Genomic DNA, 56,686 nt, shown 5'->3' on the forward strand with positions numbered 1-56,686 from the left:
TCCTCCAATAGGTAATAAAGCTCTCGAGAATTTATGTAATCTGATTACATAAAAAGTTTAAAGTAATTTTTAAATACCTCAATATCAGTAAATAATTTATAGCTATGATTACTATACTTTCCTTTTTTATACTCTAATTTCTTTAAAATTTCTTTAGCTAGTCCCTTTTCATCTCCTACCCTTACCAAGCAACCATACTTTCCATTCTCTAATATCTCTCTCGGCCCACTCGGACAATCTGTAGATATTACATTTGCTCCACAAGCTAAGGCTTCTACTAAAACAGTAGGCAATCCTTCCCATTTAGAAGAAAGAACAAATACTGAACAACGTTTCATATATGCATACGGATTCTGCACAAACCCTATGATGTCTACATCCTGCTCTAATCCCATATCCTTTATTAAATTTAACAACTCTTCCCGCTTTTCTCCATCGCCCAAAATCACTAATTTCGCTTCCCTTTGTTGCCGCACATGATAAAAAGCTTTGATAAGCGTAGGATAATCTTTCGCCTCTGTCAATCGACCAACGGCTAAGATGACGGGATGTTGTTTGTCTTGAAACCAGGGATGATCCACTTCCTCATCTGCTTTTTCAAATAGATCATCGGTGACGACCGGATTATAAATGACTTTAATTTTTGATCGGGAAAGATTTAATGTTTTCGATAAATCATCCGCTACACCGTTAGACACCGCAATGACATGGTCAGCCATTGGATAGAAAAGCTTCATAAAAAAAGGCATGAGTTTCGTGCGAAAATTTGCAGGATGCAACAAGGAGCGGCTTAACGTACTATGTTCCGTAACGAAAATCCTCGTTTTGGCCAAAGAGGCTTTTGCAGCCAAAATCGCGATAATGTTGGCATGATTTAACGCGGATATTAAAGCAAACGGCTTGTTCTTGCGCAAATACCTCGCTAATGGAAATAGACTCAAAGCGACGCGCGATGCGTTTAAATTGACAATACGAATATCACTGGGGATTTGCGACAGGTAAGGCCCTTCTGCTTGAGCCAAAACCATGTCTACTTGAAAGTTGTTTTTGGCAAATGCTTTCGCTAAGTTCACCATCACCCTCTCGGCTCCCCCGCCGCGGAGGGAGGGAAGGAAAAGCGCAATATGTTTGTTCATGGTTGTTTTTTACTTCCTCTCCGTTTTTAATTTAGTCGCCCAGCCACTTACATGTTCACGTATCTCCCATACGTTTAAAAGATACACCATTGTAAAATAAACCAAAACTCCTAAACCAACCTTTGCCATTAGACGATATAAATTGTCATCCGCATTATCCAAAAAATAAAGAGGAATTGACATAACCATAGCACAGACAACGATTTTTACAAAATCACTTAATGGAAATGACACCGGAAAGACTGCTTTACCTATAATTCCGCTTAAAACGAAAGCCGCGATATAAGCAATGAAGGTAGCATATACCGCCCCATTAATTCCATAGACCGGGATGAAAACTAAATTTAAGATGATATTGATCACTCCACCCGCAAGGACAGGCCAGATTTGCAAAGTGGTTTTCTTCCCAAGCTGAAATGATAAATCAAGATAATAGGATTTCATTCCTTGCAATAGCACACTAATTGCTACAACCGGTATGATCATCGAAGCCTTTTCTCTAAATTCTTCGCCCAATATACTTGAAGAAATGCTGTTGTTCAATACCACCATGCCTATCGTTGCCGGAGCAGCAATTAAAAATAAAGCAACAGCACTGCTTCTTATTTGTTTTTGTGCAGCTTCATATCCTTTGGTTTCCAAAGCCCTCACACACAAAGGATACGAAGCTAAATTGACAATCATCATTAACATAATAATCGTTTGTTGGGTTAAATCATAGGCCGCAGAATAAATTCCAGCTTCACTTTTCCCCACCATCCAACCTAATAATAATCGATCCGACTGATTCATAACAAACGATAACGAAAGTGTAGCGGTTAAAGGAAGACCGTAACTCACGCACTCTTTCAATAAAGCAAAATGAAAATTTTCTTTTTGCAAGAGAAATCGGATGTTTTGCTTCTTTTCTTGGAGAGCATATAAAATCCATAAGGATAACAATGGGCCGATGATCAATCCAAAAACAACCCCGTTCAACCCTAGCCCCAATTGAATAAGCAGTAGACTCAGCCCTAAAGATATGGTTGATTTTAAAACAGAAAGCAACCCGTAGGCTTTAGTTTGCAAAGACGCTCGCAACAACTCTGAAATAATATCAAAAATGGATTGAGAAATAGCGAGCAATAAGACGCCTATCGTGATAGAAAAAGTTTCAAAACCTAAAAGTAAAGATAGAGAGGTAACGAAAATAAGCGCTACTAAAGTGAGGAGATAACCGATAAAAAGAGTACTCAATAATACATATTCGTTCTTTTCATTCCTATATTTTGACAAAAATCGGAGCAGGACTAGCCTAATCCATTGAAAAAATACAGAATTTACCAATCCACCCGTAGCAACAATTAGTGCATATTCCCCATAATCCTCCGTACTCAACATTCGAGTATACAAAGCAAGAGCAAGAAAGTTGACAATGCCTGTTAACCCTCTGGAGACAAAATAACTGAAAACATGTTTGATGAACATCTATTCTTCTTTCCTTTTCAACTCACTTTTTCCGGGACAGCCCGCCCATTCGCAATTCCCACTACCGTCACCCGCACTTCGTCCTCGCTCATCCCCTCAAACCGCTCCATAAAGTCGCGGAGGATGGCTTCGTCCACCGCCGTCGCCTTCCCAATATGAATCTTCGGAAACACCTGCTCCGGATAAACCTCATTTTCGTTCAACAGTTCCTCAAACATTTTCTCACCTGGGCGGATGCCGGTGAATTCGATGCCGATTTCTTCGACGGTGTAGCCGGATAGTTTGATTAAGTTTTTCGCGAGATCGACGATTTTGACTGGTTCGCCCATGTCAAGGACGAAAATTTCCCCGCCTTTGGCCAAGGCCCCCGCTTGGATGACGAGGCGGGAGGCCTCCGGGATCGTCATGAAGTAGCGCGTCATGTCCGGATGGGTGACGGTGACGGGGCCGCCTGCTTGGATTTGTTTTTTAAACAGCGGGATGACGCTGCCGCGGCTGCCGAGGACGTTGCCGAAGCGAACGGCTTGTTTTTATCTCGCCCCATCTCCCGTTAGACAAACTTTTATGGTCTTCAAAATAATTTTAAGATCGAGCCAGAAGCTCATGTTATGAATATAATAACGATCCAATTCCAATTTTTCTCTAGGGGTAATGTCATACCCCCCATTCACCTGCGCCCATCCGGTAATCCCCGGTTTTACTTGCAGTCGATCAATAAAACCCGGGATTTCCTCGTTGAATTGTGCGGTGAACATCGGCCGTTCTGGTCTTGGGCCAATCAGGCTCATATCTCCTTTTAGCACATTAAATAACTGTGGAAGTTCATCGATCCTTGTTTTTCGGATAAATGCTCCCACTCTAGTCACACGTGGATCATTTTTTGCGGCCCATTGTGCACCGTTTTTTTCCGCATTTACCTCCATTGAACGCAATTTGATGACCTTAAAATACTTTCCATACAATCCAACCCGTTCTTGGAGGAAAAAAGCTGGCCCGGGCGTCTCCAATTTGATAATGATTGCAAAAATGACGATGATCGGAATGGCCACCGGCAAGGCGAGCAATGAAAAGACAATATCTAAGAATCTCTTTATATAAGGGTAATATTTTATCTTTGTCTGCTGTTGCTCTATTATGTACGGTGTATCGATCGCAGCAGCATATTCCCTAAAAAAATCGTTGTCCCGATTCGCGCTGGCCCCCACCTCTGATTTTTCCCTCCCATATCTACATCTCTTCTACAGTCAGGTTACAGCGGCTTTAGCTGTTTTTCTCTTTGAAGGATATGTTCTAGAAACCCATGCAAATCATCCCTTAACTCCTCATTTTGCAACGCGAACTCGATCGTCGTTTTGATGAATCCGAGCTTCTCGCCGACGTCGTAGCGTTTACCTTCGAATTCGTAGGCGAAAACGCGCTGGATTTCGTTTAGTTTTTGAATCGCGTCGGTGAGTTGGATTTCGCCGCCGGCGCCGGCTTCTTGTTTTTCAAGGAAGAGGAAGATTTCCGGTGTGAGTATGTATCGTCCCATAATCGCTAAGTTCGATGGCGCGGTGCCTGGCGCTGGTTTTTCGACGAATTGGCGCACTTGGTAGCGGCGTCCGTGCTGTTCGAGTGGGTCGATGATGCCGTAGCGGTGTGTTTCGTTGTCGGGCACTTGTTTGACGCCGATGACCGAGCTCAATGTTTGTTCGTATTGATCGATGAGCTGCTTCAAGCACGGCGGGTCGGCTTGGACGATGTCGTCGCCAAGCAGCACGGCGAACGGTTCGTCGCCGATGAAGTTGCGCGCGCACCAGACGGCGTGGCCCAGCCCTTTCGGCTCTTTTTGCCGGATGTAGTGGATGTCGACTTTCGACGGTTCTTTCACTTTTTCGAGCAGGTCGTATTTGCCTTTTTCGATAAGGTTTTGCTCGAGTTCGAAGGCGATGTCGAAATGGTCTTCGATGGCGCGTTTTCCTTTCCCTGTGACGATGATGATGTCTTCGATCCCTGAGGCGATGGCTTCTTCGACGATGTATTGGATCGTCGGCTTGTCGACAATCGGCAGCATCTCCTTTGGCATCGCCTTCGTCGCCGGGAGGAAGCGCGTGCCTAAGCCCGCCGCGGGGATGATCGCTTTGCGCACTTTTTTCATCTTATGTAACCCCCTATGTATGTTTGGCCCATATGCCCCCGCGCATCGGTGCAACCGCAGCTGCGCCGATGAGCCGATGCATATGGGCATAAAAAACAGTCCCTTTTGGGGACTTAGTTTGGCAGTTTTGATTTCAGATTCAAGATTTCTTTTTCGTGATCGATCAGTTTGTCGAACATCACATCGGATCGGCGCTGCAAGTACGAGACGGTGACATCGACGGACTTTCTGATGCTGGTGACATCGTTTAAAATGAGGGCTTGATTGTGTTTGGAAATGCGCAGCTCTTCGAGGATTCGTTCTTGCGTCTGCTTCATGCCGGCCATCTCGTGTTCTAATTTTTGTTGGCCTTGTTGCAGCTGGGTGATGTCTTTTTGGATTTGAGAGACCGTCGTTTCCAATGTCCGTTGACCTTCTTGGAGCTGGACGATCTCACGCTGCAATGCATTCTGGCCTTCTTGCAACTGGATAATGTCTTTTTGAATTTGGGAAACCGTCGTTTCCAATGTCCGTTGGCCTTCTTGCAGTTGGGCGACATCACGCTGCAACGCCTTCTGCCCTTCTTGGAGCTGGGCAACGTCCTTTTGAATTTGGGAAACCGTGGTTTCTAATGTCCGTTGACCTTCTTGCAGTTGGGTGACATCACGTTGCAATGCTTTCTGACCTTCTTGCAGTTGGGTGACTTCCTTCTGAAGCTGGGATACATCTTGCTGCAGCTGCGATACGTCTTGACGAATGTGTCCGACTGTGCCTTCCAACCGCTCGAGCCTGTCGTGGACTGGTTTCAGTTCTTCTTGCAAGACGGAACGAAGCAATTCTTTCAGCTCTTGGCTCATGGCTTCACCTCCTTGACGCCATTATAGCATGGCGCGGCAGGGAAACGTTACAACGTGTATTCTCCTTGTCCGGAGTCATTCAGTGGAATGCGTTGATGAGGAACTTCATGCCCCAAAATGACAAGGCTTGGATCATCCCAGTCCGCATACGGCGGCTTCTTCACGGGTTTGCCCACCGGCTGCCGAAACAAAGCTGGATCTGGCGAGTTTTTCGATAAATGGTCATCCTGGTAGGCCGTGTATACACATATTTTTGAAAAAGGCGGAAGATCCAAAAGCCCTCGTAACATATAGGCATGAAGCATGCCTCCTTCAAACTGCTGTTTCGCCTTTTCCCAACTCTTCACTCTTACTGTTTTTTTACATTCAAAAATGTGCAGTTCCCAACATTGCTTCTCTCTTCTGACAAAGACGATGCCATCGGGTGTGTTTTTGGTTCGAAGATAAGGGAATCCGTTGTTAGGCTTGATCGAAAACACTACGGCTTCGTTGGAACAGTGGAGCGTTACTTGTGCTTCTCCCGATTTTTCCTGCTCGATCACATATAACGTTCCGCCTGTTTCCCCCGTTTTCTCATAAAAGCTTCGCTCAAGGTATTCGAGGTTATTCATCCTCTCCATCCTCTTCCCCGATCTGGAATGCATACGTCTCTTCATTCAACTGCCAAATGACTTCATTGAACGTTTCCGCCGGAAAGCCGTTTTCGGTCGGAATGAGCGGTGTGATGATCGTGTCTTGGCCTTGCAGGCGGAACTGGTACGCCCTCACCTTTTTCGGATCAATCGCGTCATCATCGACATAACCATACGTTTTCATCAACTGTTCTCTCTTTGGATGCTGATGAAGTTTGATCAAATTGTTCACCTGTTGGAACAAAATGTCGCTATGAGTGGTCAGCCATACCGGCATGCCCCGGTTGGCCAACTTGACAAGCGCTGTCGCTAATATGCGCTGGACGCGTGGATGCAGGTGCGCTTCTGCCTCTTCAAAAAAGAGCGAACGGTACGTTGCTTTTGATTTTAAAAACAAAATGAGCGGCGACAGTTCGGTCACAAGCGACGATGTGACATATAACGGCAAGCGTTCTTGTTTGCCTTGTGGGCAATAGTAGAACGATGGAATCGGTCCTTTTTCTTGGTCCATGGTTCCGTTGGCAATCTCGGTTTCAATAAATCGTCCGATGTCCGCATATTTCGACTGTCCGCTTTCCTCCAAACGCAACAACGCTTGCAAGAATCGATAGACAGGCAACGTGAAGTCAAGGGATGGTTCCTCATGTTCTTCGTTGATCATCCGTTCCATCATTTCTTGCACCAGCGCCTTGTAAGACAACATGAACCCTGTTCTCGAAGCGGGCAAATACAGCGCTTCGCCAATGGCCCGCCCTTGGATGCCGCCTTGTCTGGATGGCGGGTAAAACGGCGATGTAAGTCCATCCATCAGCAAATTCCACGTAATGTATTGAGCCATGCGATACCGCTCTGTCGCTTGTCCCTTGCTTCGATCCGTATACGGGATGCGAATATAGTGTTTCCCCGTCGAAAAACGAGTGCCTTGGAGCGAATCTTTCTTTTCAAAGATGATTCGCAGCGGTTCAGAACGGCGGTACCGCTCGATGCTTAACGAACCGATCGGGATTTTGCGCCGAAAAATCGTTCTAACCAACTCGCTTTTTTTGTTTCTGAGAACATCATTAAACCATTGGACAAACAGTTGCGCTTCACGGTCTTGGATGAGGCAGTCATCGCCGATAGACGATTCAAGAAAGCGATCGATTTCCTTGTACGTGGACGTGTTCGGAGGGTCTTTTGGAAACAGCTTGCGCCCCTCGGACAACACCCCCCAAAGAAGCGACATCAGATAGCTTTTCCCGCTGTTGTTGTCGCCGACAAACAACATCAACGGGGCAATATCGATTTCCCCCTGTTTGATCTTTCCAAATCGCTCAACCTTTAACGCCCAAGTTTGTTCCATGCGCGTATCGCCTCTCTTTACAAATTACAAATCTTCTATCTTTCTACTATTATAAACGATACGCTTGATTCATAATCACGGATTGAGCCAAAACGATTGAAAAATCGGGCATCTAACCCGCCCTCACGCCACACCCTCGACGACGGGCGTCTAAGGTGCCAGGACCGTCATCGTCCCCACCCACGGCATGGCCGAGTGCCTCCGTTGATAACGGTAAGGAGACATCACCGAACGAAACGGCATCAACGAAGAAAACGGCCTGTCTTTAAGACAAAGAAGCCGCCGCTATGAATCTCTTGCCGCGCGAGCCAAACTGTCTTAAAGAAAGGGCCGCCGCTATTGGATGCCGTTCGACATCATCCTGAATCGTTCTACAAGAAACAAGCCATGTTTCGACAACGAACGGGCAAAAGAAAAGAAGTATTTCTAAATTATTTTATATCATACTGCCAACTATTTCTAAAAGAGGCCAAGGAACTTTTTCTTTTTCACCCGCTGTGGTTCGTCGCGGAACACGGCTTGGCCGCGAACGAGCAGCTCGGCGTTCTCTTGGAAGTAGTACACCATGTCTGTCCCGTATTCTTTCCGGATCACCTCGTACGCCTCGCGAAGGCGAAACGGCCGCGTTTTCGTGTTATGGGCGTCCGAGGCGATGAAATGGGCCAAGTTCGCTTCGATCAGCTGAAACGAGAACGTTTTGATTTTCTTGCCGAAATGGCCCGTAATGCTTGATGCCGTCAGCTGGGCCAAGGCGCCGCGTTTGACGAGCTGGTAAAGCCGCTCGGGGGTTTCGATGATCTCGGCGTTTCGCTCCGGATGGGCGATGATCGGGATAAACCCTTTTACTTGGGCATCAAAGAGGAGTTGCTCCGCATACTTCGGCACATGATCGGGCGGAAATTCGATCAACATGTATGATGTATCGGCAAGCGTCATCACCTCGCCTCGGGCAAGGCCGTCAAGCAAGTCGCCGTGGATGCGCACTTCTTGGCCTGGAAGCACGTTCAAGGCGATGCCGCGCCGTTTCAATTCGTCATTTAGTTCCGCCGCCAAGGAAAGGACGGCTGGTCTTGGGTTGTCATACGTTCCATTTTGATGATGGGGAGTGGCGATGATCGTTGTAATCCCCTCCTTGGCTGCGGCTTGCGCCATGGCGATGGCGTTCTCCATCGCCGCCGCTCCGTCGTCAACGCCAGGCAAAATATGGCTATGAATGTCGATCATCGTCCACTCCTCCTTTTTTCGCTCTACTAAACACCTATTATGGTAACATAGGAAAAACAGGCTATCAATGGATGAGATTTGTCGAACATTGTCGAAATGGAAGCCAAATTCCACCGATTAGGGGGCAAGCTGGAACGCCCGCCAATGCGGCTGTCAGTTGTCTTCTTTTCGAAAACGGTCTATAATCGAAATGGTATGCACGAAAATTTCTGAATGGAAAAGGAAGAGTGCCCATGAGAGCAGAACGTCGAAAAAAGAAGAAAACATGGCTCCGCTGGGTGACGGGATTGCTCGTCGTGTTATTCGCTGGAGCAGGAATATTCGCCTATTCCATTTATCATCATGTGAAACAGACGGCGAACCAAATGCATGAGAACGTCAACTGGAAGTCGGAGAAGCGGAAAGAAGACGTTTCGTTTGAACGGAAGACGCCGATTTCCATTTTGTTGATCGGCGTTGATGAACGCAAAGGGGATCGCGGGCGCGCGGATACACTGATTGTGATGACGGTGAATCCGAACAAGCAGTCGATTGACATGGTGAGCGTGCCGCGCGACACGAGGACCGAGATCGTCGGAAAAGGGACGAAAGATAAAATCAACCACTCGTACGCCTTTGGCGGAGTGGAGATGACGATGGCGACGGTCGAGCATTTCTTGGATATTCCGATTGACTATTACATTAAAGTCAACATGGAAAGCTTCCGCGACATCGTCGATGCGGTCGGCGGCGTGACGGTGAACAACCCGTTCGCGTTTACGTATGAAGGAACGCACTTCCCGAAAGGCGAGATTACGTTGAACGGGGACGAGGCGCTGAAATACTCCCGCATGCGGAAAGAGGACCCGCGCGGCGATTTCGGGCGCCAGGACCGGCAAAAGCAGATCATTCAAGCGATTATTGAGAAAGGCGCCAGCTTCTCGTCGCTCACGAATTACAGCGATGTGCTCGCAGCGATCGGGAAAAACGTGAAAACGAACTTGACATTTGAGGAAATGAAAGAAATTCAAGCGAATTACAAAGACGCCCGCAAGCACATTAAGCAGCTGCATATTACGGGACAAGGGACGAAAATCAATGGCATTTATTACTTGATCGTGCCAGCGAGCGAACGGCTGGCGATTTCGAATGAGTTGAAAGAGCATCTAGAGCTGAAAGCGACAGCGGCGAAGTAAATGAGACGCGCACCTTAAGAGGTGCGCGTTTTCATTGGGCGATGAAGCGCTTGGCGAGCGCATCGGCCCAAAGCGCGGCTCCTTCCTCGGTCGGCAAGTCGGTTTGCGGGTCGACGTAGCGGTTCAGCTCTTCGCTTTGATCGTCAGGCCAGGCGTGCCAATGGTTGAGGTAAGGATAGCCGTTCTCTTTGGCAAACGCTTCGAGCTGTTGGACTTGGCGCGGGTAGTAGGTCGCGTTGTAAATCGGGTTCGGCGGCTGCAAGATCACGACCGCATTCGGGGCCGCCGATTTGAGCTCGTCGACGATCGATTTGATATGGGCAAGAGTGTCGTCGATCGTCACGACGCCGTTGTCGTTTAACAAAAACGGTTCAAGCAGGACAAGATCCGGCTTGTCCTTGACCCAGTCGGCGGCGATGCGCTGTCGGTCGGCGTCGGCGGTGGTCAAGCCGTCGTATTCGTGGACGGTGATGTGGAACACGCCTTTCCCGTAGGCGTCATCGAGCGCTTGTTTCAACCGCTCAGGCCAGCCGCCGTTTTCTGGCGTTGATTCGGAGCCAGCGATGACGAGGTGGATCGGACGGTGTTCCTCCACCGCCCGCTTGATGGCAGCTTGCGCGGCCGCTGGCAGCTGCCTAGCGCGGGCGAGGATCACTTTCGTTTGGCTCGTCTCCGTTTCCTGCTTGGCGGATGTTTCGACTTTCGCCCGCGCCGCTTGCACCGTGGCTTCGATTTTTCGCTCCCAGTACAAGTGACCGGTGATCAGAAAGGCAAGGCAAGCGGCGGTGACCAAAAGGATGAGGACGAAGTTTCTCAACGGTTCTCCCCCTTTTCTCTATCAGAACGGCTTCCCGCGGTCGGGAAGCCGTTTGTGGTTACTTGTATTGATAGTAGTAATAGTACCCGCCGTCACGGTGCTTCCGCTTGTTCAAGACAACGCCGAGCAGTTTGGCGTTGGCCGCTTCGAGCAGTTCTTTCGCCTTGACCGCCGCTTCGATTTCGGTGCCGCCGCTTGCGATGACCAGCACCGTGCCGTCGCATTGGTTGGCTAAAATTTGTGCGTCCGTCACGGCGAGGACGGGCGGGGTGTCGAAGATGACAAGGTCAAACGTCTCATACAGCTGTTCGAGGCATTGCGCCATCGCGTTCGAGCTGAGGAGCTCGGCCGGGTTTGGCGGAATCGGGCCGGACGTTAAGATGGATAAGTGGTCGATTTCGGTCGCTTGGCACGTCGACAACAGCGGCGCCGAACCCGTTAAGACGTTGGTCAGTCCTTTGTAGTTGTTTAAGCGGAACGTGTAATGGACGGTCGGTTTGCGCAAGTCGGCATCAATGAGCAATGTCTTTTTCCCTTGCTGGGCGAAGACGACCGCTAAGTTCGCCGCGGTGGTCGATTTCCCTTCGCCAGGTCCGGTTGACGTGACAATTAGGGAGCGGAGCGGCGCATCAATGAATGAAAATTGGATATTCGTTCGGATCGTTCGGTATTGCTCCGCGATGGGCGATTTTGGGTTGTCGACCGTGATCAGTCTCCGCTCCGCTTTGCGGATCGATGCTGCTGGTTTACGAGCCAATGGTTTCACCTCTTGTTTGTGGAATGGCGGATTCGCGTCTCGCTTTTTGGCCGCCTTCAGCCGTGATTAAACTGACCGCGCCGAGCACCGGCAAGCCAAGATGTTTTTCGACATCTTCTTCCGTTTTGATCGTGTTATCCAAATATTCAAGCAGAAAAGCAAGTCCCACACCCGTCATCAAGCCGACAACAAAGGCGATGGCCATGTTGAGAAGCGGCTTCGGCTTGACCGGAGCTTGATGCTCTTTCACTTCCGCTTTCGAGAGAATGGTGACGTTGTCGATGTTCATGATTTTGACGATTTCGTTTTTGAACACTTCCGCCGTTTTGTTGGCGATCTTGGCCGCCATGGCTGGATCCGGGTCTTGGACGGTGACAGAGAACACTTGTGAGTCTTTTTCGCTTGAGACTTGGATTTGTTCGTTCAGTTCGTCAAGCGTCCGGTCGAGGTGGAGCTCGTCTTTCACTTTTTCCAAAATCGTCGGGCTTTTAATGATGACGCTGTACGTGTTGATGAGCTGCACGTTCGTTTGGATTTCATTGAAGTTGTAGAGCTGCTGCTCGGATTTCGCCTGGTTGACGAGAATTTGCGTCGACGCCTCGTAAATCGGCGTCAATATAAAGTAGCTGACCACACCGCTTACAACGGTGGCAAGCGCGGTGATCAGGACGATGAGCCAAAGCCGTTTGCGCAATGTATCGAACAGCTCGCGCAGGCTGATTGTTTCTTCCATCCGTGTTCCCCCTCTCTTGTTTGCCTCCGTCTTGCTTGACGTTCGCTGAATGTACGCCCCTTCTGATGTAGAATGGGTGGGCTGTGCGGGTGTTTTCCCCGCAAGGACATCGCGGTGTTCGACCTCTGTCCCGATCTTTCGAACATGAATCGACATTCCCATTATAGCGAATAGAAAGGGACATAGCTAGCCGAAATGAGTACTAATTTTGGCCAAATGAAAAGGCCGCCCGACAGGCAGCCTTTGTTTGCGCTATTCGTCTTTATTGTCTTTGTCATTCGCATCCCGCGGATCTTCAATCGGGTCTTCCCGGTCCGGAACCGTATCGCGCTCATCGTCGCCCGGTCCGTTGTTCATGTCGTCTCCCGGCGGGAGTTGATTGTTTTGGTTGTCGTTCAAATCGGTATCGCGGTTGTCCGGGATGCCGTCGTTGTCTTTGTCGTTGTCGACGTTATCGTTTTGGTTGATGTCATCAGCCGGGTTCATGTCTTGGTCGTTGACATCGTTTTGGTTGTTTGGCGGCGGCGGATTGTTGTTGTCGCGGTTCATATTGCATCCAGCCGCTAAAAAGAGGGCGACGACGGCGCTGAACAGCCGGATCAGCAACGCTTTTTTCTTCATCCTATCTGCTCCTTTCTATTGGTTGTGGTGACCTTATGTAAGGCCGGTCCTTGTTTATCTTTCCCAGAAAGAAACGTTTCATTCGTTCGCTATATAGCGCAGCCGACAAAAAAACGCGCTCCCCGAAGGAACGCGTTTTGTTCAGTCAGCTCGTTTGTCGCCAAGAGCGAACATCAACTCCGTTTCGCAGACAAGCTCGCCGTCGACGGTGGCGATGCCTTTGCCTTTGCCGATGGCGCCGCGGGCGCGGAGAATTTCGACTTCCAAGCGGAGCTGGTCGCCCGGCTTGACTTGCTTTTTAAAACGGCAGTTGTCAATGCCGGCGAAAAAGGCGAGGCGGCCCCGGTTTTCCTCGCTCTGCAGGAGGACGACGGCGCCGACTTGGGCGAGCGCTTCGACGATCAACACGCCAGGCATGACCGGGTATTCAGGGAAGTGGCCGGCGAAAAATGATTCGTTGGCGCTCACGTTTTTGATGCCGACGGCGCGCTTGCCTTCTTCGATTTCAACGATGCGGTCAACAAGCAAAAACGGATAGCGGTGCGGGATGATGGACTGGATTTGCTGGATGTCAAGCATGGGCAAACTCCTTTCTCTCGTTTGGCGGCTTCATCAGCCGCGGTCCGTTCCTTTCTCGACGATATCGATGATGTGCTTCCACGTGGACGGGCGGAATACATCGAGCGGCTTCCCATCGCCGATGGCGCTGTAGCCGACGACCGCCCCGGCGGCGAGGCTTGCGGCCATCAAGACGATCACGATGATCAGCCGAAGCCAGATCGGGATGAGCCGGGTGCGGACGAACCGGCGCGGCGCGGCCGCCTCCCCTTCCGGCGGAAGGGCTTTGGCTTCCGGTTCGGCGGGAGTCGGCGGGCTCTTTCTTACTCGGCCTTTCCGCCTCGCCATCCGGGAAGACGGCGAGCGCATAGGTTCTTGATGCCTCTCGTCACTCATAGCGATCCTCCTTATGAGGAGCGCATGCCGTTAATCAGCCCGAGCATTTGTTCGGAGATGGAAATGGCGCGGGCGTTCAGCTGATACGCTCGGCTTGTCGCCATCAGGCCGACCATTTCCTCGCCAAGGTCGACGTTCGACTGTTCCAAGGCGCCTTGCTTGACGCTGATTTGGCCGCGCAAGTTGCCGTTCAGTTCTTCGGCCGCGCCTGGGACGTTGGGAAGCGCATAGACATTGCCGCCGCGGGCTTCCAGAAGCTGTGGACGGCGGATCACGGTGACGCCCAAATTGACGCGGGCGACGACGCGGCCGTCGGCATTGGTTGCCGTCAACGTCCCAGTCGGGGACACCTGCACGTCATGCGCATCGGCGGGAAGCACAATCGGCGCGTTCCTTTCATCAAGCACAAACAGGCCGTCGCTTGTCGTCAAAGCAAGCTCGCCGTTCATGGGCGCAAGCGAAAAGTTGCCGGCGCGGGTGTAGCCGATCGTTTCCGCGCCGTTTTGATCGGCCAGACGGACGCGGAACCATTGGTTTTCGGCCGTCAAGGCAAAATCCAAGCGGCGGCCGGTTTCCACCAGCGCGCCTTGCTTGGTGATGAGCATCGTCGAAGCGAGACGCGCCCCGTTGCCATAGCGCACGCCCTCTGGCGTTTGCCGGGGCGCTTCGTCGTTCGGCAGGCGGTCGATTTGTTGGGTCAAGAGCTCGGCAAAGCTCGCTTCGCGCCGTTTAAAGCCGACGGTGTTGCTGTTGGCGATGTTATGGCTGATCGTATCGAGCCGCTCTTGCAAAGCGTTCATCGTGTTGGCGGCGGTGAGCATCGAACGAAGCACGGGCTTGTCCCCCTTTTGTCATCATTTCAGGCGGCCGACTTCGTTGACGGCCTTGTCCAAGCTGCGGTCGTACGCTTGGACGATTTTTTGGTTCGCTTCAAACGTGCGGTAGGCAGCGAGCAAATCGGTCATCGTCCGCTCAATGTCGACGTTCGACCGCTCGAGAAAACGCTGTTTCACCGTATACGTCACATTGCCGGGCGCCTGCGGCAACGGCCCTGTCGTGCTGCGGAACAGGCCGTTTCCTTCCTTCACCAATGTTTGCGGGTTGGCGGCGAATGCAACGCCGAGACGGGTGGCCGTCCCATTCTCATCGATGATCGTTCCGTCGTCGCGAACAGAAAACCGCTCGCTTGAGAGCGGAATGCGCTCGCCATTGGCATCAAGCACATACCAGCCCTCTTGCGTCGTCAAGTAGCCGTCCGGGCTCAAGGTGAAATGACCGTTTCTTGTGTAGCGGACCTCCCCTTGACCGTTGGCGACGGCAAAAAACAGCGCGCCTCGCTGGCGGCTCGCCCGGTCGACGGGGACTTGTCCGTCCACAAGGGCGATATCGGTCGCCAAGCCGGTTTCTTTCACATCCCCTTGGCGGAAGTTCGGGATGAGTTCTTGCATATAGACGCCCGTGACGAGCGGCCCAATGACGGTTTGCGTCGGGATGGCGCGCCTTGAGGCGGTCGGGATCGGTTGATCCTCGAGGCGGCTCATCAACAGTTCCGGAAACGCTCTCATCGCGGCCGCATCGGCTTTGTATCCCGGCGTTTCGGCGTTCGCCAAATTGTTCGTCAGCCAATCCACGCGCCGCTCTTGCGCCAACATGCCGCTCGCGGCGGTGTACAACCCTCTCAACATGACCAGCACCTCGCTTGTCCGATCGATCAGAAAAAGCCGCGGCCGCTCTTTGGGCAACGGCGGATGGGGTGTTCCCTATGGTCAAGCGGGCGGCGCGTTGCCCTGCCGCTCCGCTCCTTTCCATTCCATCTTTCATTATAAGCGGGCAAGGGCAGCCGCGGCATCCCCCGCCATTCCTTTTTTGCCCGCCTCGCTTGTCTCGGCGGCGGTTGTATCCATTTTGATCACGCCATGAGAAAAACGTCCTTCCAAAGCGGTCTTCGCCTGAATGACGCAAAAGGTTGACTCTATAAGGTTGATCCAGATGAACCATCTCTTGGCCAAAGGGCATGACGGCTTTTTAAATCAATTGCGATTTTGGCGCCCGATCGATGTTTTCCAGCATAATCCCGGTGCCAAGAGCGACGCAGTCCATCGGATTCTCCGCGACGAACACCGGAAGCTTCAGCTCTTCTGACAGCAATAAATCGATGCCATGAAGCAATGCGCCGCCGCCCGTTAAAATGACGCCGCGGTCGATAATATCCGCCGACAATTCCGGCGGGGTGCGCTCGAGCACGCTTTTGGCAGCTTGTACAATCAACGACACCGGCTCGCGAAGCGCCCGTTCGATTTCTTCTGAACGAATGGTGATCGTGCGCGGCAGTCCGGTGACGAGATCGCGGCCGCGGACGTCGATTTCTTCGGACCGTGCGCCTGGGAATACCGTTGCGACCTTAATCTTGATTTCCTCGGCCGTTCGCTCCCCAATGAGCAGCTTATATTCGCGCTTGATGTAGTTTAAAATCTCCATATCAAACTTGTCCCCGGCCATTTTAATGGAAGAGGCGGTGACGATGTCTCCCATCGAGAGAACCGCGACGTCAGTCGTGCCACCGCCAATATCAACGACCATGTTTCCGCACGGCTGAAAAATGTCCATTCCGGCGCCAATGGCTGCGACTTTCGGCTCTTCCTCCAAGTACACTTTTTTGCCGCCGCTTTTTTCCGCTGCCTCTTTGATCGCTTTCCGTTCCACGGATGTTGTGTTCGTCGGGCAACAAATCAAAATGCGCGGTTTGGCGAAAAAGCCTTTTAGGTCGAGCTTGCTTAAGAAATGCTTCAGCATCGCTTCGGTAATGTCAAAATCCGCGATGACGCCGTCTTTGAGCGGCCGAATGGCAACAATATTCCCAGGAGTACGTCCGACCATTCGTCGTGCTTCTTCGCCGACTGCCAGCACTTTGTTCGTGTGTTTATCGATCGCCACGACGGACGGCTCATTGAGCACGATGCCTTTGCCTTTGACGAAAATGAGGACGTTCGCCGTGCCTAGGTCAATGCCGATGTCTCGTGAAAACATATGACTTGCTCCTCCTTGCCTCTGCCCTAAAATCATTCCTAATTGTTTATTCTACCATATTTGCCTCCCGGAATGATACTGCAAACGGCAGATGGCAAGGAAAAAGTCAGTTGTTTTTCACCGTCTGCTTTTTATACTTTTTCTTCGTTGCTTCCCCGCCGCGCAAATGGCGGATCGATTTATGGTAATCGAGAATTTGTTTGACTTCTTGGGCCAGTTCCGGGTTGATTTCCGGCAGCCGCTCGGTCAAGTCTTTATGCACGGTGCTTTTGGATACGCCAAATTCTTTCGCAATGACGCGAACGGTTTTCCTTGTCTCCACGATATACTTGCCAATCTTGATCGTACGCTCTTTGATGTAATCGTGCACACCACTCGCCCTCCCTAAGTTGGATGTGAGAAGTGAGAAGTGTGAAATGAGACTCGTCTTGCCAATGATGGGCGCCGCTTTCGTTGGATGTCTTAGAAGCGTCTTCATCGCGTCGCTTGCCGGTTGTGAACGATCCCCACCTCAACCACTCTCATTGCTGTTCAATTTGTAACATTTTATTAGACAAATCGGGCATATATACCAGAAATATCAAGGCGGACAACGGTTTTTTCACAATTTTTTTGCGGTTTGTAACGGAGAGAAAATGGGAAACGACTATAATAGAAAAGTCAAAGGAGGAGCGAGAATGGGAAACAGAAAGACGATCGGCATCATTGCGGCGCTCGTGGGAGCAGCAGCGGCGAGTGCGTTGTTCATGTACACAAACGGCAGTGATCAACCGCAGGCGAAAGACGATTTGCTTGGCCCCGCTCCGGCCGGCAAACCAGCGCCCGCGGGCGGAAAAGGCATCATCGCCGGGACGCTGGAGCCGTCGCTCACGTACGAAAAGCAACACGATGCTTACGTGTTTACGTTTACGGTCAAAAACCAAACCGAACGCGTGCAAACGGTGACGTTTACGAGCTCGAAAAAGTATGACTACGTTTTATACCGCGATGGACAAAAGGTGAAGCAGTTCAGCGAAGGGAAGATGTTTGCACAAATTTATGAGGAACGGCCGTTAAAACAGGGGGAAGAGCTGTCGTTTCAGGAAACGTTCCGCGACCTAGAGCCGGGGACGTATACGCTTGAGTGGTGGCTCGCTGATCCAAACTGGCCGAACGCGCGGGCGAAGGTGACGTTTACGGTCGAGTGAAGGCGCTTCCGATTTGCCTTCGCGGCTGTTGCCGCGCTCGCCATCCGGCGTCTAAATTAGGAAAACGCTCCTGTCCCGAGCGCTTTTTGCGGCCTTTTCCAACAGGAATTTCTGCATCGATGTTCTTTTTGCCCGCACTGCCACAAAAAGAGGGATGCTCACCCAAGGATGAAGCATCCCGTTGCAGCGCCGAAAGGATTTTCCCTGCATTAAGACAAAAAGAAAGCCCCGTACACAAGCGACAAGGCGATGACATACGCCGGGTGCAGGCGCCATTTGCCAAACATCAAAAAGGCGCTGGCGGCGATTTCAGCGAATTCTTCATCCGCCATCCAGCGGTATTTCGCCACCACTTCAGCACGCACAAGCGGGATCGAAGACGGGCCGCCCCCATATCCAAGCATGCCGACGCGGAAAAAAGCGAGAAACAAATGCCATTGGTTCATCGAAGTCATCCCTTTATCGTGAGTCTCACCAAGCGGCCACCGCACCGTCCGTGCGCGGCTCCGTCCCGGCGGCGAGCACGCCGGTGTCAGGATCGCGCCAAATGATTTGCCCGCGGCCGAACAGTCCGCTGTCCAACGCCAAGCGGATGTCATGCCCTTTGCGGGCGAGCGCTTCGGCGATATGACGCGGGAAGTGCGGCTCGACGAGCACCGTTTTTCCTTCCATCCACTGCCAACGTGGCGCATCGAGCGCCGCTTGCGGGTTTAAGTCAAAATCGACCGTGTTCATGATCACTTGCAGATGCCCTTGCGGCTGCATAAATCCGCCCATGACGCCAAACGGGCCGACCGGCGCACCCCCTTTGGTCAAAAAGCCGGGGATGATTGTATGGTACGGCTTTTTCCTTGGCGCCAGCCCGTTCGGATGACTCTCATCAAAAGCGAAGTTATGGCCGCGGTTGTGCAGGGCGATGCCCGTGCCTGGGACGACGAGGCCGGAGCCGAAGCCCATGTAGTTGCTTTGAATGAACGACACCATGTTCCCTTCGCCGTCCGCGGCGGCCAAATAGACCGTTCCGCCTTTTGGCGGCGTCCCCGGCTCCGGCGTCAGCGCCTCCTCGCCGATTTGCGCCCGGCGCATCGCGGCAAACGATTCCGACAACAGCTCGTCTGGGCTGCAGTTCATATAGCGGCGGTCGGCGATGTACGCTTTCCCATCGGCAAAGGCAAGCTTCATCGCCTCGATTTGCCGGTGGTGCGTCTCGACATCCGACACGCTTGGCACGTCAAACCCGTTCATGATGTTGAGCGCCATCAACGCGACAATCCCTTGGCCGTTCGGCGGAATTTCCCACACCTCATAGCCGCGGTAGGAGACCGAGATCGGCTCGACCCATTCCGGTTCATACTCGGCGAGGTCGTCCGCCGCCAAAAAGCCGCCGTATTGCTTCGAGAAGGCGGCGATTTTTTCCGCCAGCTCGCCGCGGTAAAAGCTTTCCGCTTCCGTTTCGGCAATGGAGCGCAGCGTCGCCGCATGGTCCGGCGAGGCCCACACTTCGCCGATCTTCGGCGCGCGGCCGCCCGGCGCAAACGTCGCAAACCAGGCGGCAAACTCCGGCCCGCGAAGCGCTTCTTTGTATGTACGAAACGCCGCAACCCAATACTTTCCGAGCACTGGCGAAACCGGATAGCCGTTTTCCGCATAGGCGATCGCCGGTGCGAGCGTTTCCACAAGCGGCAGGCGGCCGAAGCGCTTTGACAGCGCCGCCCACGCCGCCGGCGCCCCCGGAACGGTCACCGGAGCGAAGCCGTACTTCGGCATCTCGGTATAGCCGAGCTCTTTGAGCGCTTCAATCGAGATCGATTTCGGCGCATAGCCGCTCGCGTTTAATCCGTACAGCTTCCCGTCCGTCCAAACAAGGGCGAACGCATCGCCGCCGATGCCGTTCGATGTCGGTTCGACAACCGTCAAGCAGGCGGCCGCGGCGATCGCCGCATCGATGGCATTGCCGCCTTTTTTCAACACATCAAGCCCCGCCTGCGCCGCGAGCGGCTGCGATGTCGCCACAACGCCGTTTTTGGCGAACACCGTCATCCGCTGCGATGGGTAGGGGTGGTATAGGTAGTCCATGGCCACGATCCCCTTTCTTTCGTTAAGTGAAGAATAAAACGTTTCACAAACGAAACTGTTTCCGTTTTCATTTATTTTAAAGGAAAGAGGGGGTTATTTCCATCCTTGTTCCTAAAAAATGAAAGAATATTCAAATCATAATTTTTGGCGGTTCATCACCGAAAGATGTACTTGACTTTTAGACACAAACATAACATCGTCCCTCCCGATCGAACAAAAAATAGCCATGACTTTTTGGGGCACCTATCATGAAAAACGTTTTTTATCTTATGGTGAAGAGCTTTTTTGGCTACCGTTTTTCCCACGTCTGACTTTAGAAGCGGCAAAGCAAAAAGACCCGCCCGCTTGTCTTGGCAAACGGACAGGCCTTTTCGTCGCGTTTTTCGTTTCCTCTTGCTCGACGCCTTGTCGATTACGCTCTTGCCATGCCGATCGAGGCGTCTGGCGTTTTGTAGGATGAAGCATCGTTGTTTTCGTCTTGATGGTTGTCGCTTGGCGTCGTCGAATGGTCGTCAGCCGATGGTTGTTCATTCGCTGGGTTTTCGTCTGTCGGCGCTGTTTCGTCACTTGGCATCAATTCTTTTTCCTTGTTCGTGGCGGCGCGATCGGTTCCCGTTTTGTCTTCCGCTTTGTCAGTCAAAGCCGTCAACGGTTTGTCGACATAGTCGATCGGGTTGACCGCCCGGCCGTCTTTGCGAATTTCAAAATGGACGTGGATGCCGGCTTCTTTGTTGAATTCGCTTTGCCCTGCCTTGCCGATCACTTCACCTTGTTTCACCGTGTCGCCGGCTTCGACTTTCACATCAGCGAGCGATTGATAGACGGTCGTGACCCCTTGTTCATGATTGATTTCGACAACATAGCCCAAAATCGGGTCTTTTTCCGCTTTCGTCACCGTGCCGCTTAAGGAAGCGGTGACATCAAACGTTTTGCCGTCTTGGCGCACAAGATCGATGCCTTGGTTCGGGTGGTACGTATGATCATAAAAGACGAGGGCTGCTTCCTGTTCTGCTTCCGATGCTTTGTCATCGTAGAATGGCGTTTTCACTTGCACCGCATTTGGATCAAGCACCGGCATCGCAATCGTTTCGACCGTTTCATTGACCGGAACAGCCGGATTTTCTTGCTGGGCGGTGCCGTTTTTCGCCACGTTGTCTCTGCCCGTATTCTCCTCTTTGCCCAATTGGAACCAAAGCGCACCAGCGACGATCAATGCGGCAGACGATAAATAGATGGCCGGAAATACCCAGCGTTTGCGGAACAGACGCTTCAGCGACGATTGTTTTTGTTCCTCTCTCATGTTCATCACCTCAGCAACCATTTTGAACAGAAAGAGGAAAAGATATACACATAGAAAACAATTTTTTCACTTATTTTTTGACATTCGGCTAGATTTTATACAAAAAAATGAGGGGCGTCTCCCTGCCGTTTGCCCCGAACATTTGACAGAAAAACCGGGGCGCAGAACCCCGGTTCATCCATTTTTCGCGGTCAATTTGTTTAAAAACGCCGTCGCCGACGAAATATGGACGCCGCGGTAATAATATTTAACGATGTCGGCGTACGTTTTCCCTTCTTTGGCCATAAAGTTGGCGCCGTATTGACTCATGCCGACGCCATGGCCGTAGCCTTTCGTCGTAATGATGATGTCATCTCCGTTGCGCACCCAGGTGAAATCACTTGACGGCAATCCGAGCCGTTCGCGCACATCGCGGCCCGTAAACGTCTTGCCGCCGATCTTCACTTCGCCGACGCGGCGGCCGGGAGTGCGCGATACAATGACGCCGACTGAGCCGTCAGCGGGCAGTTGGACCCCCAGTCTTCGCTCGAATTCCGCCACCGACATCGTTTTTCTCTGGTAAAACTTCGGGGATTGTTTGTCCCATGGGCTGGCGACGCTTTTTAAATAAGGAAAATCGCTTTGCCAATAGGCTTCCGAATTTTCCGTATAGCCGTTGCTTGTCGAAAAAAACAGCGCCTCGATCGGCTCGTTGTGGTATGTCAAAATTTGTCCTTGCGTTTCCAACACGGCTTTTGTCACTTTTTTGATTTTCCAATCATAATCGCTGCCCCACAGCTTTCGCAATTCGTCATCACTGTAATAGACTTGATGAGCCACCGTGTCGGTCACATTCGCTCCTTTTGGCAGGCGAAACGGCTGGTTGGCGAGCAATTGCTTCACGATGTACGTTCTTGCCGTCAACGCTTGCGCCTTTAATGCCTCAAGTTCAAATTCGGCCGGCATTTCCGCCGCCACGACGCCGATGACGTATTGCTCGAGGGGAATATGTTCGACGCGTTGTTCTTTGCTTCGGTAGACCGCCACCTCGACAGACGGCCCTTCGGCTGCCTGCGACCGCTGAATTTGTTCTTGCTTGTGCAGTTGTTCGGCCAATTTCGCCACCTTCCCGTCATAAAATGGAAGAACGAGCGCCGTCGGAATGACGAGGATGGCGACAAATAGCAAGAAAGCGAGCACCATTACGGGTTTCAATCGTTTCACCATAGCCGAGCCCCCAATATGCGTTTTCCAAGCACAAGCGGACATCGCGAATGAATGCCTGCGTTGGCTTCGGTTCGTTACTATAGTTATGGGCTCGGACAAGTATGTATGACAGTTTTCTCTCGAGCCAAAACGCCTTGAGCGCGTTTCGCACCCCGTCTAAAGGGCTGGTGATTGAGTACAAAATACTGCTAGTCCCAGCTGTTTCTCAATTAGAAAAACCTTACGAAATCAGCCTTCTTTTTTGGCGAAATGCCGCTGATTTGCTCGTGACAGCCGTTTTTCACCGACCTTCTAAACATGAAGCCGTTGAAAAAAGTCGGTGACGGAACAGGGGGCGATGGAACAAGGGGGTTTTCGAAAGCACATGTTTCACCACCGCCGCAACTTGCCGCGCGCGATGCGATCAAGCTTATGGAGAAACTTTGTACAGAAGATCGCCAGGAACGAACGGTTGTTTTCTACCGTCCTTCGACGGTCGCCCGTGTTCCAAGAAAAAACGACCATTCCCTGCTGAAAGGCAGTTCACGGTCGTTTTTCGCTCTTTATCCGTTCCATTGGATCGTTTGAATTTGGTCGAATTGTTCCGTTTCTTCGCGGACGCGTTCAATGTCGGCCCCAAGCGCAGCCAACTTTTCGTGGAAGCGGACATACCCGCGGTCGAGATGACGAAGCTCGGTCACGCGCGTGTAGCCGTCCGCCGCGAGTCCAGCCAAAATCAACGCCGCCGCTGCGCGCAAATCGGTGGCCGCCACTTCGGCGCCTTGCAGCTGGCACGGGCCATTGATAATGACGGAACGCCCCTCAATTTTAATATCGGCGTTCATGCGCCGGAATTCCTCCACATGCATAAAGCGATTTTCAAACACCGTCTCGGTGATCATGCTCGTGCCTTCCGCTTTCAACAAGAGAGCCATCATTTGCGACTGCATGTCGGTTGGAAAGCCCGGATATGGCATCGTTTTAATGTCGACGGCTTTCAGCTTTTCCGGACCGATGACACGCAAGCCGCTTTCCTCTTCCATGACGGTCACGCCCATTTCTTCGAGTTTGGCGATCAGCGAGCCTAAATGTTCCGGAACGGCTCCTTGCACGAGGACATTGCCGCCGGTGATCGCCGCCGCCACCATAAACGTGCCGGCTTCGATGCGGTCCGGAATGACCGTATGCGTTGTGCCGACGAGCTCGTCAACTCCCTCGATTCGAATCGTTCCGGTGCCGGCGCCGCGCACTTTGGCGCCCATCGCGTTCAAAAAGTTCGCCAAATCGACGATTTCCGGCTCTTTGGCGCAGTTTTCGATCACAGTCGTGCCTTCCGCGAGCACGGCGGCCATCATAATGTTTTCCGTCGCCCCGACGCTTGGAAAGTCCAAATAAATTTTGGCGCCGCGGAGCCGTCCGTTCACTTCCGCATCGATAAAGCCATTGCCGACTTTCACAGACGCGCCCATCGCTTCAAATCCTTTTAAATGTTGATCGATCGGGCGCGAGCCAATGGCACAGCCGCCCGGCAGCGCCACGCGGGCTCGGCCGTTGCGCGCCAACAGCGGCCCCATGACAAGCACCGACGCGCGCATTTTTCGCACATATTCAAACGGCGCTTCCACCGTCAACGGACCGGTGGCATCGACGGTGACCGTCTCGCCGGCAATGTGCACATCGGCGCCTAAATAGCGGAGCACTTCACTGATTGTATATACATCGGAAAGAGCAGGCACATCATGAATCGTACTTGTTCCTTTCGTAGCCAATAAAGTGGCAGCGATGACAGGCAAAACGGCATTTTTTGCGCCTTCCACTTTGACGGTGCCGCTCAACCGGTTTCCGCCACGGACGATGATCTTTTCCAAGGTATTCCCCTCCGCGTCCAATTTCTCTATATTAGTATTCAATGGTAATGATTGGGGTTCCAGCAACGACGCGCGTCTTGCCGCCCAATCTTTCTCTCAAGGCGAGTTGCAGGTTGATCGGCTGATGATGGGCGGTTGGGAGAACGTTCTTCCACTGCCCAGTATATGCAGACAGGGAAACGAGTGACTCTTCCCGCAGCCACTCGACAGGCGTCGCTTGAAAATCGCGAAGCAATTGAGAAGCTTGATCGAACAAACCACCTTCCATATTACCACTGAACTCGCCTTCAATACAAGCAAAAAATGTAGAGTGATTCACAAATAGTCCGTTCGTCGTTTTTTGAATGTGCTGTGTTGCTTCTTTCCACCCAGCTTGGCTCCACGTTGGGCCGGTCACTTCATAGAGGATATACGTTTGCGGCGTTCCATTTGTGACGGTCATCACGAGCTGGATTTGTTCACGAAAAAAGGAATGTTCATTCGTGCCGATCACTTTTTGCCCATGGCTAGTTTGGTGGAACGTCCAGTGAAAGGAGCGGTATGTTTGTTTGAACTCCGCCATTTTTTTGAAAAAGTCCGCATCATTTTGAATATCGTGGGCATACTCTCTTGTGTACACGACCCAGCGGCCGAGCGAGGCACCGTGCTGCGCCAATGTGTGCGCCATCATTTCCAACGGTTCGGACCATTCGTTCCCCCGCGCGCCTTCCGTCCGGTATTGCCCTGCGGCCAACAACAAGACCGCGGCGGCCAGCGCCATCAGCCAACAGATTGGATTTTTTCTCATCTTCGTTCCCTTCCTCTCCTTACTTGTTATTGTTGCCACCGGGCAAGGGAACATACGTCAAAAAAATCGACAACCGGCGATTTTTGAAATCGCTTTCATAAATAAACATCAAAGCGGAGGGCAAACAGCCGAGAATCCGTGGAAGAAGGGGACGGGACGGGGAGCAAAGAGGCGGCGGCAAGAACGGATCGGCCGGACAGAGGGCGGGGCAAGCGGGCAGTTGGAGGGGGAGCCGAAGCACCACGGCGCCCCGGGCCTCCTTATTCGCGGAACAAATACGGCAAATCGGTTGACCAAGCCCAATAGTCAAGGAAAAAGTTCGCCACCGTCGAGCCGATGGCAATCGTCAATAAAATGTACAGCAGCCGCCCTTGGACGACGCGGTTCGGCCGAAGCAGCACCTCGAGCCGCACCGCCTGCAGCGTCCACCACGTCACCGCTAGAAACGCCAAATGAACGATAATCGAAATCAACGCTTGTTGGCCGATGACCGGCATCATCAAGTTTCACCTCTTTCTCAAGCATATGTGAAACGAAGCATACGAAGCATTTCCTCTTTTTCGGAACGCGGCGAGCAGCCAAAGCACTTCATGCGTTTCGAAAACAGATTAAGCGGCGCATGATAAGCTCTTCTCCCCCGAAACAGAGCCGGCCGCACATCCAAGGTGCTCCTCGTCCCGAAACAAAGCCAGCGGGATGAGCATTCCTCTCTTTCTATGAAAATGCGCAGGCCTTGAAACTTTCATGCTAGGTGGAAAGCAAACATGGCTCGATGGAGCTTTCCTGCGCAAAGCACGCAGCGCATCCCCTCCTTTCCAAACGAAGCCGGCGGCGCAAAAAAAGAGGAGAGGCATTCTCCCTCTCCCTTTATTCTACCGTTACGGCAAAAAATCGCCAAAATGCCCAAACTGGGCGAGCATATCGTAAGCAAGCCCCGGCGCCCAGCCGATCGCCAACGTTCCAAGCGCGCAAAGAACGACGGCGGTCGACAGCCCGGCCGGCAGCCGGCCAAGCGGCGCGGTGAACGTCGGGCGGAAAAAGAGCTGGACGATCAAATTGAAATAGTACACGTACGAGATGACGGTCGTGATCGCCATCACGGCGGCGAGCACATAATGGCCCGGCTCTGTGACGACAAGGCCGATGAAAATATGCAGCTTGGCGATAAAGCCAGCTGTTCCTGGGATGCCGGCGAGCGAGAGCAAAAACAGCCCGAGCGCCGCAGCCAGCAGTGGGCGGTGCCGATATAAGCCGGCCAGTCCATCCAAATCATCGGATCCGGTTTCATTGACAATATGGGCAATAATGGCAAACGTCCCGATGTTCATCAACGTATAGACGAGCAAATACATCCAGAGCGAATCGATCATCGCCCATGACATCGCGGCAAACCCCGCGAGCAAGTAGCCGGCGTGGGCGATGCTCGAGTAGGCGAGCAGCCGCTTTAAACTCCGCTGCCGAAGCGCCACGACGCTGCCGATGATCATCGTCAATCCGGCTAACACGGTGATGATCGGCTGCATCGACAAAAGAAGCGATGACGGATCCCGCCCTTCTGCCGGCGCCGCGGCAAAGATCGTCACCAGTAAACGGAGAAGAAGGGCAAAGCCGGCCGTTTTCGACACGACGGCAAAAAACGCGGTCGCTGGAACGGGCGCTCCTTCGTACACGTCCGGCGCCCACATATGAAACGGAACAGTCGCCAGCTTAAACGAAACGCCGATGAGCAAAAGCAGAAACGCCAAAGCAAGCATGTACGGCTCGTTCGTCTCCTGCAAGCGGCGCGCGATGCCGCCGAGATTCGTCGTTCCGGTCAAGCCGAACACATAACTCATGCCAAACAGCATGATGGCGGTGGCGATGCCGCCATTGATGACGTATTTGAGCGCCGCCTCGTTCGATGCCGGCGCCGTTTTGCGCAAACCGGCCAAAATGTAGGACGACACCGAAAGCAGCTCAAGGCTTACAAATAATGTAAGCAAATCGCCGCTAGACGCCATCATCATCGCCCCAAGCAGCGCAAACAACATCATATAGACAAATTCGCCGCGGTGCGGACTGCCTTCTTTCGGCGCCCATTCGGCCACCAAAAGCAGAGCGAGCGCTCCGCCAGCCAGCAAAATGAGCTTGAACGCTTTGGCGAACGCATCGAGCCGGAACGTATCATGCAAAATCGATGCCGACCCGACCGGGATCATCGCCGCTGTCGCGATCATGGCGAGCGCCGCCGCCGCCGCGGCGCCCCAAGCAAGCGGCCGGCGGCTTCGGCTACTTGGCAGCGCCAAGTCCATCACCAACAGCGCTATGGCGGCCGCGAGGACGATCCATTCGGGCGCCATCATGCTCCAATCGGATTGCCATACATCGTTCATGTGATCAACCCCCTAGCCCGTTCATCATCGTCTTGACGACGGCCGTAAGCGGCGCGGCCAATAGCTGCGGATAGACGCCGACGGCCACGATCAACGCGACGAGGATGAACGCCGGCACAGCTTCTTTTCCTTGCAAGTCAACGACGCCCCCTTGCGGTTCACCTAGGCTTGCCGCAGATGCTTGCGGCTCACGCCAGCCCATGACCGCTTCCCGCCGGTCGCGGGGGCGGCCGAACGTGATATCAAGGACGGCTTTCAGCGAGTAGACAGCGGCGAAGATCAATCCAAGCGCCCCCACGGCGGCAAGGGCCGGCTTCGTTTGAAACAGCCCGAGAAACGACGTGAATTCACCGACAAATCCCGCCAGCCCCGGCAGACCGAGCAAGGCGAGCGCCGCTGTGAGCAAATACCCGGAAAAGAGCGGCATCGCTTTCGTCAGTCCACCAAGCCGGTTGATGTCCGTTGTTCCCATTCGATGAGCGAGCACGCCGACAAGCAAAAACGACAAGGCCGAGATGAGTCCGTGAGCCACCGATTGAAAGACCGCTCCTTGAATGCCGGCCTCATTCAACGCACCGAGTCCGATGAGCACGACCCCCATATGCGACACGCTTGAGTAGGCGAGCACGCGCTTCAATTCGCGCTGGCGAAGCGCCAACAGCGCGCCGTACAGCACGTTGATGACGCCAAATAGAGCGAGAACGCCGGCAAACGAGCGGAACTCATCCGGAAACAAGCCGACCCCGAAGCGAATCATCCCATACGCTGCGATTTTCAGCAACACCCCGGCATGAAGCATCACCACCGGCGGCGGCGCTTCGACGTGGACGCGGATGAGCCAGCGGTGGAACGGAACAGCCGGCAGCTTGACGGCAAATGCCAACAGCAGCCCGCCGAGCAGCCAGCGACGCCCTTCCGCCGTCAGCGGCGCAATCAGTTGCCCTTCCGCCGCTGGATTATGTAACATTTCATGAAGCAAGGCAAAGTTCGCTGTTCCAGTTCGGGCAAGCAGCACCGCGATCACGACAAGCAGCAAAGCCGAGCCGAGCCCGTTGTACAACAAGTAGCTGTACGCCGCCCGCTCGCGCTCAAACCCGCCCCACTTGCCGACAAGCAAAAACATGGCGACCAACGTCACTTCTAAGAAGAGGAAAAACCAAACGAAATTGGCGGCGGAAAATACGCCGAGCATGCCAATCTCAAGCGCCAGCAGCCAGAGAAAATACCCTTTTTTCTCCGTTGTGACAAGCATCGACGCCAAAGCGGCCAACGTCGCCAACACCGCGGTCAGAACGATAAAGACAAGCGACAGCCCATCGATGCCGAGCTCATAGCGGATCACATACGCCGCGTCCGTCAAAAATGGCAGGTCCGTAAGCCGCACCCAGTCCCGTGCTTCGTCGAGCCGCTCGAGGCGAAACCCGCGCCCGGACTGAATGAAAGCAAACAACGCCAAAATGAGCGGCGGTACGGTGGCGGCCGTTCCGAGCCATTGAATCATTCGTTCATCCGTTTTGCGGACAAACATCAGCAACATGATGCCTAACAGCGGCGAAAAGACGAGCAGCGATAAAAACATCATAGCCAGTACCCCCCTGTTAAGGCGAAAATGACGACCAAAATCGCCAATCCGGCCACCGTCACCGCCCCATACGTCTGCGCCTGCCCGTTTTGCCCGCGCGACCCAGCCGAGGCGGCCGCGCCGACAATGCCGGCGGCAAGCCGGGCGAGCCCTTCCACAAGGAAGCGGTCGACATACGCCAACAGGCGGCTGATCCATGACACAAGCGACACGACCGTCAAACGGTAAATGTCATCGATGTAGTAATGACGGCGCAGCAGCTCATCAACATACGGAACACGCGCGGACAGCCAATCGCGCGGCACTTTCTGCGCCCCGTACATCAGCCAAGCGAGAAAAATCCCTGCAAACGACACGATCGTCGCCAAAACAGCGATCCATCCCGGCGCCGCTTCATGACGATACGCTCCATCCGTCAACCATTCGCCAAGGAACGAGCCAAACCACGGCGTTTGCATGTATCCGGATGCAATCGACAGCACGCCGAGCACAAGCATTGGCGCCACCATCGAGGCCGGCGCTTCATGAGCATCCTCATGATGCCGCGCTTTGCCGGCAAAGACGAGGAAAAAGAGCCGGAACATATAAAACGACGTCAACAGCGCGGCAGCGACCGCGAGCCAAAAGAGGAGGCGCGGCCCGTTCGTCCAGGCGGCGGCCAAAATTTCGTCCTTGCTGAAAAAGCCGGCGAATAGCGGAACCCCGCTGATCGACAGCGCCCCAATGAGGAATAGCGGCGCGGTCCATGGCAGCCGCCGCCAAAGCCCGCCCATTTCCTCGATGTTTTGCGTACGGACGGCATGAATGACGCTCCCGGCGGCCAAAAAGAGGAGCGCTTTAAAGAACGCATGCGTCGTCAAATGGAAGATGGCCGCGACATAGCTGCCGGCGCCAAGCGCCAACATCATATAACCGAGCTGGCTGATCGTCGAATAGGCGAGGACGCGCTTGATGTCCGTCTGCACCAAGCCGATCGTCGCGGCGAAAATGGCCGTCACCCCGCCGATCGTCGCCACGGTCATCATGGCTGCATGGCTTGCCTCATACAGCGGAAACAATGCCGCCACAAGGTACACACCGGCCGCCACCATCGTCGCAGCGTGGATGAGCGCCGACACCGGCGTCGGGCCTTCCATCGCGTCTGGAAGCCATGTATGGAGCGGAAATTGCCCCGATTTGCCGATGGCGCCGATGAAAATCAAGATCACAGTGAGCGTCGTCATCCCCGGCGACAGCGTGCCGTCGCCGACGGCGCGGAAAATGTCATCGTAATCAAAGCTGTGCGTTTGCCAAAAGAGCAACATCATGCCGATAAAAAAGCCAACGTCGCCGATGCGCGTCATGATGAACGCTTTTTTCGCCGCCGCTTTTGCTTCTTCCTTATAGAAGTAAAAACCGATCAGCAAAAACGATCCAAGTCCGACGAGCTCCCAAAAGATGTACGCCTGCAGCAAATTCGGCGACAGCACAAGACCGAGCATCGCAAACGTAAACAGGCCCAAATACGCGTAAAAGGTGGAAAACCGTTCATCGCCAGCCATGTACCCTTGCGAATACACATGGACGAGCCAGCTGACGAGTGCGACGACGACGAGCATCCAAGCGTTTAGGGCGGTGGCGGAAATCCCGACCGTCAACGTCACGTTGCCGATCGTCATCCATGTCCAGTTTGCCTCATACGTCGACCCGCCAAGGCGGTCCACAAGCACCGCGAGCGCCAAAAGCAGCGACAAGAACGCCGCGGCGATGCCGACATAGGCGCTTCGCTGTTTCCATCTCCGTCCGAACAGCAGCAACAGAATGCACGAACCAAGCGGGAACAGCGGCACGACCCAAGCTAGGTTCATCATCGTTCCCATCCCCTTCTCTAATGTTTCAACGAATTGGCTTCATCGACTTGAACCGTCTTCCGGCTGCGGTAAAAAGCGATGAGCGCAGCTAAGCCGACGGCTGCTTCCGCCGCCGCCACGGCGATCGCAAATAGCGCGAACACGTGCCCGTGAACGCTGGGATGGGCGCCGTATTTGGCAAAAGCGACGAAATTGATGTTGACCGCATTTAACATCAGCTCAATGCAGATGAGCACAATGACCGTATTCCTCTTCGTGAGCGCCCCGTACAGCCCAATGCAAAACAAGATCAGCGCCAACGCTAAATAGGCCGATAATGTCATTCGTCTTCCGCCCCCTTGCCGTCTTTTTTCGCCAACACGATCGCGCCAATTAAGGCGACAAGCAAAATGACGGACACGATTTCAAACGGAATCGTATAATACGAGTAAAGCGACTTGCCGATCGCCTTCGCGTTGTCGCCCGAAAGCGCGCTGCCGTCAGCGCCGAAGTCGAGCTGGCGGATGCCGAAGTAGACGGCAAGGCCGAAGGCGATGACGGAGAGGGCGGCAACCGCTTTATGCCAGACGCCGCCGGTGGTTGGGCGCTCCCTTTCGTCTGTGTGATGGCGCGTCAGCATGATCGCAAACAGCATGATGATCGTGATGGCTCCGGAATAGATGAGCACTTGCACAACAGCGACAAATTCAGCGGACAACAGCACGTACAGCCCGGCAATTCCTAAAAATGTCATGACGAGGGCGATGACCATATGGACGACGTTCGTCAGCTGGAGCATCGTCACTCCCCCGGCAATCGCCGCGAGGGCGAGCAAGAAAAAGGCGATGTCCGTTCCGCTCACGGCTTATTCTCCCTTCTGATGTTCGTATCGTTTTCATCGAGCCAGGCCAAATCTTTATACAGAGCGTCGCGGCTGTATTCCGCGAGCTCAAAGTTGTTCGTCATGACAATCGCTTCCGTTGGGCATACTTCCGTGCACAAATCACATAAAATGCAAATTTCAAAGTTGATGTTGTACGTCTCAATCACTTTCCCTTTTTTCGTCGGATCGGGATGTTTTTTCCCGGTCAGCTGGATGCATTCGGTCGGGCAAATGTTGACACACTGGTTGCACACGATGCATTTTTCGGGATAAAATTTCTGGATGCCGCGAAACCGATCCGGGAGCGGGAGCGGTTCGTGCGGGTAATCGTACGTCACTTTTTCGCGCGTCAACTCTTTTAACGTATACGCCAATCCTTTCATCAACCCAATCATCCGTCTTCTACCCCTCTCATGGGAAAAGTGGCGTTCCGACACGACCTATGCCCGAAGGAGGAGGCCATGCTCATGGGCGGCTGCCCCCTTCCTGGCAAGACAAGTTGCTTTGTTCCTTTAGAGGACTGGTGAAAAACGACCGATTTCGCCGAATCCGTTGCTTTTGGGTGAAAGAGAGGCGTTGATTTTACAGGACTTCTCAATTTGAGAAGAGTCCGTTTTTCGCGACTTTTCACTACATCACCGGCCTTTTAGAAAAACCACGCTTTCACGACCGCCGTCAGCACAATGTTGACGAGCGAAAGCGGAAGCAGCACTTTCCAGGCGAACTCCATCAGCTGGTCGGCGCGCACGCGCGGAAATGTGGCGCGAAACCAAATGAGGACGAAAACGACCGCACAAAACTTCAGCGCAAACCAGACCGCGCCAGGAATCCAGCCGAGAAACGCGACCGGATGCCAACCGCCGAGAAACAAAATCGTCACAAGCGCCGCCATGGCGAACAAATACACATACTCGGCGAGCATAAAGAACGCCCAACGGAACCCGGAATATTCGACATGGAAGCCGGCGACAAGCTCGGACTCCGCCTCCGGCAAGTCAAACGGCGTCCGGTTCAACTCGGCCACCGCGGCAATGAGGAAAATCAAAAACGCCAACGGCTGGGCGAAAATGAACCAGACGTCTTTTTGCGCCGCAACGATGTCGACTAAATTCATGCTTCCCGCCAAAAGCACGACGCCAAGCGCCGACATGACGAGCGGAATCTCATAGGAAATCATTTGCGCGGCTGCCCGCATGCCGCCAAGCAGAGCGTATTTGTTGTTGGACGCCCAGCCGCCGGCGACAACGCCGACGGTCGTCAAGCCGGAGACAGCGATATAATACAGAAGGCCGACGCCAATATCGGCGAACCGGAACGCATCGGTAAACGGCAATACCGCCAACACCATAAACGACGGCACAAAGGCGATGATCGGCGCCAGCACGTAGAGCGGACGGTCGGCCGCTTTCGGGATCGTATCCTCTTTCAAAAGCAGCTTCAACACATCGGCAACGGTTTGCAACAGTCCAAAGCGGCCGCCGACTTGGTTCGGGCCGATGCGCCCTTGCATAAACCCCATCACTTTCCGCTCAGCCAAAATGCCGTATGTGACAAAGGCGAGCACGACCGCCAAAAGCAGCGCCCCAAGCCCGAAAAACAGGGCGATGTTCGACCAACTTGGCGTGGATTCAAGCCATTGCTCCATCATCCGTCGACCTCCCCAAGCACAATGTCAATCGACCCAAGAATGGCGATGACATTGGCCAAGTTTTCCCCTTTGAGCAGCTTCGGGAGTATTTGCAAGTTGTAAAACGACGGGCGCCGGAATTTGAGGCGGTACGGCTCCTTTTTGCCGTCGCTCGCAATATAGCAGCCGATCTCGCCGCGCGGCGCCTCGATGCGGACAAACGTTTCGCCCGGCGGCGCTTTGATGATGCGGGGCACTTTTCCCATGATCGGCCCCTCGGGTGGAAATTGCTCACACGCCTGCTCGATGATGCGAAGCGACTGCTCAATTTCCGCCATCCGGCATTCATAGCGGGCCAGGCAGTCGCCGCCCTCGCGCACCGGCACATCAAACTCAAAGCGGTCATAGATCGAATACGGTTCATCTTTGCGCAAATCCCATTTGACGCCGGTCGACCGCAAGTTGACGCCGCTGAGCGAATAACTGATCGCCTCTTCTTTCGTATACCGCCCGACGCCTGTTACGCGTTCGCGGAAAATTTCATTGCCGGTGACGAGGTCGTGGTAGCCGGCCAATTTCTCCCGCATGTACGGGACAAACTGCTTCACTTTGTCGATCCAGCCGTCCGGCGCATCCCATTTGACGCCGCCGATGCGCATGTAGTTGAACGTCAGCCGCGCCCCGGACAGCTCATTTAATAGATTAATAATCATTTCGCGTTCGCGGAATGCGTACAAAAACGGGCTTGTCGCGCCAAGGTCAAGCAAGTACGTCCCCCACCAGACGAGGTGGCTGGCGATCCGTCCGAGCTCCATAGCAAGAACGCGCAAATACTCGGCCCGCTCCGGCACTTCAATGCCCATCATCGTTTCGACCGCATGGCAAAGCACATAGTTGTTCGTCATCGCCGACAAGTAGTCCATTCGGTCGGTGTACGGGATGATTTGCGTATATTGCAGCCCTTCGGCGATCTTTTCCGTTCCGCGATGCAAATAGCCGATGACCGGTGTCGCTTCTTGAATGATCTCGCCGTCAATTTTTAAAATGAGGCGGAACACCCCGTGCGTGCTCGGGTGTTGAGGGCCGACGTTTAAAATCATTTCTTCTGTGCGCAGCATCATCTACACCTCCGCATCATACGGCTCGTAATCTTTGCGCAGCGGATGCCCGACCCATTGTTCGCCGAGGAAGATGCGGATTAAGTTCGGGTGGCCGCGGAAACGGATGCCAAGCAAATCGTACGCTTCGCACTCCGGCCAGTTCGCCCCCGGCCAAAGCGGAACGAGCGAATCGACTTCCGGGTTGTCGCGCTCGATTTTGACTTTCAGCGCCACCGGATGCCGGTTTGGATAGGAATACAAATGGACGTACACTTCCATATGCGTCTGAAAATCGGTGCCGTGCAGCTCGGATAAATAATCAAACCGAAGCTGTTCATGGCCTTTCAACAACTCGGCGACTTTGTAGTACGCCTCTTTTTTCACGACAAGCGTCGGCACATCTTTCGCCAGCCGGTTGATGTATGCATCCTCGAGCACGTCCGAACCGAGATGCTCATGAATGATGCGGACATATTTCTCAAGCAGCGGATCATTCGGCGACGGAGCGGCAGACCGTCCGGTTCCTCCGTCAGTTTCTTCGGCCTTCGCCCGGGCGGCCGCTGCCGCTTTTTGTTTCGCCCCCTCATCGCCAGCGCCGCCTTGTTGCTTCGCCAAGGCCGCCGCCCGCGCTTTTGCCGCGGCCGCGGCTTTCGCTTTCGCCGCGGCGGCCGCTTTTTGCTTGGCCAGCTCGTCATCGTCGCCCGACGCTTCAGCGGCTTTTTGTTTGGCTAATGCAGCAGCTCTCGCCTTCGCGGCCGCAACTGCCTTTTTCTTCGCCAACTCAAGATCATCCTCCGCACCGCTTTCCGCCGCCTCGCGCTGTCTTCGCAGTTGGGCCGCCCTCGCCCGCGCTTCCTCGGCTGCCTTCCGCTTCGCCGCCTCAAGGTCGTCCCCTGTCGCCGCACCAGACGCAGCGGCCTCCCGCTGTCTTCGCAATTCCGCCGCCCGTGCCCGCGCTTCCTCCGCCGCCTTCCGCTTCGCTGCCTCGAGGTCGTCCCCGGACGCCGCCGCCTCGCGCTGCCGCCGCAACTCGGCGGCCTTGGCTCGCACCTCTTCGGCAACTCGTTTTTTCGCTGACGCGATGTCTTCAGCCGATGGCGGCTGCGCCGCGCCGCCCGGCGCTTCATTTGCCGGGCCGTCGGATACATCCGAAGAAGGATTCAAATCATCGCTTCGGGCGTCACCGGTTTCAGCGGCTTGCTTCGCCTGTTCTGCTGCTTGCTTGGCCGCAAGCCGTTCGCGCGCCAGCTGTTTTGCCCGCTCAGCGGCTTCTTTTTTTCTCTGGGCCAAATCTTTTTCTTCATCCATCGGTTACAGCACCTTCTTCCCCGTTTTGGCTTCCAGTCGGATTTTTTCTTTTAATTTATGAATGCCGTAGATGAGCGCTGCCGGGTTCGGCGGACAGCCTGGTATGTACACGTCCACCGGGACAATTTGGTCGACGCCTTTGACGACGCTGTACGATTTGACGTACGGGCCGCCGGCTGTCGCACACGAACCCATGGCGATGACCCATTTCGGTTCGGGCATTTGGTCATACAACCGGCGCAAGAGCGGCGCCATTTTTTTCGTCACCGTGCCCGAGACAATCATGACGTCCGCCTGCCGCGGCGAGGCGCGGAAAAACGAACCGAACCGGTCGAGGTCGTAATGGGCGCCGCCGACCGCCATCATCTCGATAGCGCAACAGGCAAGGCCGAACGTCAACGGCCAAAGCGAACTGCTTCGGGCCCATCCTTTCAACTGTTCCAACGTCGTCAAAAAGACGTTTCGCTTCACTTCTTCCATTTCGACGCCAGAAAAACCCTCCCATTTCACATCCATCGTAACACCTTCTTTTTCCAAGCATAGATAAGGCCAATGGCAAGCAAAACGATGAACATGATCATTTCCACCAACGCGAACAAGCCGAGTTGGTCATAGACAACAGCCCACGGGTACAAAAACACCGTCTCGATATCGAAAATGACAAACAGCAAGGCAAATAGGTAGTACCGAACTTGGAACTGAACGCGCGAGTCGTGAAAGGGATTGTTACCGCTTTCATAAGTTGTCGCCTTTGCATCACTCGGCACGTGCGGCCGCAGCCACCGCCCGGCCGTGAGCGCCCCGATCGGCAGCAACACACCGAGGCAAAGGAAGACGAAGATGATCAAATAACTGTTTGCATAGATGTTGCTCAACCAGCTCGCCCCCTTCCGGTTTACTACATACGTATGGTGTTAATGATGAAATTTTTCAATAATTCCTTCGATTTCATTATAACATTTATATCCAGCCGTGTCAGCAAAACTTCAAGTTAACACTGTCAACACGGTATCCATTCATGTAAGCGCTTCATCTTTGTTGAAGCGACGGAATGCGAGGAACGAAAAAAGAGAGAGCGTTTGCCTCTCTCCTTGACGGACGATTCTTCCGTTTTCATCAAAAAAAGCAGGGGAAAAACTCCCCTGCTTTTTACTTCATTTCCGCAACGCTCAAACGGTTCATGGCGCGTTTTAACGCCAGTTCGGCCCGTTTGAAGTCGATGTCATCCTGCTGGCTTTGCAGGCGGCGCTCCGCCCGCTCTTTCGCCGCTTTGGCGCGGAGGACGTCAATGTCCTCCGCCCGTTCAGCAGCTTGAGCCAAAATCGTCACTTTGTCCGGGCGGACTTCCAAAAAGCCGCCGCTGACGGCAATGTATTGCGTTTTGCCGCCTTTTTTCAGCCGGGCCGCGCTGATCTCGAGCGGGGCGACAAGCGGAATGTGCCCCGGCAAAATGCCGAGCTCGCCGCTTTTCGCTTTGACGCTGACCATCTCAACATCGTCTTCGTACACCGGGCCATCAGGAGTAACGACGCTCACGTGGATCGTTTTCATTGTCCAATCCCCCTATCCCGGGTCACACTTCGACACCCATCGCTTTCGCTTTTTCAACGACTTCTTCAATGCGGCCGACTAAGCGGAACGCATCTTCCGGAAGATGGTCGTATTTGCCTTCCAAAATTTCTTTAAAGCCGCGCACCGTTTCTTTGACCGGCACGTAGGAGCCCGGTTGGCCCGTGAACTGCTCCGCCACGTGGAAGTTTTGCGACAAGAAGAACTGGATGCGGCGGGCGCGGTGAACGACGAGTTTGTCTTCGTCCGACAGTTCGTCCATCCCCAAGATGGCGATGATGTCTTGCAATTCTTTATAACGTTGCAGCGTTTGCTGCACTTTGCGGGCGACTTGATAATGCTCCTCGCCGACGATTTCCGGCGCCAACGCACGCGATGTCGAAGCGAGCGGGTCAACGGCCGGATAAATCCCCATCTCCGCGAGCTTCCGCTCCAGGTTCGTCGTCGCATCCAAGTGCGAGAACGTCGTGGCCGGAGCCGGGTCCGTATAGTCGTCGGCCGGGACGTAAATCGCTTGAATCGAGGTGATCGAGCCTTTCGCCGTCGACGTGATCCGCTCTTGCAATTGACCCATCTCCGTCGCCAATGTCGGTTGGTAACCAACGGCCGACGGCATGCGGCCTAACAGCGCCGACACTTCCGAACCGGCCTGCGTGAAACGGAAGATGTTATCGATAAAGAGCAACACGTCTTGGCCTTGTTCATCACGGAAGTATTCGGCCATCGTCAAGCCGGTCAAGGCGACGCGCATCCGCGCCCCCGGCGGCTCATTCATTTGTCCGAACACCATGGCCGTTTTGCTGATGACGCCGGAATCTTTCATCTCATGGTACAAGTCGTTTCCTTCGCGTGTCCGTTCGCCGACGCCAGCAAAGACGGAAATCCCGCCGTGCTCTTGGGCGATGTTGTGAATCAGCTCTTGGATCAAGACCGTTTTTCCTACGCCAGCGCCGCCGAACAAACCGATTTTTCCGCCTTTAATATACGGGGCAAGCAAGTCAACGACTTTAATCCCCGTTTCCAAAATTTCGACTTCCGTCGCCAATTCCTCGAATTTTGGCGCCGGACGGTGAATCGGGTCGCGGCGGGCGTCAGCCGGAATGTCGCCTTCCAAGTCGATCGGCTCGCCCAAGACGTTGAACACGCGGCCAAGCGTGACTTCGCCGACCGGCACCGAAATCGGTGCACCGGTATCGATGACTTCCATGCCGCGGATGAGGCCGTCTGTGGACGCCATCGCGATCGTCCGTACTGTATCATCGCCAAGGTGCAAGGCGACTTCCAATGTCAAGTCGATGTCGACTTCGTTTTCGTTGCGCGCTTTATGTTGAATTTTCAGGGCGTTGTAGATCGCCGGCAAGTGGCCGTTCTCAAACTTGACGTCTACAACCGGACCCATGACTTGGATAACGCGTCCTCTTGTCATCGTTTTCCCTCCTAACTTGCTAGTCCCCTATTGCAAGGCGTTTGCTCCGGCGACAATTTCCGTAATTTCTTGCGTAATCGCCGCTTGGCGAGCGCGGTTGTAGGAAAGCGTCAATGTGCGAATGAGCTCGTTCGCATTGTCCGTTGCGTTCTTCATCGCCGTCATGCGGGCGGCGTGTTCGCTTGCTTTTGCATCGAGCAATGCGCCGTAAATGAGGCTTTCCGCATACTGCGGCAATAAGACGTCCAAAATTTCTTCTTGCGACGGTTCAAATTCGTACACCGTGCGCTGCTTATTCTCCGCCAAGTCAGTGAGCGGCAGAAGCTTCCGTTCCGTCACCTCTTGCTGGATCGCGCTCACGTAATGGTTGTAATACATATACAGCTCGTCAAACGTACCGTCGGCGAATAACCCAACCGTTTTGCGGGCGATTTCTTTAATATCGGCAAACGACGGCTGGTCCGGCAAGCGGGTGATGTCGAGAATGACCGGCATGTTCCGCTTGCGGAAAAAGCTCAACCCGACGCGGCCGATGACGATGATCGCATATTCGTCCGGAGAAGCATGGCGTTTTTGGATCGTTTGGTACACGAGGCGCAGCACGTTGCTGTTGTACGCGCCAGCCAGACCGCGATCCGACGTGATCACGAGATAACCGGTTTTTTTCACCGGGCGCGAAACGAGCATCGGATGCGAAGCCCCCCCGGCGCCAAGCGCCACATTAGCCACGACTTCTTGAATTTTCTCCATATATGGAACGAACGATTTCGCGTTTTGCTCCGCGCGGTTCAGCTTCGACGTCGAGACCATTTCCATCGCTTTTGTAATTTGGCTTGTCTTCTTCGTCGCATTGATGCGCGTTTTAATATCGCGTAACGATGCCAAAGGTTTCACCACCTTTTTGCTGCACGGGTTCTAACAGGCGTGAGGGGGCGATATGCCCCCGCCGGCCTTATTGTGAAACGACAAACGTTTTCTTGAACGCTTCGATCGCTTTATTGAGATCGTCTTCGTTCGGAAGATCTTTCGTCGTGCGGATGTGCTCAAGCAAGTGTTGGCCGTTTTGGTCGAGCCACAAGTAAAACTCTTTCTCGAAACGGCGCACATCTTCAACCGGAATGTCGTCCAAAAAGCCGCGCGTCAATGCATAGATGATCAACACTTGTTTTTCGACCGGAATCGGCTGATGCAAATCTTGCTTCAGCACTTCGACCGTGCGCGCCCCGCGGGCGAGCTTCGCTTGCGTCGCCTTGTCGAGGTCGGAGCCGAATTGGGCGAACGCCTCCAGCTCACGGTAAGCGGCCAAGTCCAAACGGAGCGTCCCGGCTACTTTTTTCATCGCTTTGATTTGCGCTGCCCCACCGACGCGCGAAACGGACAACCCTGCGTTGATCGCTGGGCGGACGCCGGAGAAGAACAAGTCCGATTGCAGGAAAATTTGCCCGTCCGTAATCGAGATGACGTTCGTCGGAATGTACGCGGAAATATCGCCCGCTTGCGTTTCGACGAACGGAAGCGCGGTCAAGGAACCGCCGCCTTTGGCATCGCTCAATTTCGCTGCGCGCTCAAGCAGGCGGGAGTGCAAGTAGAAAATATCCCCCGGATACGCTTCACGGCCCGGCGGACGGCGAAGCAAGAGCGACAATTCACGGTATGCCGCGGCTTGTTTCGATAAATCGTCATAGACCACTAACACGTGTTGGCCTTTATACATGAAATACTCGCCCATCGCCACACCGGCATACGGCGCCAAGAACAAAAGCGGAGCCGGCTGCGACGCCGAAGCGGTGACGACGATCGTATAGTCGAGCGCGCCGTGTTTGCGGAGCGTTTCGACAACGGTGCGGACCGTCGATTCTTTTTGCCCGATGGCGACATAAATACAAATCATGTTTTGGTCTTTTTGGTTGATGATCGTGTCAATGGCGACGGACGTTTTCCCCGTTTGCCGGTCGCCGATGATGAGCTCGCGCTGGCCGCGGCCGATCGGCACGAGCGCGTCGATCGCTTTAATCCCGGTTTGCAGCGGCTCATGCACCGATCTCCGGTCCATAACGCCCGGCGCCGGGCTCTCGATCGGGCGCGTTTCCGTCGTTTCCACCGGCCCTAATCCGTCAACAGGCTGACCGAGTGGGTTGACGACGCGGCCGATGAGCGCTTCCCCAACGGGCACTTCCATGATCCGGCCCGTACGGCGCACTTCGTCCCCTTCTTTAATGCCGGTGTACGGTCCTAAAATAACGATACCGACGTTGTTTTCTTCCAAGTTCAACGCCATGCCCATCACGCCGTTGGCAAACTCGACGAGCTCGCCGGACATGACGTTATCGAGCCCATGAGCGCGCGCGATCCCGTCGCCGACTTGGATGACGGTGCCGACGTCGCTCACTTGGATTTGCGATTCATAGTTTTCAATCTGCTGCTTAATGAGCGCGCTGATTTCTTCCGCTCGAATGCTCATGCCTTTCACCCCTGTCTTCAAATGTTAGCCGATCAGCTGCCGCCGAATCCGTTCAAGCTGCCCGCTGACGCTGCCGTCGTAAATGCGGTTGCCGATGCGCAGCTTCACGCCGCCGATGAGTTCCGGATCAATGATATTTTCAATCTCAAGCGTCTGTTTGCCGACTTTTTGGGCAAAGACGTCGGAAAGCGCCCGCAGTTCTTCGTCCGTCAACGGCCGCGCCGAATAGGCGACCGCCTTGGCGATGCCGCGCGCATCGTCGACGAGGGCGAGAAACTGTTCCGCCAGCTCGGGCACAAGGCCGAAGCGATGGCGCTCCAGAAGAAGGAGAAGCGTGTTTTGCACCGGAGTGGACACACCGGCGAACGCTTCGCGGATGAGCGCTTTTTTCTGATCCAAGGAAAGTTTCGGATACGAAAGAAGCGATAAAAACTCGCCGTTTTCCGCCAACGCCTGGCGCACGGCGCGAACATCTTCTTCGATTCGATCAAGCTGTCCTTGTTCGAGCGCGATTTGGAACAAAGCGGACGCGTACCGTTTGGCGATCACTTCTTGGTTCATCGCGCTCCTCCTACCTCTTGAACGTCTTTGATGTACGCTTCGATCAGCTTGCGTTGATCTTGCTCGGTCAGCTCTTTTTCAATCACTTTTGAGGCGATCAAGACAGACAACGAGGCCACTTGTTCGCGGAGCGCGGCCATCGCCTGTTCTTTTTCACGCTCGATTTCTTTTTTCGCCGCTTCTTTCACCCGTTCCGCTTCCGCACGGGCCGAGGCGACAATTTGTTCTTTCTGCTCTTCAGCCAGCTTGCGCGCGTTTTCAATGAGCGCTTGCGCTTCTTGGCGCGACTGCTTCATCAGTTCGCGCTGTTCTTCAAGAAGTTTTTCTGCTTCTTGACGGCGTTTTTCCGCCTGGCCGATTTCGTTCGCGATATGTTCTTCACGTTGTTTCATGATATTCATTAACGGCTGCCAAGCGAATTTGCGCAGCAAGGCCAGCAAAATGATGAACATCAGCAATTGGTAAATAATCGTGCCGCCGCTGATGCCATGCGCCGCTTCGCCGAGCACCCATACGTTTGCCTTCCACAACACCGCGTTTCACTCCTTTCGACAGCTATCGCACCGACGCGGTCTCGCAAAACCGCACATAAAGGAATGGCGAAGGTGGTCGTTGACACGAACTTCGCCATCACTTTCCATATCGATTTCTTATCGACCTAAGTAAATGAACGAGAAGACGACACCGATGATCGGAAGCGCCTCAACCAACGCGACCCCGATGAACATCGTCGTTTGCAAAACCGGACGCAATTCTGGTTGACGAGCAATCCCTTCGATGGTACGGCTGACGATCAACCCGTTGCCGATGCCGGCGCCCAATGCCCCCAAACCTACCGCAATCGCAGCTGCAAGTACACCCAAACTCATGTTGATAGATCCTCCTTCGCAATGTTAAAGTAATGTTTCATTCAAGTCTTGCTCTAATGAAAAGGAATGCTCAATGGTCATGACTGACCTTATGAGCCATATAAACCATGGTTAACATCGTAAAAATGAACGCCTGAATCGTTCCGACAAAAATACTGAACGCTTGCCACACCATCATCGGGATGGCTGCGCCAACAGCGCCAAGCACACCGTAATGCGTGCCAAGGCTGGCGAGCAAGCCAAGCAAAATTTCCCCGGCGTAAATGTTCCCGAAAAGACGCAAACCGAGCGTCAGCGTGTTGGCAAACTCTTCGATGATTTTAAGCGGGAACAACCAGGCGACTGGACGGGTGTAATCACGCAAATAGTCGGACGCCCCTTTCATTTTGACGCCATAGTAGTGGGTGAGGCCGACGACCATCACCGCCAGCGTCAACGTAACGGTCGCATCCGCGGTCGGCGATTTCCACCAAAGTTCACCGTTGACATGGACGGAAAACGGCAGTCCAAGCATATTGGCCACAAACACATACATGATGAGCGTGACGCCCAGCGTCAAAAAGCGGCCGCCCGTTTGCCAATCCATCGTGCTGTTAATGATGCCTCTGACAAAGTCAAAGACCCACTCCATAAAGTTTTGCATCCCCGTCGGGCGCAGCTGAAGCGAGCGAGTAGCCGCAACAGCAATGATGAAAACGATCAAGCTCGTGATCGTAATCATCAACATATCAGATAAATTAAACGTAAGGCCTAAAAATTCGACAAGCGGCGCTTTATGCTCCATCCTCCCTCACCTCGCTTTCATACCTGCAGCTTGTCGTTTTTCCATTTGTGAAAGAAGAAATCTATTATAATGACAATGTAGGATGTCATTAATCCCAAAACGGTTGGCACGATATGAAAATATTGCGGATACGTCAGAACAATGACAGCAGCCAACGCGGCAAGCGCCAAACGCGATAAGGTGCCTAATGTGCGCACTTTTTTGCGCGCCGCCACCGCTTGTCCGAATTTTTCGATTTTCCAGGTTAAGTTCCAAACCATGAGGAGGCTGATCGATGTGCCGAGAATCAAGCTGAGAAAAACGGTTTTATACGGCGTAAATCCAAAGCCGAGCGTATAGATGGCGAGCAAATACAATATGTATCGCACTTGCCGCCAAAACATCGCTTGAAGACTTCCCATTTTATTACTCCTCAGAGAAATATTGGCGGATCAAGCGCAACATGGCGTACACGCCGGCCGCCAGTCCGAGCAAAAGGCCGACGATCAAAAAGATTGGCTCGGTGCCAAGTCGATCATCGATCCATCTCCCGCCGAAAACGCCGACCAAAATCGAACCAACAAGTTGGGAGACGATGGCGGACATCAACGCCATGGCTTGAAACGGGTGGCGCTGTTTTGGGGACATGCCAACACACCCTTTAACATAATGAAAACCTTCTCAATCTACCCCTTGTAAAGGATACAATACGGCCTGGTCAATGTCAATGTGTTTCCACGTAAAACCTCATTCACATAGGGTAAATATTAATAATTTGTGACAATTTCTCATTTTCTTCTCACAATGATGATGTATAATGATATATTTTATTTTTAGCCTATTTTCCTTTTCATGATTCTATATAGATGCAATTTGAAGCTTTACCATTTGCAGCTTTTACCGAGTATTTGATCGACTGTCGGGCGACCGAACAACGCCGCTTCCAGACCCATATATGGGTCTGTGAAGCAGGCGGTTGTTCGGTCCTCCGTCACGCCAAGGCGTGACGGAGAAGCCTGTGGCTTTCCTCCGACAGTCGAAAAGGGGCAAACCGCTTTTCCGTCAAGGATATGTTAAACTTCTTCGTTGCATCTATATATATACTTGGCTTTGCAAACGGAGCGGTTTCTCAGCGCCATCTTTCTGCCGCGGCCTATTCGATGCAAGCGCTTAACTGACGCATGGGCAAGGCACCCTCTCCGCCGCTCGATGGAATGCGAACCCCGCGCGGCGCAGGGCGCCTTACAACTGTTATTTTGTGCCAAACAGCCGGTCGCCGGCGTCGCCGAGACCAGGGACAATATAGCCGTGGTCGTTCAACCGCTCATCAAGGGCAGCGATGTAAATGTCCACATCCGGGTGGGCCGTTTCCACCGCTTTGACTCCTTCCGGCGCCGCGATCAGGCACATAAATTTAATGCTTTTCGCTCCCCGCTTTTTCAGCGCATCGATCGCCGCCACCGCTGATCCGCCGGTTGCGAGCATCGGGTCGACGATGATAAAATCGCGCTCTTCGACATCGCTCGGCAGCTTGACGTAATATTCGACCGGCTTTAATGTTTGGGGATCGCGGTACAAGCCGATATGGCCGACTTTCGCCGCCGGGATGAGCTTCAGGATGCCGTCAACCATGCCGATGCCGGCGCGCAAAATCGGAATGACGCCCAGTTTTTTGCCGGCGATCACTTTCGCTCTGGCTTTACTGACGGGGGTTTCGATCTCGACTTCCTCAAGCGGCAGATCACGTGTAATTTCAAACGCCATCAACGTCGCCACTTCGTCGACAAGCTCGCGAAATTCTTTCGTGCCCGTATTCTTGTCGCGAATGTAGGTCAATTTATGCTGGATGAGCGGATGATCAAAGACGTACACTTTTCCCATGGGTCAACTCTCCTCTTCCGTATGTATGCGCTGCACTTCTATACATTCTACTGGAAAACGAGCGCCTATTCAACTGCCGAACGAACGGAAAAAGGCGCACCGCCAAATCCGGAGGCGGTGCACCGTACGGTTTCGGACGAAGCGGCGGCGCTTAGTCTTGATAGAGCGGAAACTTTTCCGTCAAAGCGGCGACGCGTTGGCGCGCTTCCTCAAGCGCTTGTTCGCTGCCGACGTTTTTCAGCACAAGGCCGATGATGGCGGCGATTTCGTCCATCTCTTCCAATCCGAAGCCGCGCGTCGTGACCGCGGCCGTGCCGATGCGGATGCCGCTTGTGACAAACGGGCTTTCCGGATCATACGGAATCGTGTTTTTGTTGACCGTAATCCCGACCTCATCGAGCACTTTCTCCGCCGTTTTCCCGGTCAGCTGCTGCGGGCGCAAATCGACAAGCAGCAAATGGTTGTCCGTGCCGCCGGAAATGAGGGTGAATCCTTCGTTTTGCAAGGCGGCTGCGAGCCGTTTGGCATTCTCCACGACGCGCTTCGCGTAGACTTTAAAGTCGTCTTGCAACGCTTCGCCGAGCGCGACGGCTTTGGCGGCAATGACATGCATAAGCGGGCCGCCTTGAATGCCAGGAAAAATGGCTTTGTCGATCTGTTTGGCGAACTGCTCCTGGCATAAAATCATCCCGCCGCGCGGACCGCGCAGCGTTTTGTGCGTCGTCGTCGTAACGAAATGGGCGTACGGCACTGGATTCGGATGAACACCTGCCGCAACAAGACCGGCAATATGGGCCATGTCAACCATTAAATAGGCGCCGACTTCATCGGCAATCTCGCGGAACTTGGCGAAGTCGATGATGCGCGGATAGGCGCTCGCGCCGGCGACGATCAACTTCGGCCGGTGAAGGCGCGCTTTTTCGCGCACGTCGTCATAGTCAATGACATGCGTTTTTGGATCGACGCCGTATTCGACAAAATTGTACTGAATGCCGCTGAAATTGACCGGGCTGCCGTGCGTCAAATGGCCGCCGTGCGACAAGTTCATGCCAAGCACCGTGTCGCCGTGCTCAAGAACGGTGAAATAAACGGCCATGTTCGCCTGCGCCCCGGAGTGCGGCTGGACGTTCACATGCTCCGCTCCAAACAACTGCTTCGCTCGCTCGCGCGCCAAATCTTCGACGATGTCGACATATTCACAACCGCCGTAGTAGCGGCGTCCCGGATAGCCTTCCGCATATTTGTTCGTCAGCACCGACCCTTGCGCTTCCATGACCGCGCGGCTGACAAAGTTTTCCGAGGCGATCAGTTCAATTTTCGCATGTTGCCGCTTCCGCTCTTGCTCAATAGCGGCGAACACTTGCGGATCTTGTTGTGGCAAGTAATTCATCAATAGCTCCCCCTTATGCGAAATCAGTGAATATTCGTTTTTATTTTATCAGCTTCAGCTAGGCAAATTCAAAGAAAAAAATGAATGAAACCGCTAGAAAGAACAGGAATCATTCGGATTTTCCAACGAGTAGACCGCTCGGGCGCCGCCGATCAGCTTCGGCCGCGTTTTCGCCAGCGTCACGCACGCCGATCCAATGTGCTTCACCGAAACGCGCACGGGAACGGCAACCGGCTTCAAATGCATGCCGATGAGCGTATGGCCGATGTCAATGCCGGCATCGGCGCGAATCGCCTCGACAACGACCGGGTCAGCGAACTTTCGATAGGCGCAGGCGGCCATCGCCCCACCCGCTTTCGGCACCGGAACGACCGAAACGATCTCCAGCCCGTGAGTTTTGGCGGTTTCCCGTTCGACAACAAGCGCCCGGTTTAAATGTTCACAACATTGAAAAGCGAGCGCAATGCCGGTTTCGCGCCGCCACGCGTCAAGCTCGGCAAACAGCATGGCGGCAACGTCCATCGATCCAGCCGTGCCGATCCGCTCGCCAAGCACCTCGCTCGTACTGCAGCCGATCACAACGACATCGCCGCGGCCAAGCGGCGCCTGTTTGCGAAACTCATGCAAGATGGCTTGCCATTGCTGCCGCCATTCGGTCAATCGTGCGTCCATTCCCTTCCCTCCTTCGCACGGTGTGCCCCACACTATCCTTGACGAACACTAGAAGTCTGGTGATGTAACGGAAAATGCGGCTCCATCACGTTGCTTTTCAAATTGAGAAACCTTATACATGCTGCTCTTCCTTCACTTTAGAATCATCCATTTCAAAAAAACGGCTGTTTTTCAATGGCCTTCTAGTATTTTCACCAATGATTCGCGAAAGATGAACGGCGTTTGTTGTGAACATCGCCGGATTCCCAGCCTTTGCGCTACTGCCCTCATGAAGCTAGACGCCCACACCTTTCGCTTATGGCCCACAGGCCGCATCCGCTCCGATGCGGCCCTGGTTCTGCCTACAAATGCTTGTTTTCATAGTCGGCGATTTTGCCGATTCGCCGCGCATGGCGTCCGCCTTCAAATTCGGTCTCAAGCCATGCCTTGGCGATTTCGCGCGCCAGGCCGGGGCCGATGACGCGCTCCCCCATCGCGAGAATGTTGCTGTCATTATGCATGCGCGTCAGCTTGGCGCTGTAGACGTCGTGGCAAAGGGCGCAGCGCACCCCTTTCACTTTGTTGGCGGCAATCGTCATGCCGATGCCGGTGCCGCAGATCAAAATGCCGCGATCAAATTCGCCGCGCGCCACTTTTTCAGCGACGGGAAGCGCGTAATCCGGGTAATCGACCGATGTTTCACAATCGCAGCCAAAATCGGTGTACTCGATTCCCATTTCATCCAACAGTGCTTTCATTTCCTCACGAATGCGAATTCCACCATGGTCAGAAGCAATAGCGACTTTCATCACGTTCGGGCGAGGAGCCCTAGGCTTCGCAGTGATAGCGAAAGCCAGGGAGGAATCGCCCTTCCTCCTTTCGATGAATCATATTTGCATGTGCATCAACGGGTGCGGAACCGGGCGACAGCCGCCTGCAATTGTTCGGCCTGTTCAACCAACTCGCCAGCCAGTTTATGCACATCGTTGATCGATGCGGCCTGCTCCTCGGTTGCCGCCGCAACTTCGAGCGCGCCGGCGGACGTCTGCTCAGCAATCGCCGCCACTTCTTGCGTTTGCGCCGCGGCCCGCTCCATATGCCCCATTTGACGCTTCGCCAGCTCAGCGATGTCATGGACGGCGCGGATCACTTCATCAGCTGAGGCCGCCATGGCCGCAATGGCCTCATTCGTGCGCTCCCCTTTCGCCGCCTCAGCGTTGGCAGCAGCCACCTGCTTGTCCATTTGCGCCACCACACGGGCGACTTCATTTTGAATGTTGCCGACCAGTTCCGCGATTTTCTTGACCGCCTTGGCGCTCTCATCAGCCAGCTTGCGCACTTCCTCGGCGACAACGGCAAACCCCCGGCCGTGCTCGCCGGCGCGGGCTGCCTCAATGGAAGCATTGAGCGCAAGCAAGTTCGTCTGTTCGGCGATGTCCGCGACAAGCAACGTAATGTTGCCGATTTGATTGGCGTGTGCTTCGAGCTGCTTGACAGCCGCCCGCGACCGTTCTTGATCGTCAGCCAGCTGATCGATGCCGCTAATGAGCGAATCGGTGATATCGCGGCTTGCCTTCAACGTTTCGTCCATCCCATATACCGACTGTTCCGCACGCTCGGCTGTTTCTTTTACTTGTACTGCGATGGCGAGCACATCCTCGGCCGCCGCAGCCGCCTCTTGAATCGCCTCGGCCGAAGACGCCGCCCCTTTGGAAATGTCGTCAATGGTCGCTGCAATATCGCGTGCACGGTTTGACGCTGTTTCGGACGCCTGCCTCATTTCCGCCGTCTTTTCAGTCGTGCGCGCTGCGCTCTCTTCCACATTGGCGACGACTGCGCGCAAATGGCCGAGCATCCGGTTGAACGCGACAGCCAGCGAGCGAATTTCGTCATGGGAAGAGGGCAGCGGAACATCCTCATCGATATGCCCTTCCGTCGCCTTTGCCGCCGCTTCCTCGAGCCGTTGCAGCGGCCTTGTAATCCAGCCAGCGGCCAAATAGGCAAGCACTCCGGACCAAAAGATGCCAAGGAGCAACACGATCATCGTGAACACGCTTTTGTTCCATGAGGCGAACCACTGATCATACAAAACGTACAAGAAAAAGGCGCTCGTTGAATACGTGATCAGCGCCAACGCTGTCGTAAAGACGACGAGCTTTAGGCGCAAACCGAACCGATGACTTGTCCCCCCCATTTGTGTTCCCCCTCACTTCTCAACCTCATTGTTCTGTTTGCAACTTTTCCGCCAAGCGGTCAATGAGCTTCTCCAGCTCATCGCGCGCCGCCCGGTACACTTCAATCGGCCCGCCGAACGGATCGGCGATGTCGCCGTCTGTTCCCGAGACGAACTGCTTCAACGTAAACGTTTTGTCCTTCGCTTCTGGGAAACGCTCGACGATCATTTCTTTATGGCCGGATGTCATCGCCAGCACGTGCGTCGCCCAGTCGATATGCTCTTTTTTCAGCTGCGAGGAGCGGTGGGCCGCTTCGATTCCCTTTTCCTTCAACACCGTCTTGGCGTGAACCGACGCCTCGCTCCCTTCCGCCGCAAACACGCCGGCCGATTTCACCTCGACGCCTGGCAGCTGCTTATTCTCCAACAATGCAGCGGCCATCGGGCTTCGGCACGTATTGCCCGTGCAGACGAACAAAATGCGGTATGGCATACAACCACCTCTTCACATCAATGACTTACCATCAATATACCATAGGGAAAAGAGCAAAAAAAGGCTCTTCACCACAACATGTACTTGACAAGCAATGCGGTTTCCTGCGTAAGGATAGGCAAAAAGTGCTGATTTTCCCTCACAAGCGTAAATAGGGTATGTTCAGAAAAAATCAAGTACAACTTTTGGTGAAGAGCCGCAAAAAAAGCAGGCAGTCCACTTTTCCCCACTGAAGGAAAACCGCCTGCCTCCGTTTATAGAAAAAGCAGCTTGAGCCCGAACGCCAGCAAAATGCTGCCGCCGAGCGCTTCGCTGTACGAACCGAGCCATTGCTGAAAATGGCGGCCGACAAAAAGCCCAACCCATGTCAGCACCATGCTGAACAGACCAAACAGCAAAATCGCCACCATCGTCCGCGCTCCGAAAATGCCGAGGCTCAGCCCGACGGAAAAGCTGTCTAGGCTGACGCTGAACGCAAAAAAAAGCAACCCCACCCCACGCGGAAACAGCGGTGAGCCATCGTCCCTCCGGAACGAGGCGATGATCATTTGCCCGCCAAGCCATAACAGCAGCGCCCCGCCCGCGTATGTCGCGACACTTCCGAACTCGCGCGACAGCAGGCGGCCGACCGCCATGCCAGCAAGCGGCATGAGAATATGAAACAAGCCGATCGTCAACCCGATATAAAACATTTGCCGCAGCCGGAGGCGCAACAGCCCCATTCCTAAAGCGACTGAAAACGCGTCCATGCCCAGCGCCAGCGCCATCATTGACAGCGCGATGATTTCACCGATGAATGCGCCCATGTTTCTTCCCTCCCGGACCGGCCTTATTGCTAAACATATGCACGTCCAGGGCAGTTTAGAAGCAGAGCGGGCAGCCAATGGGCGCCGCCTGATTGACGGGCGGACGGAAAAGAAAAAACCGGTCCACAACAGACCGGTTTAGCGCTTGGAAACGGCATCCCCCAAATCCTCTAGTTGCAATCTGAACCTTACCGTTTGCAGAGCCGTTTTCTCGACTATCGCACGACCGAACAACGCCGCTTCCAAACCCATACATGGATCTGTGAAGCGCGTTTCCGTTCGGTCTTCCGTCACGCCAAGGCGCGACGAAGAAGCCTGCGGCTTGCCTCCGACCGTCAAAAAATAGACAAGCTGCTTTTTCGACCAGGATATGTGAAACTTGTTCACTGCATCTATACAGACGGCCGTCCTTTCATTTCCGCTGTTCGCTGATGGCGCGTCCGCCGGCTGCTTTGCGGAGCCGGTTCATGATCGCCGCGCCGATTCCTTCTTCCGGAAACGCCTCGCTGTAAATGAGATCGACGTTCGTTTCATCAAATCGGCGCAGCGTGTCGTACAGCCGGCTCGCGACCGTCTCAAGCGCCTGGCGCGTTCCGCACGGCAGCACGACATCGGCCGCATACTGATCCCGGTTCTCCTCGGTCGTCAACACGCCGACCGTTTTCCCTTCCGCCCGGCTTTCATCGACAAGCCGCTGCAAAAACGCGGGCGGGCCGGCGACGATCCAAAGCGGCGCTTTCGGCGCATAATGCGTATATTTCATCCCCGGCGCTTTCGGCGCCGCCTCGTCATCCACAGCAGCGGCCTCTTCAACGCGGCCGATCGCTTCAATAAGCGCCTCTTTCGTCACTCCTCCCGGGCGCAAAATCGTCGGCACGCCCCCACTGCAATCGAGCACCGTCGATTCAACGCCCACGCCGGTCGGCCCGCCGTCGATCACCCCGGCGATCCGCCCGTCTAAATCGGCAAGCACGTGCGCCGCCGTCGTCGGACTCGGCCTTCCTGACCGATTCGCGCTCGGGGCGGCCAACGCCAAGCCGCTCGCCTCGATCAACGCCAGCGCCAGCGGGTGATCCGGCATGCGCACCGCCACCGTCGGCAGCCCGGCCGTCACCCGTTCAGACACCGCTTTGGCCCGTTTTGGCAATACTAACGTGAGCGGCCCCGGCCAAAACCGCTCCATCAACGTTTTCGCCATCGGCGGGATCGAGGCGGCTACCGCCTCCGCTTGGGCCATGCTGGCGACATGAACGATGAGCGGATTGTCGCTCGGCCGCCCTTTGGCGGCGAAAATTTTTTCCACCGCGGCTGTATTGGCCGCATCGGCCCCCAACCCGTACACCGTTTCCGTCGGGAATGCGATAACTTCCCCGGCCCGCAGCCATTCAACCGCCTCTCGTATTTGTGGATAAACTTGCTGTTTATCAACAATATTATCCACAACCCAAACACGCGTTTTCAATCGTTTCACCTTCTCCATCGCCGTGATTCGCCTTGAAAATGGCGGCTTTTTTTACAAGCGTCAGATCGCCGCCCGATGCCTTTCCACAGTTATACACAAATTGTGAATAAACTTGTTATTTTTGTGGATAACTTTGTGGATAGATGCTTATGGAATGAGATGGCTGAGCCACTCTTTGAAGAAAAATTTTACTTCCACCGGCTGTTCCGGCTCGGCCATGACGACGAAGGACGATTCTTGATCATCAGTGTGCCCTTTGTCCTTCTCGCCATCCGCATGGATGGACGAAGCGGCGCGATCTTCGGTTTCCGCCATCGCACCCCTCTCCTCTTTCGGTTCGTCCCGCTCGATGGCCTGCTCGCCGCTTCGCATCGCCTCAGCTTCCGCTTCGGCCGACTCGCTGTTCTGCTTCGACCCGGCTTCCATTGACCGGACGCTCTCAGCCGACACCGGTTCATTCGTTCCTGCAGGCGATCGGTTCGCCGCCATCATGACGGCATCGCTGTTGGAAAAATCGAGAAAACAAAGCGGCGGGAACAGAACGCACCACCAGTTTGCTCCTTTTCCTTCCCCAAGCGTGATCAGCACGGCATCATAGATGCCAGCCGGATATACGTAGTTGCCGTACACTTTCGTCGGAAAATGAACCGGGCCAAACTCCACTTTGTACGTTTGATCGCTTTGTTCATCGCGCAACACGCGGGCGACCGTCCGCTCGATGTCCGGCAGGTGAGAGCGGATGACGCGCTTTGCTTCCTCAAACGAAGTGAGTTCGGCCACCCAGCCGTTGATTTGCGCATTGACCGCATCACGCACTTTTCGCTTCAATTGTTGGTCTTCATCGGCGTCGCTGTTGGCTAAAATGCGCAGGCGGATTGCCTCATCAGGGATGGCGACCGCCGCGTTCGCCCCGGCGTCCGTCTTGTGGCCGTACAGCTCGACGAGTACGCCTGTCGTTAATAGAATGATATATAAACATATGGCAATGGCATTTCCTTTGATGGTCATCATCGGCACCGTCCTTTCACCTTTCATTGTGGACGGCGCCGCTCGTTTTTAAACCTATCAATCTAACACTTTTTCCCGTTTTTCGGCCGCGTCATGTACACCATCCGGTCTTTGCCGTTGAGGTCAAAATCGACTTCCACTTCGGCTTCTGGAAACGCTGCGGCCAAGAGCGCCGCCACTGCTTCCCCTTGCCCGGCGCCGACTTCAAAAGCGGCAAGCGCCGGCGCGCCGAGCACAAGCGGCAGCTCGCGGGCGAAGCGGCGGTAAAAATCGAGCCCATCGCGGCCGCCAAAGAGCGCCGTGTGCGGCTCATAGTTTTTGACGACCGGGGAAAGCATAGCGGCGTCCGTCTCTGGAATGTACGGCGGATTGGAAACGACGACATCGACCGTCCACCCCATGGCCATGATCGGCTGCAGCAAGTCGCCGCACAAAAATGAAACATTCGCCCCGAGCCGCCGGGCGTTTTCACGGGCGACCGCGAGCGCCGCTTCGGAAATATCGGTTGCGGTCACCGACAACGCTTTGTTCTCCAGCGCCAATGTCACGGCGATCGCCCCGCTGCCAGTGCCGACGTCAACGACATCGATCCGCTTCCGACCAGCAAATAGGCGCGGCACCCGTTTTAGGACGCCAAGCACCAGTTCTTCCGTTTCCGGGCGCGGGATCAACACATGGCGGTTGACAAGAAACGGCCGGCCGTAAAACGATTCATAGCCGATCAAATATTGAATCGGCACATGATCCACCGCATGGCGGCGCACATCGGCCGCAAACCGTTCATATACCGCTTCGTCGACCGGCTCGCGCCAACGGGCGAACAGCCCGGCCCGGTCCACGCCTAAATGGTGGCACAATAGCCACTCCGCCGCCCGCTCCTCTTTTCCGTGGGCGCGCAAAAAAGAAGAAGCCCAGGCGAGGACTTCATGTACGTTACGACGCATCGTTCGCTTGCTCCAATTTTTTCGCTTGGTCGTCCAAAATGAGCGCCTCGATGATTTCATCCAAATGCCCATCGAGCACTTGATCGAGCTTTTGGATCGTCAGTCCGATGCGGTGGTCGGTGACGCGGTTTTGCGGGAAGTTGTACGTGCGAATGCGTTCAGAACGATCGCCGGTGCCGACAGCTTGCTTGCGCGTTTGGTCGTATTCAGCGCGCGCTTCTTGCTGGTATTTGTCGTAAATGCGGGCGCGCAATACTTTCATCGCTTTTTCTTTGTTTTTGATTTGCGATTTTTCGTCTTGGCACGTGACGACAATGCCGGTCGGAATATGGGTGAGGCGCACGGCCGACATCGTCGTGTTGACGCTTTGCCCACCCGGTCCGCTTGAGGCGAACGTGTCGACGCGAATGTCTTTTTCATTGATTTCGACTTCGATTTCTTCCATCTCCGGCAGGCAGGCGACCGTCGCCGTCGACGTATGGATGCGCCCGCCTGACTCCGTTTCCGGGACGCGCTGGACGCGGTGCGCGCCGTTTTCAAACTTCAGCTTTGAATACGCCCCTTTGCCGTTGATCATAAAAATGATTTCTTTATAGCCGCCAAGGCCGGTCGGGCTCGCTTCGATCACTTCCGTCTTCCACCCTTGCGATTCCGCATAGCGCGTATACATCCGGTACAAGTCGCCGGCAAACAGCGCCGCCTCTTCGCCGCCGGCGGCCGCGCGGATTTCCATAATGACGTTTTTCTCATCGTTCGGATCTTTCGGCAAAAGCAACACTTTCAGCTTTTCAACGAGCGCCTCTTCCCGTTCTTCCAGTTCGCCGATTTCCTCTTTCACCATCTCGCGCAGCTCCGGCTCCAGCTTTTCTTCGAGCATCGCTTTCGCTTCGGCCAGCTGCTCGCGAACCGATTTGTATTCACGGTACGTTTGCACCGTTTCTTCCAAATCCGCCTGCTCTTTGGAATAATCGCGCAGCTTTTTCGGATCGTTGATGACGTCGGGGTCCATCAACAGTTCATTGAGCTTTTCATACCGTTGCTCCACAGCTTCCAACCGATCAAACACATCATTCACCTCTGTTTTTCCCACACAGTCTATTTTTAGATTATAGCATGAAATGAAGCCAAACAAAAACCCCCGCTTTTGGCAAGCGGGAGCTCTCAGTTGACGCGCACGATGATCTCGTATGTCGGGATCGCTTTTGTCAGCAGCTTGTCAATGCGTTGCGCCTCGCGCTGCCGCTCCTCGTCAGACAGCTCTTCCGGTGCATCAACTGTCACATACATATTGCCGCCGTGAAACCAGATGGAGTCGGCGTGGTAATCGGTGTACCGCTCAATGAGTTGTGCTGCCTTGCGCGTATCGGCGCGCTGGTTTTCGCTTCCTTCGGTCAAGCTGATAAAATTCGGGTTTTGCCGCACGTTTTCCGGATCGTCGAAGTTGTTGTACAAGTCTCTGTCAGCGTCGATCTTCGGCCGCCCGTCCGTCATCAGCCGCGCGCCGTTTTTGTCCTCGCTTTGCTGGCGGTAGGACGGATGATCCGGAGCGAGCGAACAGGCCGAAAGCAGGAAGATCATTCCTAACAGCCAGATGCTTCTCATCCTTTTTCGCCTCCTTAGCTGTTAGGATGTCCATGATCGCACGTCAATGATACACGGCAAGCCATAAATCTTTCTGCCATCATTCGTCTATTTTGCGGCGAACGAACAAAAGGGGCAGCCTAGTCAAGCGAACGACCAATGATGAACGAGCCGCATGCCAAACGCTTTTTCCTCCCATAGCGAATGGACGCACGAGACAGGCGAGGATGATGGCGCCGCTTCCGCCCTTCTCGGTCGGCGAAACATACGAATATGCGCCGTTTCCATCAACTATGGCTGCGCTTCGCCACTTGGCCGATGAAAGCGGCCAAACAACATCCGTGACCGCCTCACCATCACTCACCCGTATGTCCAGCAAGCGGGCGGTTGTATCGCTTTTTCGGTTTGCCAGGCACTTCATGGTGATGGCGGCAGCGAGGCTCGTACGCCTCGCTGGCGCCGACGAGAATCACCGGATCGTCATAAGAGGCGGGCGCACCGTTAATGAGCCGCTGCGTCCGGCTGGCTGGGGAACCGCATACCGTGCAAACCGCCTGCAGCTTCGTCACCGACTCAGCGATCGCCATCAGCGCCGGCACGGGGCCAAACGGTTCACCGCGAAAATCTTGGTCGAGCCCCGCGGCGATGACGCGGCAGCCTCCATCAGCGAGCGTTTGCACCACATC

General features: G+C 54.1%; 61 protein-coding genes and 2 pseudogenes (1 of these 63 cut by a window edge). 2 read left to right on the top strand and 61 right to left on the bottom strand.

Annotation, left to right across the window (positions count from 1 at the left end):
* Positions 1-44: 44 nt before the first annotated feature.
* From GC56T3_RS17195 to GC56T3_RS17235, 9 genes and pseudogenes are all read right to left on the bottom strand, one after another.
* The gene (locus GC56T3_RS17195) at positions 45-1,136 is read right to left on the bottom strand and encodes a glycosyltransferase (RefSeq protein ID WP_013146572.1); all 1,092 of its coding nucleotides are present in this window, start codon (positions 1,134-1,136) and stop codon (positions 45-47) included.
* A gap of 9 nt (positions 1,137-1,145) precedes the next feature.
* Positions 1,146-2,603 (bottom strand): lipopolysaccharide biosynthesis protein, encoded by a 1,458-nt coding sequence (locus GC56T3_RS17200; RefSeq protein WP_013146573.1) that lies wholly within the window; start codon positions 2,601-2,603, stop codon positions 1,146-1,148.
* 17 nt (positions 2,604-2,620) lie between these two features.
* Positions 2,621-3,127 (bottom strand): annotated as a pseudogene (locus GC56T3_RS17205) (polysaccharide biosynthesis protein); the annotation flags it as partial.
* Positions 3,128-3,133: 6 nt separating this feature from the next.
* Positions 3,134-3,808 (bottom strand): sugar transferase, encoded by a 675-nt coding sequence (locus tag GC56T3_RS17210; protein ID WP_013146574.1) that lies wholly within the window; start codon positions 3,806-3,808, stop codon positions 3,134-3,136.
* Between the two features lie 44 nt (positions 3,809-3,852).
* Positions 3,853-4,740, bottom strand: a complete 888-nt coding sequence (gene galU / locus GC56T3_RS17215) for a UTP--glucose-1-phosphate uridylyltransferase GalU (RefSeq protein WP_013146575.1) — start codon at positions 4,738-4,740, stop codon at positions 3,853-3,855.
* A gap of 113 nt (positions 4,741-4,853) precedes the next feature.
* Complete coding sequence (locus tag GC56T3_RS17220; protein WP_013146576.1) at positions 4,854-5,576, bottom strand: hypothetical protein; 723 nt, start codon at positions 5,574-5,576, stop codon at positions 4,854-4,856.
* A gap of 47 nt (positions 5,577-5,623) precedes the next feature.
* Positions 5,624-6,118 (bottom strand): hypothetical protein, encoded by a 495-nt coding sequence (locus GC56T3_RS17225; RefSeq protein WP_223812927.1) that lies wholly within the window; start codon positions 6,116-6,118, stop codon positions 5,624-5,626.
* A 61-nt stretch (positions 6,119-6,179) separates the two neighbouring features.
* Complete coding sequence (locus GC56T3_RS17230; RefSeq protein WP_013146578.1) at positions 6,180-7,550, bottom strand: AAA family ATPase; 1,371 nt, start codon at positions 7,548-7,550, stop codon at positions 6,180-6,182.
* Between the two features lie 459 nt (positions 7,551-8,009).
* On the bottom strand, positions 8,010-8,774 hold the full coding sequence (locus tag GC56T3_RS17235; RefSeq protein ID WP_013146579.1) for a tyrosine-protein phosphatase: 765 nt from the start codon (positions 8,772-8,774) through the stop codon (positions 8,010-8,012).
* Between the two features lie 233 nt (positions 8,775-9,007).
* On the opposite strand from GC56T3_RS17235, the gene GC56T3_RS17240 reads away from it, so the two are divergent.
* Positions 9,008-9,949, top strand: coding sequence for a LytR family transcriptional regulator (locus tag GC56T3_RS17240; RefSeq protein ID WP_013146580.1), 942 nt, complete (start codon positions 9,008-9,010; stop codon positions 9,947-9,949).
* Positions 9,950-9,980: 31 nt separating this feature from the next.
* Here GC56T3_RS17240 and GC56T3_RS17245 read toward each other — a convergent pair whose 3' ends face one another.
* The 10 genes from GC56T3_RS17245 to spoIIID all read right to left on the bottom strand — a co-directional run bounded on the left by GC56T3_RS17245 (position 9,981) and on the right by spoIIID (position 17,228).
* Entirely contained in the window at positions 9,981-10,766 is a 786-nt protein-coding gene (locus GC56T3_RS17245; RefSeq protein WP_013146581.1) for an SGNH/GDSL hydrolase family protein, read from the bottom strand.
* 58 nt (positions 10,767-10,824) lie between these two features.
* Positions 10,825-11,523, bottom strand: coding sequence for a CpsD/CapB family tyrosine-protein kinase (locus GC56T3_RS17250; protein WP_013146582.1), 699 nt, complete (start codon positions 11,521-11,523; stop codon positions 10,825-10,827).
* On the bottom strand, positions 11,513-12,256 hold the full coding sequence (locus tag GC56T3_RS17255; RefSeq protein WP_013146583.1) for a YveK family protein: 744 nt from the start codon (positions 12,254-12,256) through the stop codon (positions 11,513-11,515). Before GC56T3_RS17255 ends, GC56T3_RS17250 begins: the two co-directional genes overlap by 11 nt.
* A gap of 252 nt (positions 12,257-12,508) precedes the next feature.
* Positions 12,509-12,877, bottom strand: coding sequence for a hypothetical protein (locus tag GC56T3_RS17260; protein WP_013146584.1), 369 nt, complete (start codon positions 12,875-12,877; stop codon positions 12,509-12,511).
* Positions 12,878-13,018: 141 nt separating this feature from the next.
* Entirely contained in the window at positions 13,019-13,456 is a 438-nt protein-coding gene (gene fabZ / locus GC56T3_RS17265) for a 3-hydroxyacyl-ACP dehydratase FabZ (protein ID WP_013146585.1), read from the bottom strand.
* Positions 13,457-13,489: 33 nt separating this feature from the next.
* The gene (locus tag GC56T3_RS17270; RefSeq protein ID WP_011232797.1) at positions 13,490-13,831 is read right to left on the bottom strand and encodes a DNA-directed RNA polymerase subunit beta; all 342 of its coding nucleotides are present in this window, start codon (positions 13,829-13,831) and stop codon (positions 13,490-13,492) included.
* A gap of 11 nt (positions 13,832-13,842) precedes the next feature.
* Entirely contained in the window at positions 13,843-14,664 is an 822-nt protein-coding gene (locus GC56T3_RS17275) for a flagellar hook-basal body protein (RefSeq protein WP_013146586.1), read from the bottom strand.
* A gap of 21 nt (positions 14,665-14,685) precedes the next feature.
* A complete protein-coding gene (locus GC56T3_RS17280; RefSeq protein ID WP_013146587.1) occupies positions 14,686-15,516 on the bottom strand; it encodes a flagellar hook-basal body protein in 831 nt (276 codons plus the stop codon).
* A gap of 340 nt (positions 15,517-15,856) precedes the next feature.
* Positions 15,857-16,858 (bottom strand): rod shape-determining protein, encoded by a 1,002-nt coding sequence (locus tag GC56T3_RS17290; protein ID WP_013146588.1) that lies wholly within the window; start codon positions 16,856-16,858, stop codon positions 15,857-15,859.
* Between the two features lie 106 nt (positions 16,859-16,964).
* The gene (spoIIID, locus tag GC56T3_RS17295) at positions 16,965-17,228 is read right to left on the bottom strand and encodes a sporulation transcriptional regulator SpoIIID (RefSeq protein ID WP_011232801.1); all 264 of its coding nucleotides are present in this window, start codon (positions 17,226-17,228) and stop codon (positions 16,965-16,967) included.
* A 307-nt stretch (positions 17,229-17,535) separates the two neighbouring features.
* Between spoIIID and GC56T3_RS17300 the strand changes: the two genes are divergently transcribed.
* The gene (locus tag GC56T3_RS17300) at positions 17,536-18,045 is read left to right on the top strand and encodes a BsuPI-related putative proteinase inhibitor (protein ID WP_013146589.1); all 510 of its coding nucleotides are present in this window, start codon (positions 17,536-17,538) and stop codon (positions 18,043-18,045) included.
* Between the two features lie 293 nt (positions 18,046-18,338).
* On the opposite strand, the pseudogene GC56T3_RS20365 reads toward GC56T3_RS17300, so the two are convergent.
* From GC56T3_RS20365 to GC56T3_RS17510, 42 genes and pseudogenes are all read right to left on the bottom strand, one after another.
* Positions 18,339-18,491, bottom strand: a pseudogene (locus GC56T3_RS20365) (chromate transporter); the annotation flags it as partial.
* Between the two features lie 25 nt (positions 18,492-18,516).
* Positions 18,517-20,121, bottom strand: coding sequence for a gamma-glutamyltransferase family protein (locus tag GC56T3_RS17310; RefSeq protein WP_013146591.1), 1,605 nt, complete (start codon positions 20,119-20,121; stop codon positions 18,517-18,519).
* A 412-nt stretch (positions 20,122-20,533) separates the two neighbouring features.
* Positions 20,534-21,421, bottom strand: a complete 888-nt coding sequence (locus GC56T3_RS17315; RefSeq protein ID WP_013146592.1) for a M23 family metallopeptidase — start codon at positions 21,419-21,421, stop codon at positions 20,534-20,536.
* Between the two features lie 174 nt (positions 21,422-21,595).
* Entirely contained in the window at positions 21,596-22,627 is a 1,032-nt protein-coding gene (spoIID, locus tag GC56T3_RS17320) for a stage II sporulation protein D (protein ID WP_013146593.1), read from the bottom strand.
* Between the two features lie 542 nt (positions 22,628-23,169).
* The gene (gene murA, locus GC56T3_RS17325) at positions 23,170-24,474 is read right to left on the bottom strand and encodes a UDP-N-acetylglucosamine 1-carboxyvinyltransferase (protein WP_013146594.1); all 1,305 of its coding nucleotides are present in this window, start codon (positions 24,472-24,474) and stop codon (positions 23,170-23,172) included.
* 31 nt (positions 24,475-24,505) lie between these two features.
* Positions 24,506-25,261: a YwmB family TATA-box binding protein gene (locus tag GC56T3_RS17330; protein WP_013146595.1), complete on the bottom strand. Its 756-nt coding sequence runs from the start codon at positions 25,259-25,261 to the stop codon at positions 24,506-24,508.
* A 260-nt stretch (positions 25,262-25,521) separates the two neighbouring features.
* Positions 25,522-25,761, bottom strand: a complete 240-nt coding sequence (locus GC56T3_RS17335) for a DUF1146 family protein (protein WP_011232810.1) — start codon at positions 25,759-25,761, stop codon at positions 25,522-25,524.
* A gap of 378 nt (positions 25,762-26,139) precedes the next feature.
* Positions 26,140-27,633 (bottom strand): NADH-quinone oxidoreductase subunit NuoN, encoded by a 1,494-nt coding sequence (gene nuoN, locus GC56T3_RS17340; RefSeq protein ID WP_013146596.1) that lies wholly within the window; start codon positions 27,631-27,633, stop codon positions 26,140-26,142.
* Between the two features lie 4 nt (positions 27,634-27,637).
* Positions 27,638-29,215: an NADH-quinone oxidoreductase subunit M gene (locus GC56T3_RS17345; protein ID WP_013146597.1), complete on the bottom strand. Its 1,578-nt coding sequence runs from the start codon at positions 29,213-29,215 to the stop codon at positions 27,638-27,640.
* Complete coding sequence (nuoL, locus tag GC56T3_RS17350; protein WP_013146598.1) at positions 29,212-31,065, bottom strand: NADH-quinone oxidoreductase subunit L; 1,854 nt, start codon at positions 31,063-31,065, stop codon at positions 29,212-29,214. Before nuoL ends, GC56T3_RS17345 begins: the two co-directional genes overlap by 4 nt.
* Before the next feature lie 17 nt (positions 31,066-31,082).
* Positions 31,083-31,388, bottom strand: coding sequence for an NADH-quinone oxidoreductase subunit NuoK (gene nuoK, locus GC56T3_RS17355; RefSeq protein WP_011232815.1), 306 nt, complete (start codon positions 31,386-31,388; stop codon positions 31,083-31,085).
* Positions 31,385-31,906 carry an NADH-quinone oxidoreductase subunit J gene (locus tag GC56T3_RS17360; protein WP_013146599.1) on the bottom strand — a complete coding sequence of 174 codons (522 nt, stop codon included), beginning with the start codon at positions 31,904-31,906 and terminating at the stop codon, positions 31,385-31,387. The genes nuoK and GC56T3_RS17360 overlap by 4 nt, the downstream gene beginning before the upstream one ends.
* A complete protein-coding gene (nuoI, locus tag GC56T3_RS17365) occupies positions 31,903-32,322 on the bottom strand; it encodes an NADH-quinone oxidoreductase subunit NuoI (RefSeq protein WP_013146600.1) in 420 nt (139 codons plus the stop codon). The genes GC56T3_RS17360 and nuoI overlap by 4 nt, the downstream gene beginning before the upstream one ends.
* Before the next feature lie 251 nt (positions 32,323-32,573).
* A complete protein-coding gene (gene nuoH, locus GC56T3_RS17370) occupies positions 32,574-33,575 on the bottom strand; it encodes an NADH-quinone oxidoreductase subunit NuoH (protein WP_013146601.1) in 1,002 nt (333 codons plus the stop codon).
* Positions 33,572-34,672, bottom strand: a complete 1,101-nt coding sequence (locus tag GC56T3_RS17375) for an NADH-quinone oxidoreductase subunit D (RefSeq protein ID WP_041468891.1) — start codon at positions 34,670-34,672, stop codon at positions 33,572-33,574. Before GC56T3_RS17375 ends, nuoH begins: the two co-directional genes overlap by 4 nt.
* A 3-nt stretch (positions 34,673-34,675) precedes the next feature.
* Complete coding sequence (locus GC56T3_RS17380) at positions 34,676-35,962, bottom strand: NADH-quinone oxidoreductase subunit C (protein ID WP_013146603.1); 1,287 nt, start codon at positions 35,960-35,962, stop codon at positions 34,676-34,678.
* 3 nt (positions 35,963-35,965) lie between these two features.
* Positions 35,966-36,478, bottom strand: coding sequence for an NADH-quinone oxidoreductase subunit B family protein (locus GC56T3_RS17385; RefSeq protein WP_011232822.1), 513 nt, complete (start codon positions 36,476-36,478; stop codon positions 35,966-35,968).
* Positions 36,469-36,837 carry an NADH-quinone oxidoreductase subunit A gene (locus GC56T3_RS17390; protein WP_013146604.1) on the bottom strand — a complete coding sequence of 123 codons (369 nt, stop codon included), beginning with the start codon at positions 36,835-36,837 and terminating at the stop codon, positions 36,469-36,471. Before GC56T3_RS17390 ends, GC56T3_RS17385 begins: the two co-directional genes overlap by 10 nt.
* A gap of 274 nt (positions 36,838-37,111) precedes the next feature.
* On the bottom strand, positions 37,112-37,513 hold the full coding sequence (locus tag GC56T3_RS17395; RefSeq protein ID WP_011232824.1) for a F0F1 ATP synthase subunit epsilon: 402 nt from the start codon (positions 37,511-37,513) through the stop codon (positions 37,112-37,114).
* 22 nt (positions 37,514-37,535) lie between these two features.
* Positions 37,536-38,957, bottom strand: coding sequence for a F0F1 ATP synthase subunit beta (atpD, locus tag GC56T3_RS17400; protein WP_011232825.1), 1,422 nt, complete (start codon positions 38,955-38,957; stop codon positions 37,536-37,538).
* Between the two features lie 27 nt (positions 38,958-38,984).
* The gene (atpG, locus tag GC56T3_RS17405) at positions 38,985-39,842 is read right to left on the bottom strand and encodes an ATP synthase F1 subunit gamma (RefSeq protein ID WP_011232826.1); all 858 of its coding nucleotides are present in this window, start codon (positions 39,840-39,842) and stop codon (positions 38,985-38,987) included.
* 67 nt (positions 39,843-39,909) lie between these two features.
* Entirely contained in the window at positions 39,910-41,418 is a 1,509-nt protein-coding gene (gene atpA, locus GC56T3_RS17410) for a F0F1 ATP synthase subunit alpha (RefSeq protein ID WP_011232827.1), read from the bottom strand.
* A gap of 24 nt (positions 41,419-41,442) precedes the next feature.
* Positions 41,443-41,979, bottom strand: a complete 537-nt coding sequence (locus tag GC56T3_RS17415; RefSeq protein WP_011232828.1) for a F0F1 ATP synthase subunit delta — start codon at positions 41,977-41,979, stop codon at positions 41,443-41,445.
* Complete coding sequence (atpF, locus tag GC56T3_RS17420; RefSeq protein WP_173346453.1) at positions 41,976-42,509, bottom strand: F0F1 ATP synthase subunit B; 534 nt, start codon at positions 42,507-42,509, stop codon at positions 41,976-41,978. The genes GC56T3_RS17415 and atpF overlap by 4 nt, the downstream gene beginning before the upstream one ends.
* A 120-nt stretch (positions 42,510-42,629) precedes the next feature.
* Positions 42,630-42,848 (bottom strand): F0F1 ATP synthase subunit C, encoded by a 219-nt coding sequence (gene atpE, locus GC56T3_RS17425; protein ID WP_011232830.1) that lies wholly within the window; start codon positions 42,846-42,848, stop codon positions 42,630-42,632.
* 70 nt (positions 42,849-42,918) lie between these two features.
* Positions 42,919-43,632, bottom strand: a complete 714-nt coding sequence (gene atpB, locus GC56T3_RS17430; RefSeq protein WP_011232831.1) for a F0F1 ATP synthase subunit A — start codon at positions 43,630-43,632, stop codon at positions 42,919-42,921.
* A 17-nt stretch (positions 43,633-43,649) separates the two neighbouring features.
* Positions 43,650-44,033: an ATP synthase subunit I gene (locus GC56T3_RS17435; protein ID WP_013146606.1), complete on the bottom strand. Its 384-nt coding sequence runs from the start codon at positions 44,031-44,033 to the stop codon at positions 43,650-43,652.
* A 4-nt stretch (positions 44,034-44,037) separates the two neighbouring features.
* On the bottom strand, positions 44,038-44,259 hold the full coding sequence (locus GC56T3_RS17440; protein ID WP_013146607.1) for an AtpZ/AtpI family protein: 222 nt from the start codon (positions 44,257-44,259) through the stop codon (positions 44,038-44,040).
* A 603-nt stretch (positions 44,260-44,862) separates the two neighbouring features.
* Complete coding sequence (upp, locus tag GC56T3_RS17445) at positions 44,863-45,492, bottom strand: uracil phosphoribosyltransferase (RefSeq protein ID WP_011232835.1); 630 nt, start codon at positions 45,490-45,492, stop codon at positions 44,863-44,865.
* A gap of 151 nt (positions 45,493-45,643) precedes the next feature.
* Positions 45,644-46,882: a serine hydroxymethyltransferase gene (gene glyA, locus GC56T3_RS17450; protein ID WP_013146608.1), complete on the bottom strand. Its 1,239-nt coding sequence runs from the start codon at positions 46,880-46,882 to the stop codon at positions 45,644-45,646.
* Positions 46,883-46,975: 93 nt separating this feature from the next.
* Positions 46,976-47,554: a TIGR01440 family protein gene (locus tag GC56T3_RS17455; protein WP_013146609.1), complete on the bottom strand. Its 579-nt coding sequence runs from the start codon at positions 47,552-47,554 to the stop codon at positions 46,976-46,978.
* 341 nt (positions 47,555-47,895) lie between these two features.
* Positions 47,896-48,342: a ribose 5-phosphate isomerase B gene (gene rpiB, locus GC56T3_RS17460; RefSeq protein WP_041468611.1), complete on the bottom strand. Its 447-nt coding sequence runs from the start codon at positions 48,340-48,342 to the stop codon at positions 47,896-47,898.
* 95 nt (positions 48,343-48,437) lie between these two features.
* Entirely contained in the window at positions 48,438-49,727 is a 1,290-nt protein-coding gene (locus GC56T3_RS17465) for a methyl-accepting chemotaxis protein (RefSeq protein ID WP_013146611.1), read from the bottom strand.
* Between the two features lie 25 nt (positions 49,728-49,752).
* Complete coding sequence (locus tag GC56T3_RS17470) at positions 49,753-50,199, bottom strand: low molecular weight protein arginine phosphatase (RefSeq protein ID WP_013146612.1); 447 nt, start codon at positions 50,197-50,199, stop codon at positions 49,753-49,755.
* Positions 50,200-50,453: 254 nt separating this feature from the next.
* Positions 50,454-51,005, bottom strand: a complete 552-nt coding sequence (locus GC56T3_RS17475; RefSeq protein WP_013146614.1) for a manganese efflux pump MntP family protein — start codon at positions 51,003-51,005, stop codon at positions 50,454-50,456.
* A gap of 412 nt (positions 51,006-51,417) precedes the next feature.
* Entirely contained in the window at positions 51,418-52,485 is a 1,068-nt protein-coding gene (locus tag GC56T3_RS17485) for an L-threonylcarbamoyladenylate synthase (RefSeq protein WP_013146615.1), read from the bottom strand.
* 129 nt (positions 52,486-52,614) lie between these two features.
* Complete coding sequence (gene spoIIR / locus GC56T3_RS17490; RefSeq protein WP_013146616.1) at positions 52,615-53,478, bottom strand: stage II sporulation protein R; 864 nt, start codon at positions 53,476-53,478, stop codon at positions 52,615-52,617.
* Between the two features lie 59 nt (positions 53,479-53,537).
* The gene (prmC, locus tag GC56T3_RS17495) at positions 53,538-54,419 is read right to left on the bottom strand and encodes a peptide chain release factor N(5)-glutamine methyltransferase (RefSeq protein WP_013146617.1); all 882 of its coding nucleotides are present in this window, start codon (positions 54,417-54,419) and stop codon (positions 53,538-53,540) included.
* Positions 54,409-55,485 carry a peptide chain release factor 1 gene (prfA, locus tag GC56T3_RS17500; protein ID WP_011232845.1) on the bottom strand — a complete coding sequence of 359 codons (1,077 nt, stop codon included), beginning with the start codon at positions 55,483-55,485 and terminating at the stop codon, positions 54,409-54,411. Before prfA ends, prmC begins: the two co-directional genes overlap by 11 nt.
* 95 nt (positions 55,486-55,580) lie before the next feature.
* Positions 55,581-56,021: a hypothetical protein gene (locus GC56T3_RS17505; RefSeq protein WP_013146618.1), complete on the bottom strand. Its 441-nt coding sequence runs from the start codon at positions 56,019-56,021 to the stop codon at positions 55,581-55,583.
* Between the two features lie 123 nt (positions 56,022-56,144).
* Positions 56,145-56,267 (bottom strand): hypothetical protein, encoded by a 123-nt coding sequence (locus GC56T3_RS20230; protein ID WP_255347822.1) that lies wholly within the window; start codon positions 56,265-56,267, stop codon positions 56,145-56,147.
* Positions 56,268-56,356: 89 nt separating this feature from the next.
* A protein-coding gene (locus tag GC56T3_RS17510; protein ID WP_013146619.1) for a thymidine kinase crosses the window boundary here: on the bottom strand, positions 56,357-56,686 show its 3' portion. 294 nt of this gene lie beyond the right edge of the window; 330 of the gene's 624 nt are visible here — the last part of the coding sequence; its start codon lies off the right edge, out of view — the gene reads right to left on this strand; the stop codon is at positions 56,357-56,359.

It is taken from the genome of Geobacillus sp. C56-T3 (genome assembly GCF_000092445.1).
In the GTDB taxonomy this organism is placed as follows: Bacteria; Bacillota; Bacilli; order Bacillales; family Anoxybacillaceae; genus Geobacillus; species Geobacillus thermoleovorans.

Excerpts from the sequence above, each read along its gene's own strand:
- GC56T3_RS17195 (WP_013146572.1), bottom strand. The coding sequence starts at position 1,136 with ATGAACAAACATATTGCGCTTTTCCTTCCCTCCCTCCGCGGCGGGGGA.
- GC56T3_RS17200 (WP_013146573.1), bottom strand. The coding sequence starts at position 2,603 with ATGTTCATCAAACATGTTTTCAGTTATTTTGTCTCCAGAGGGTTAACA.
- galU (WP_013146575.1), bottom strand. The coding sequence starts at position 4,740 with ATGAAAAAAGTGCGCAAAGCGATCATCCCCGCGGCGGGCTTAGGCACG.
- GC56T3_RS17220 (WP_013146576.1), bottom strand. The coding sequence starts at position 5,576 with ATGAGCCAAGAGCTGAAAGAATTGCTTCGTTCCGTCTTGCAAGAAGAA.
- GC56T3_RS17230 (WP_013146578.1), bottom strand. The coding sequence starts at position 7,550 with ATGGAACAAACTTGGGCGTTAAAGGTTGAGCGATTTGGAAAGATCAAA.
- GC56T3_RS17235 (WP_013146579.1), bottom strand. The coding sequence starts at position 8,774 with ATGATCGACATTCATAGCCATATTTTGCCTGGCGTTGACGACGGAGCG.
- GC56T3_RS17240 (WP_013146580.1), top strand. The coding sequence starts at position 9,008 with ATGAGAGCAGAACGTCGAAAAAAGAAGAAAACATGGCTCCGCTGGGTG.
- GC56T3_RS17255 (WP_013146583.1), bottom strand. The coding sequence starts at position 12,256 with ATGGAAGAAACAATCAGCCTGCGCGAGCTGTTCGATACATTGCGCAAA.
- GC56T3_RS17260 (WP_013146584.1), bottom strand. The coding sequence starts at position 12,877 with ATGAAGAAAAAAGCGTTGCTGATCCGGCTGTTCAGCGCCGTCGTCGCC.
- fabZ (WP_013146585.1), bottom strand. The coding sequence starts at position 13,456 with ATGCTTGACATCCAGCAAATCCAGTCCATCATCCCGCACCGCTATCCG.
- GC56T3_RS17270 (WP_011232797.1), bottom strand. The coding sequence starts at position 13,831 with ATGAGTGACGAGAGGCATCAAGAACCTATGCGCTCGCCGTCTTCCCGG.
- GC56T3_RS17280 (WP_013146587.1), bottom strand. The coding sequence starts at position 15,516 with ATGTTGAGAGGGTTGTACACCGCCGCGAGCGGCATGTTGGCGCAAGAG.
- GC56T3_RS17290 (WP_013146588.1), bottom strand. The coding sequence starts at position 16,858 with ATGTTTTCACGAGACATCGGCATTGACCTAGGCACGGCGAACGTCCTC.
- GC56T3_RS17300 (WP_013146589.1), top strand. The coding sequence starts at position 17,536 with ATGGGAAACAGAAAGACGATCGGCATCATTGCGGCGCTCGTGGGAGCA.
- GC56T3_RS17310 (WP_013146591.1), bottom strand. The coding sequence starts at position 20,121 with ATGGACTACCTATACCACCCCTACCCATCGCAGCGGATGACGGTGTTC.
- GC56T3_RS17315 (WP_013146592.1), bottom strand. The coding sequence starts at position 21,421 with ATGAGAGAGGAACAAAAACAATCGTCGCTGAAGCGTCTGTTCCGCAAA.
- spoIID (WP_013146593.1), bottom strand. The coding sequence starts at position 22,627 with ATGGTGAAACGATTGAAACCCGTAATGGTGCTCGCTTTCTTGCTATTT.
- GC56T3_RS17330 (WP_013146595.1), bottom strand. The coding sequence starts at position 25,261 with ATGAGAAAAAATCCAATCTGTTGGCTGATGGCGCTGGCCGCCGCGGTC.
- GC56T3_RS17335 (WP_011232810.1), bottom strand. The coding sequence starts at position 25,761 with ATGATGCCGGTCATCGGCCAACAAGCGTTGATTTCGATTATCGTTCAT.
- nuoN (WP_013146596.1), bottom strand. The coding sequence starts at position 27,633 with ATGAACGATGTATGGCAATCCGATTGGAGCATGATGGCGCCCGAATGG.
- GC56T3_RS17345 (WP_013146597.1), bottom strand. The coding sequence starts at position 29,215 with ATGATGTTTTTATCGCTGCTCGTCTTTTCGCCGCTGTTAGGCATCATG.
- nuoL (WP_013146598.1), bottom strand. The coding sequence starts at position 31,065 with ATGATGAACCTAGCTTGGGTCGTGCCGCTGTTCCCGCTTGGTTCGTGC.
- nuoK (WP_011232815.1), bottom strand. The coding sequence starts at position 31,388 with ATGACATTATCGGCCTATTTAGCGTTGGCGCTGATCTTGTTTTGCATT.
- nuoI (WP_013146600.1), bottom strand. The coding sequence starts at position 32,322 with ATGATTGGGTTGATGAAAGGATTGGCGTATACGTTAAAAGAGTTGACG.
- nuoH (WP_013146601.1), bottom strand. The coding sequence starts at position 33,575 with ATGATGGAGCAATGGCTTGAATCCACGCCAAGTTGGTCGAACATCGCC.
- GC56T3_RS17375 (WP_041468891.1), bottom strand. The coding sequence starts at position 34,672 with ATGCTGCGCACAGAAGAAATGATTTTAAACGTCGGCCCTCAACACCCG.
- GC56T3_RS17380 (WP_013146603.1), bottom strand. The coding sequence starts at position 35,962 with ATGGATGAAGAAAAAGATTTGGCCCAGAGAAAAAAAGAAGCCGCTGAG.
- GC56T3_RS17385 (WP_011232822.1), bottom strand. The coding sequence starts at position 36,478 with ATGGATGTGAAATGGGAGGGTTTTTCTGGCGTCGAAATGGAAGAAGTG.
- GC56T3_RS17395 (WP_011232824.1), bottom strand. The coding sequence starts at position 37,513 with ATGAAAACGATCCACGTGAGCGTCGTTACTCCTGATGGCCCGGTGTAC.
- atpD (WP_011232825.1), bottom strand. The coding sequence starts at position 38,957 with ATGACAAGAGGACGCGTTATCCAAGTCATGGGTCCGGTTGTAGACGTC.
- atpA (WP_011232827.1), bottom strand. The coding sequence starts at position 41,418 with ATGAGCATTCGAGCGGAAGAAATCAGCGCGCTCATTAAGCAGCAGATT.
- GC56T3_RS17415 (WP_011232828.1), bottom strand. The coding sequence starts at position 41,979 with ATGAACCAAGAAGTGATCGCCAAACGGTACGCGTCCGCTTTGTTCCAA.
- atpE (WP_011232830.1), bottom strand. The coding sequence starts at position 42,848 with ATGAGTTTGGGTGTACTTGCAGCTGCGATTGCGGTAGGTTTGGGGGCA.
- atpB (WP_011232831.1), bottom strand. The coding sequence starts at position 43,632 with ATGGAGCATAAAGCGCCGCTTGTCGAATTTTTAGGCCTTACGTTTAAT.
- GC56T3_RS17435 (WP_013146606.1), bottom strand. The coding sequence starts at position 44,033 with ATGGGAAGTCTTCAAGCGATGTTTTGGCGGCAAGTGCGATACATATTG.
- GC56T3_RS17440 (WP_013146607.1), bottom strand. The coding sequence starts at position 44,259 with ATGTCCCCAAAACAGCGCCACCCGTTTCAAGCCATGGCGTTGATGTCC.
- upp (WP_011232835.1), bottom strand. The coding sequence starts at position 45,492 with ATGGGAAAAGTGTACGTCTTTGATCATCCGCTCATCCAGCATAAATTG.
- glyA (WP_013146608.1), bottom strand. The coding sequence starts at position 46,882 with ATGAATTACTTGCCACAACAAGATCCGCAAGTGTTCGCCGCTATTGAG.
- GC56T3_RS17455 (WP_013146609.1), bottom strand. The coding sequence starts at position 47,554 with ATGGACGCACGATTGACCGAATGGCGGCAGCAATGGCAAGCCATCTTG.
- rpiB (WP_041468611.1), bottom strand. The coding sequence starts at position 48,342 with ATGAAAGTCGCTATTGCTTCTGACCATGGTGGAATTCGCATTCGTGAG.
- GC56T3_RS17465 (WP_013146611.1), bottom strand. The coding sequence starts at position 49,727 with ATGGGGGGGACAAGTCATCGGTTCGGTTTGCGCCTAAAGCTCGTCGTC.
- GC56T3_RS17470 (WP_013146612.1), bottom strand. The coding sequence starts at position 50,199 with ATGCCATACCGCATTTTGTTCGTCTGCACGGGCAATACGTGCCGAAGC.
- GC56T3_RS17475 (WP_013146614.1), bottom strand. The coding sequence starts at position 51,005 with ATGGGCGCATTCATCGGTGAAATCATCGCGCTGTCAATGATGGCGCTG.
- GC56T3_RS17485 (WP_013146615.1), bottom strand. The coding sequence starts at position 52,485 with ATGGAGAAGGTGAAACGATTGAAAACGCGTGTTTGGGTTGTGGATAAT.
- spoIIR (WP_013146616.1), bottom strand. The coding sequence starts at position 53,478 with ATGATGACCATCAAAGGAAATGCCATTGCCATATGTTTATATATCATT.
- prmC (WP_013146617.1), bottom strand. The coding sequence starts at position 54,419 with ATGCGTCGTAACGTACATGAAGTCCTCGCCTGGGCTTCTTCTTTTTTG.
- GC56T3_RS17505 (WP_013146618.1), bottom strand. The coding sequence starts at position 56,021 with ATGAGAAGCATCTGGCTGTTAGGAATGATCTTCCTGCTTTCGGCCTGT.
- GC56T3_RS20230 (WP_255347822.1), bottom strand. The coding sequence starts at position 56,267 with ATGTTTCGCCGACCGAGAAGGGCGGAAGCGGCGCCATCATCCTCGCCT.